The sequence below is a fragment of the Hyphomonas beringensis genome, assembly GCF_000682755.1.
In the GTDB taxonomy this organism is placed as follows: domain Bacteria; phylum Pseudomonadota; class Alphaproteobacteria; order Caulobacterales; family Hyphomonadaceae; genus Hyphomonas; species Hyphomonas beringensis.
This window is the reverse complement of record NZ_AWFF01000035.1, coordinates 1-57,671: the sequence shown is the minus strand read 5'-3', so window position 1 is coordinate 57,671 and position 57,671 is coordinate 1. Positions and strand designations below refer to the sequence as shown.

Sequence of the window (57,671 nt, the reverse complement as noted above, 5' to 3'; positions counted from 1 at the left end):
GCGCAGGCGCCAGCCCTGGCTTGCCAGAATGCGCAATTGCGACTCCAGCCGCTCTGCGGCGGCGTCTGTGAATGTATGTGCACGGGAGTTCCCGCCAAGAATGACAATGGCGCTCTTGCCACGTTCATCGGCCAGGTCTGCGAAAGACTGACCGGCATCCTCGATCAGGTCCGGCGCGAAATAGGACGGCGAGCCAACGGTCTGGATGACATTGTCGCCTTCCACTTCGTCATGCTTTGGCGTGACCAGAAGGTCGAAATTCTCCGGCGGAATGCGTGGGTCCAGGATCTGCACCGTCAGCGTCTTGCCGCCCGACAGTTCGCGTATTGCGCGCGTTAGCGGAGCGGAGCGACGGCCTGCCGCGATCCATACATTCGGCCAGGGAGGCGTCAGCAGGGCGCGCTGGTCCTTCGGAAGGGAGGCGAGGGGAGATGGCCACTTGTCCGCGGGCAGCCAGGTCCAGGGCGCACGCGGGGTCAGCACCAGCGGATCGGACCGGTGGCCTTCGCCTGGAATGTGCGCAATCTGGATCCACCGGCGGGTTTCGCCCAGCGCCTGCAGCACGGCACGCACCTGCGCAGCATTGCCTGCGCGGCCGTCTGAGACCGCCCAGACGGATGGTCCGAGCGACCCCGCCTTCGCCATTTAGTTGTACCCGACCTTGGCGATTTCGTATGCGCGGGCCCCGGAGGGGGCGGCCACTTCGGCTTCGTCGCCTTCTTCCTTGCCGATCAGGGCACGGGCAATCGGTGAGGTGATGGAAATCTTGCCATCCTTCACATTGGCCTCGTCTTCGCCCACGATCTTGTAGGTACTCTCATCTTCCGTATCGACATCAATCAATGTCACGGTTGCGCCAAAGCGGATTTTCGATCCCGTCAGCTTGCTGACATCGATAACTTCGGCGCGGGCCAGTTTGTCGTCGATCTCGGCAATACGGCCTTCGATGAAGCTCTGCTTCTCTTTCGCGGCGTGGTACTCGGCATTTTCCGAAAGGTCACCATGCGCGCGCGCTTCAGAAATCGCCGCAATGATATTGGGGCGTTCGATGGATTTCAGCGTTTTCAGTTCTGCCTGAAGCGCAGCATGGCCTTCTGCGGTCATGGGAATGCGTTCCATGGATGTCACCTCTATAGTTGGCGGCAAAAATCGTTGTCTTAAATATGAAGGGCGTCAAGTGGGGCGCGTTCAGGCCGATTGCAAGGCACGAACCGAGATTTCCCGGGCTTTCATACTCGCAATAGCCTGCACCGAAGCGATCGAAGCTGCAAGAGTGGTAAAGTACGGAATTTTCCGATTGACCGCTGTCCGCCGAATTGAGGCGGAATCTGCAATGGATGCTGCACCTTCGGTGGTGTTGAACACCAATTGGATGTCGCCATTGATCATCGCGTCGACAATATGCGGCTGTCCTTCAAGCACTTTATTGGTGCGCGTGACCGACAGGCCTTCGCCTTCCAGGAAAGTTGCAGTGCCGCTGGTCGCAACGATGGAAAAGCCCATCTCGGACAGGTTCCTGATCGCTTCGATGATGCCTTTTTTGTCGGAATCCTTCACAGAAACGAACACGGTGCCCGATTCGGGCAGGTGAACGCCGCCGGCCAGCTGGCTCTTCAGGAAAGCCATGCCGAAATCATCATCCCAGCCCATTACCTCACCCGTGGATCTCATTTCCGGACCCAGCTGCGGGTCGACACCCGGGAAGCGGGCAAACGGGAAAACGGCTTCCTTCACCGCAACGCGGCGCGGATTGGCATTGGTCAGGTCAAATTCCTGCAGCGGACGGCCCGCCATCACTTTTGCGGCGATGCTGGCGATCGGCGCGCCGACGGCCTTGGCCACGAATGGCACGGTACGGCTAGCGCGCGGATTGGCTTCCAGCACATAGATCTCGTCATCCTTCACCGCGAACTGGATGTTGATCAGGCCGCGCACCTGCAGGGCCTTGGCCAGCGCGATGGTCTGGTCCTTCAGGCGGCGCTGAAGGCTTTCAGACAGCGTGTAAGGTGGCAGCGCGCAGGCCGAGTCGCCAGAGTGCACGCCGGCCTCTTCGATATGCTCCATGATGCCAGCGACGTGCACGGTCTCGCCGTCGCACAGCGCGTCGACATCCACCTCGATCGCATCGGAGAGATAGCGGTCGATGAACAGCGATGCGTCGCCGGAAACCTGCAGGGCTTCGGCGGCGAATTTGCGCAGGTCTTCATCATCGCGCGCGATTTCCATGGCGCGGCCACCCAGCACGAAGGACGGGCGCAGCATCACCGGATAGCCGATCTCGTTGGCCTTTACCTGTGCTTCATCCACGCTCCGCGCCGTGCGGGACGGGGCCTGCTGGATGTTCAGCTTGTCGAGCAGGGCGGCGAATTGCTCACGGTCTTCTGCCAGGTCAATAGAGGCCGGGCTGGTGCCCAGGATCGGCACATTCTCCGCATCCAGAGTGCTGGCAAGTTTCAGCGGGGTTTGACCGCCGAACTGCACAATCACGCCTTGCAGCGTACCAGCCGATTGTTCCTTGTGGATGATCTCCAGAACATGCTCATCGGTCAGCGGTTCAAAATAGAGGCGGTCCGATGTGTCATAGTCCGTAGACACCGTTTCTGGGTTACAGTTGACCATGATGGACTCGACGCCAAGGTCTTCCATGGCAAATGCCGCGTGGCAACAGCAATAGTCGAACTCGATGCCCTGGCCGATCCGGTTCGGGCCACCGCCCAGGATCATCGCCTTGTTGCGGGTAGAGGGCAGGGCTTCACAGTCTGCCTCGTCCTGGCCAAAGGCGGGCTGTTCATAGGTTGAGTAGAGATAGGGTGTCTTCGCCGCAAACTCTGCTGCACACGTATCAATTCGCTTGTAGACCGGGCGCACATTCAGGGAGTGGCGATAGCCGCGCACCCAGCTTTCGCTATGGCCAATCAGCGCGCCAAGGCGCTTGTCAGAGAAGCCGAGGGATTTCAGGTGCACCATGCTGGGCTTGTCTTCCGGCAGGCCGTTCTTGCGCACATCCGCCTCGGTCTCCATCAGTTCCGCGATCTGGCGCAGGAACCATTTGTCGATGGAGGTAATCTGGTAGACCTCGTCCACGCTCAGCCCCTGGCGCAGGGCCTGAGCCACAACACGCAGACGGTCCGGAGACGGAACACCCAGCGCCGTGCGTAAATCCGCCTCTGTTTCAAACTCGATATCATCGAGACCGCACAGGCCGGTTTCGAGAGAGCAAAGCGCCTTCTGAAGGCTTTCCTGGAAGTTCCGGCCGATGGCCATGGCTTCGCCAACGGATTTCATTGCCGTGGTCAGGACAGGCTCGGCGCCCTTGTACTTCTCAAAGGCAAAGCGCGGGATTTTTGTGACGACGTAATCAATGGTCGGCTCAAACGAGGCCGGTGTTACGCCCGTAATGTCATTGTCCAGCTCGTCCAGCGTAAAGCCGACGGCCAGTTTCGCGGCGATCTTGGCAATCGGGAAACCGGTTGCCTTGGAGGCGAGGGCCGAAGACCGCGACACGCGCGGGTTCATCTCGATCACGACCAGACGGCCATCCTTCGGGTTCACGGCAAACTGCACGTTCGACCCGCCGGTCTCGACGCCGATCTCACGCAGCACGGCGAGAGAGGCATTCCGCATGACCTGGTATTCCTTGTCGGTCAGCGTCAGGGCTGGCGCGACGGTGATGGAGTCGCCGGTATGGACACCCATCGGGTCAATATTCTCAATTGAGCAGATGATGATCGCATTGTCCGCCTTGTCGCGCACAACTTCCATCTCATACTCTTTCCACCCGAGCAGGCTTTCATCCACCAGGATCTGCGCCATCGGAGAGGCTGCAAGGCCTGAGCGGCAGATCTCTTCATATTCCTCGACATTATAGGCGACACCGCCGCCAGTGCCGCCAAGCGTAAAGGCCGGACGGATGATGGCCGGCAGGCCCACCTCGTCCAGCGCATCCATAGCGCGCTTCAGGCCTTCGATCCGGTCGTACTGGCCGTTTTCCTTCTTGGGGGAGGCGATAATCGCAGCGCGGGGGTTTTCCAGGCCGATACGGTCCATGGCTTCGCGGAACAGCTTGCGATCTTCGGCCATCTCTATGGCTTCGGCGCGCGCGCCGATCAGTTCAACGCCGTGCTTTTCCAGAATGCCGGCATAGTGCATGTCCAGCGCGCAGTTGAGCGCGGTCTGTCCGCCCATGGTTGGCAGCAGAGCGTCCGGCTTTTCGATCTCGATGATCTTCTCGACGATCTCTGGCAGGATCGGCTCAATATAGGTGGCATCGGCGAGTTCAGGATCAGTCATGATCGTCGCAGGATTGGAGTTTACCAGGATGACCCGGTACCCCTCGCTCTTCAGCGCCTTGACGGCCTGAACACCTGAATAATCGAACTCACAGGCCTGGCCGATAATGATCGGACCAGCACCGATGACCAGAATGGAGCTGATATCGGTGCGCTTAGGCATATTAAATTACTCCTACCGGCCAAACGGCTGCCTCATAGCTGGGAGTCGGGGGGCGGGGCAAGGCCAAACGGACCGATTATGGGCTTTTGCTGCAGTCTATCTGCAGCTGGCCTATCGCGGCCGTGTTCAGCGGCCTTCAGAATGGACCGAAGTATGCTCGTGAACCAGCTGCCAGTCGCCGCTGATTTTCTGCCAGATCTGCGACACGGCATTCAGCTGTGACATCTCCTGGTCATCATGCGTGGTGCCGTTCAGGGAGGCAAAAAAGGTGACCGCCGCCATCTCTTCCGTCTGGCGCAGATCAATCGGCGTGACGATGCGGAAGTCCCAGTTACGGAACGTGTCGTTCAGGATAGGGCGCCATAGCGCTTTATACTCGGTCAGGCTGTTGGAAATCGCGACATCTTTGCCGAAATCGCTGAGCAGCTGGATACCGCTATCGGCGGCAAGGCTCGCGCGGCGGGTAAACACACCGCCCCGATTGCCTTCCGGCCAGCTGCGACACCAATCCTTCACCCGCTGGCGCAAGGCCTGGGCATCCGGCGCAGAGCCATGGGACATGACTTTCGCCGGGCGGATGTTCGATTGGTTCAGGTCTAGGATGGGGGCTCCCATCAGGGTCTCCAGTTCTTTCGGTTTGGCGAAAATGCCATCCCTCAACAAACGTGGAACAGGGGGCCCTGTTCCCCTCATAGCGGGGTAAGAGTGTGGGCTTGTCAGGGCGAAATGTGGCGAAGCCTTACAGGCCAAGACGTCTTTCAGGCCAAAAAGATAAGGCCCTGCATCCGGGGGGATGCAGGGCCTCACCATCACGCAACTGCCTCAGCAGCTTACCAGCGCGAAGAATCGTAAGGGTAACGGTCGTACATATCTACGCGGCCATCACCATCTGAGTCTTTCTCGTCTGGCTGGTCGGCTACGCCGGGCATGTCGCAATCATCGGATTCCGTACAGCCTTTTGCCGCGCCTGCAGAACCGCCCAGAACAGCGCCGATCGCTGCGCCGCGTTGTGCGTCGCCATCGCCGACATTGTTACCGATCACGGCGCCGGCTGCGGCACCTGCGGCTGCGCCAACCGCAGCATTACGTTCCGTCGTACCGGTTTGTGTACAGGCGGCCAGAGCAATAGCGCTGGCACCAATAGCGGCAATCTTCAGATAAGCGGTCATGGGATATTCCTTTCCGTTGTCTACGGCTCAGAAACGTCCCCTTTTTGGGTTGGTTCCCCCGCATATCAGTGACTTACGGTATCGTAATGTCGCTGATATGCGGGAAACCCGTGTGTCTATTGCTCAAAGACGAAAGACACTGACACCGGTACTGCCGGGCTGATGGATGGCAGATTGGCCACCTCGCGCAGGGCTTCCACGCCCGCTTCCAGGCCGAAATCATCGGCATGGACCAGCACAGGGCTCGCCGTCTCGACCAGCACCTTCTTCGGCCCGATGCGCGTGACGTAGAGGTCTGCATCATAGACGCGGTCCTGGCCGTGCAGGCTGACGGTTACCGGCGTATTGATGCGCTCGCGGTCGCCAATCTCCAGGTCGCTGAACCCATCCAGGGGTGTTTCGGCGGTCACGGTCATCGTCGGATAGGTCTCTGTGTCGAACAGCATGGTGCGCATACGCTCGTCGCGCTGCTCGATATTGGTATCGACACTGTTCAGGGTGATGTCGACCGTGGCCAGGCCCAGCGGGCTGACATTTCCCATGATGTTGTCAAAGGTCTGCACTTCGGCAATTTCGTCCGCCTTGGTTGAGACGAAAGTCAGCCGGGATTCCTCATCCACCAGATGCCATTCGGCATCTGCGTCGACGGTTACTTCCGGCGCGGCAGCCGGCTCGGCCGGGGCGGGGGAGGCTTCAGGGCTGGGGGCACCGCAGGCGGCAAGGGCAAGGGCGCAGGCGCTGGTCAGGGCAGTCAGGCGAAAATTCATGATGGCTCTCCAGAAGGGAAGGAAGGGGATAGTGCGCAGAAGTCTGGAGCATCAGCTCCAGCGCTTGGCGAGTTTCTGATCGGTTGGATTGGCCTCTTGCGTGGCTGTGCCCTGATAACCCGTGATCGAGTCCGCCACGAACGGATTGTCCTGGCGCTCCTGACCAAAGGTAGAGAGCGGGCCATGACCTGGCACGAAGCGCATCTCCGGGCCCAGCGGCCACAGCTTGCCGGTGATGGAGTCGATCAGCTGCTGATGATTGCCACGTGGGAAGTCTGTGCGGCCGACGGAGCCTTTGAACAACACATCGCCCACAAAGGCCAGGCCGCCATCCTTGTGATAGATCACGACATGGCCGGGCGTATGGCCGGGGCAGTGGGCGACGCCGAAAGTATTGCCCGCCAGGTCCAGCTCGTCGCCATCATGCAGATAGCGATCCGGTTTCACATTGCGGCCATCGGTGATCCCATACTTTGCGCCCTGCGCTTCAAGCTCGTCGAGCAGCCATTGGTCGTCTTCGTGCGGGCCGATGATCGGGCATCCCGTGCGCTCGGAGATGTCGGTCGCTGCGCCGGCATGGTCCATATGGCCATGGGTCAGCCACACGCCGACAATCTTCACGCCGAACTGGTCGGCTGCGCCCATCAGCTTGTCCACTTCACCGCCCGGATCGACGAAAACGCCTTCCTTGGTTTCGGTGGACCAGATCAGCGAGGTATTCTGCTGCAGCGGCGTCACCGGAATGATGCGAATTTCGAGGCGGGGGGGCGTGGTCTGTTCGGTCATGTTCCTGAAATAGCGACGATCATGGGCTTCGTGAAGGCGTGGCCCTTGCTTTCCCTCACGATTGGCCAAGGTTAAGAGAGTATTTACCTCGCTTTTCAGGAGAACAGCCCATGCGGTATCCGCGTCATGCTTATGGTCACCGGTCGCGGTCCAGCGGGCTGGGTGGTCTGCTGCGCAGCCGCTTCACATTGATCCTTGTCGGCCTGTTTCTCCTTTTCCTCTATTGGCAGGCCAATCAGAAGGAGGTGCCGTTTTCGGGGCGCAAGCAGCTGAACACGGTCTCCATCGAAAAGGAGGTCCAACTCGGCCAGCAATCCTATGTGCAGATACTGCAGCAGGAGCAAAGCCAGGGAAATGATGTCCTGTGCGCCTCAGAGGGCAGCTGTGGGCCCGACGCCGAGGAGATGACCGGCACGGTCCGGCAGATTGGCGCGCGCCTGCAGGCGGCTGCCGTGCAGCTTGAGCAGGACCTGCTGTCTGAAGGCTACACCTTCACGCCTGTCGCGGATCAGTTCGACTGGACCTATTATGTCGTGGACTCTGATACCCCGAACGCCTTCTGCCTGCCGGGCGGGTATGTGGCCGTTTATACCGGCATCTTGGATATCACCGGCAATCATGACGGGAAGGTCACGCTGGATGACATTGCGGACCCTGACAAGCTGGCTGTCGTCATGGGCCATGAGATCGGCCATGCGCTTGCCCATCATGGGGCAGAGCGGATGAGCCAGCAGCAAGTGATGCAGATGGGCCAACTCGCCGTCGGCGTCGGTCTGGGCGACATGGACCCATCCCAGCAGCGCGCCATCATGCAGGCTTTCGGGATTGCGGCGCAGGGCAGCATGCTGGCCTATTCCCGAAAGCACGAGACCGAAGCCGACAAGATTGGCCTCGATCTGCTGGTTCGCGCTTGTTACGACCCGCGTGAGGCACCGGATCTGTGGGAACGTATGGGCGAGATGGGCGGTCAGCGGCCGCCGGAATGGATGTCTACACACCCGGCTTCTGAAACCCGCGCTGCCAATTTCCGTAAATGGATGCCCGAGGCGATCGCCGAATACGAACGCCGCTGCGGTACATTGAACTAGGCGATCTTAGCTGACCGGCGGGCCGATCTTCATGATTGCATAGATGACGGCGGCAATTTGCAAGATGATCGAGCCCGTTATGATGAGCACCATCATCGCAAGCGAAAACCCTAATGCTTTCACAGCGGCGAGTTTCCTGGTGCTGGCCAGTACGCCTGGCGCCCCGCGATAGAAGGTCACCAGATAGGCCAGGACCACAACAACCAGCCCCACCCATGGATACTGAAAATAGAAATCCAACAGCACAATGGGCTGATACATCAGGCCTATCACAGAGCCTACAACCAGTATGCCCATCGTGATGTTCAGTCTGCTTGGCCAACTGAGTTTGACGCCGAACGCACTCAGCAGAAACACGCCGAGCGCTGAGAAGAACGAAATAACAATCGGCATCAGCACATTCATGGCTGAGCCATAATGACCGTAGAAAGGCTCCAGCCGACCATCTGTCAGACCGACATATAACTCTCTCAGTTCCGGAGGACTGGCTTCGATCTGGCGCTTCATGATGCCACCCCATCCACCCCAAAGAGTAGATATGATGACCTGAACACCAAGCAGACCAAACCAGAGTCTGATAGACGGGGTGTAGGTTTCGCGGTCGCGTTCCGCATAGGATTTGAAAACCCTGTTCGGATGGATCAGCAGGTCTTTGAGGGTTCTAATCGACCTGAAATTGAAGCCCAGCGCGTCTTCAACAGTGTCTTCAAGATCTTTGCGTGTATCGTGATCTTTCATTCCGTCTCCCCGCCCATACGGATGCCCGGAAACTCTTTTTGCGCTCTCAGGGCAAAAGACTTTCAGTTTTCATCACCGCGTAGCGTGTCGATGATGGCATCGCGTGCGCCCTCGGGCAACAGGAACAGCGCCCAGGCGGCGGCCTCATAATGCGCGCGCCGCCAGATATCCAGGGGATTGTATCCACCGCTGGGGCAGGCGCCGAGCGCCTTGGGCTGTTTGCCTTTGTGACTGGAATAGATCGCTTTCGCGCGCAGCACGTGCATGCAGTTGGAAATGAAGACGATCTTGCCGCTCTCCAGCGTGTCCGCGCGCTTGGCGAGATTGGAGAGGCCAGAGATCGTATCCCGGCTTTCCACGTCTGCGCTGATGCGGCCGGACAGGCCGGAGCGCCGCGCGGCCAGCAGAGCCATTTCCTGGCTGCCGAGACGACCATCCTGCGGACGGTGCCCGCCAACCATCAACAAGCGGTCGACCTTTTTCTTCTTCAGAAGCGAAATGCCCTTGTCGATGCGCGCCGAGGCGTCAGCTGCATTATCCGTATAGAAAACAACGCCCAAGCCGCCTGAGGCCTTGCCGGTCTGGTCCGACAGGCGGGTCGCGCCCCAGAACAGGAGCGTCGCGGCAAGGTCAGCAATGACAAGCCAGAGCAGGAGTTTTCCGATGCGTCGAGTCACGACGGCTATATTCACGAGATGCCTGAGCGCCGCTAGGGTTCAATCGCAACACTTACTACATATTCACAGTTAAACCGGGCAGGGCGCTCACCCGACGAGCGAGGCCAGATAGTCTCGCACGGGCGTGGTCAGCGCGTCCGGCAAATCGTCCAGGGCAAACCAGCCCCAGCCGCCATGCTTGTGCGGCTCCATCACGCGCGGCTCGCCGGAGACAATCCTGGCAGAATAGACCGGCGCGACCCAATGCCGACCGTCGCCCTTGTCGATGGTCTCCGCGATGCAGGCGAGGCCTGTCAGCTCGATCTGCACGCCCAGTTCCTCTTCGATCTCGCGGCGGGCTGTGTCTTCGGCGCGTTCTCCGAAATCGATCTTGCCGCCGGGCAGGCCCCAGGCCCCGGCTTCGGGTTCTTTCAGGCGCTGGATCAGCAGAAGGCGGCCTTCATCGTCCAGAATGGCAGCGCCGCACCCGGCGCCAGGCAGAAGATCAGAATCGGTCATGACGTGATCCTACAGGCAGAGCCCCTGTGAGGGCAGGGCCGGATTTCAGACGACCCGATTTCGGTTTGCCGCGCTTGTCATCGGCCGGATACCGCGTAGGCTGATTTTGAGTGTCCCGCAGGCGACAGGAGACGATTATGGCCTATACGATCAACCGCACGCTTTCCAATATTTCCCTCGATGAAGCCGACAAGCGCACCCGCGAGGCGCTGTCGTCAAAGGGTTTCGGCGTGCTGACAGAGATCGACGTGCAGGCGACGATGAAGAAAAAACTGGATGCCGACATGCCAGGCTATCGCATTCTGGGCGCCTGCAATCCCGACATGGCCTTCAAGGCAATCGGGATCGAGCCGCGTGTTGGCGCGATGCTGCCATGCAATGTCATCCTGCGCGAAGTGGAGGGCGGCGTGGAGGTCAGTGCGATTGACCCCGTCGCGTCCATGCAGGCCATCGAAAACGAAACACTGCATTCTGTAGCAGGACAGGTCCGCAACATGCTGGCTGACGCCGTTGCAGCCATCTGACATCAAGGCCGCGGACGGAGGACAAGATCATGGCGAAAATATTGGGGCTCGGAGGGGTTTTCTTCCTCTGCAAGGATGTCGAGGCGACCCGCGCCTGGTACAATCGTGTTCTGGGTATGGACATGGATGACTATGGCGGCGCAAGCTTCCTGCACGCTGAGTCAGGCGCGAAATTCCCGACAGCTGCACGCACCATCTGGGCGCCCTTCAAGGAAGATAGTGGCTATTTCAAACCGTCAGACAGCGATTTCATGATCAATCTCATGGTGGATGATCTGGACGGGATGATGGAGCACATTCGTGAAGCAGGGGTGGAGCTGGAAGGCGAGCCCATGATCGAAAGCTACGGCAAGTTTGCCTGGGTGATGGACCCTGACGGCCGCAAGGTTGAGCTGTGGCAGCCTGTCGAATCCGGCCTCGCCTCGGAGGCCTGACGCACTTTTGCCTAGCCAAACAGGCCGGAAATCCTGTCCCACGGGACCAGGAAGATCGTGACCAGCACGGCGGCCAGCGTACCGGCAAACCCGGCCAGCATCAGCGCGCCATCCTGCGCCACCAAGGCGACGCCGAACAGCATGATCACAACGCCCGGCGCGGCAACGGCAAACGGCACCAGTTCCAGCGGGATCAGCGTTAGCGCCAGCAGCGTCACGGCGATGGCGGCAATATAGGTTGCGACATCGCCCGTCGCCCATTTCAGGCGTTCCGTTATCAGCCGGTCCAGACGCTTCAGAACCGGCTTTGCATTCTGCTCGGCTTTTTTCAGCTTGTCGCGCTTGATGGATCGTTTCTCAATGAAACCCGGCAGCCAGATATGGTCGGCGCCAAAAATGATCTGCAGGCTGAACAGGATGATGATGACGCCGACAATCATCGGCAGGCCGGGGATCGCGCCAATCGGCGGCAGGACAACCAATGCGCCCAGCAGCAAAATGACCGGGCCAAAGGACCGGTCGCCATACATGTCCAGAATTTCTCCGATGGAGACTTTTTCAGAGTCGCTCTCTTCCACGACGGTGGAGAGAACGTCTTCCAGCGGAGCATTGTTTGAGGTGGGCATTACATTCCTTTCCCTTCACGCGACAAACGTGTGAGCAGGAGAAAGGTTCACTTTCACGCCGAGGGCGGGGAGGCGGTCGGCGCGGCAAAAAAATGGCCGCGTGGTAAAACCAGCGCGGCCCGAGGAGAGGTCTCGTATATGAGTGCGGCGCTTACTTGCGAGCGGTCGCCTTGCACTCTTCAATTTCTTCTGCGTCCAGCTGGGAGTCGGCATTGCCGAAAGAGATGATCTCGCCAGCTTTCTTCGCGATCTTCTTGCAATCGCGGACAGAGGCTTTCTTGCGGTTCATGTCGCCTTTGCAGACGGTGCCGTCGCACAGGAAGACTGTGCCATTGGCAACGACCTTGTCGTCTCCGACAGGGGCGGCGGTTTCAAAGGTGAAGGTGGCGGCAAAAGCCGGGCCGGTGAGGGCCAGGAAAGCAGCGCCGATAGCAGCAGAACGTAGCATGGGAGGAATGCCTTTTGGTTGGTGGGTCGTCGATAAGGGTGGAAATCCGTACTTCCGAGTAGGCTCACTAACTAATACTGACGAAAGCGTCAATTGTTCAGCCTTCCGCGGCGCTTTGGCTTTTTACTCCTGAGAGGCCATCAAACGTACGCCTGTCTCAGTGGTGTCGCGATAGGCTGCGGTCAGCATGGGATGGTTGATCTTGGCGACGGCCTTTGCCACCGCATGTTCCGCGCAGTCCTCATCCACACGCGGCGCGCCGGAGACGGGAACATCATAGCGACACGCACGGATTGCCTGTTCTTCCAGTGAATCCAGCACATCCATGGCCCCGGTAGGGCTCATCAGGCTGCTTGTATCGTATTGAATATGAACGCTGATCGGGCGGCCAGTCTCTGCGCTGGCAGCAGGGGCGATGGCCAGGGCTATGCCGGAAAGCGCCAGCGGGGCGAGGGATTTGAGGAAAGATGGCATGGGAGGAAACCTTCTTGCTTATTGCGGCGATCAGTCACCGTAAGCAAAGATTATGATCACTGAATGAAATGTCAATCATTCAGTGATCAATTTTTTCCGATCCTCTTGCCCCGGCGGCACAAATTGCTGCGCTCTGACGGCTCGCTATTGTAACCGTTGAAACAGGATGACCGGGCAAACCCGGCAGAGGAGGAGACGAAGATGGATTTCAATATCCCGCAGGATATCGCCGATTATCTCGACGTGCTGGACCAGTTCATTGAGGACGAGATCAAACCGCTGGAGCAGCAGGACGATAATATCCGCTTCTTTGATCATCGCCGCGAATGGGCCCGCACCGATTTTGACAATGACGGCCTGCCGCGCCCGGAATGGGAGGCGCTGCTGAAGGAAGCCAAGCGCCGCGCCGACGCTGCCGGTCATCTGCGCTACGCCCTGCCGGAAGAGTTTGGCGGCAAGAACGGCACCAATCTCGGCATGGCCATTATTCGTGAGCATTTTGCCAAAAAGGGCCTCGGCCTTCACAATGATCTCCAGAACGAGCACTCAATTGTCGGCAATTTCCCGCAAATCCTGATGCTGCGGGACTTTGCCCGTCCCGACCAGAAACACCTCGCCACCGCCGCGCTGGAGGGCAAGTTTCTCGCCTGTTTCGGCCTGACGGAGCCGGACCATGGCTCCGACGCCACGCATATGGAAACCCGCGCCGTACGCCACAAGAAAGATGGCAAGGATGGCTGGCTGATCAATGGCGAGAAGATGTGGATCACCGGCATGCATGTCGCCACCCATATCATGCTATTCTGCCGGACCAGCGGAGAAGACGGCGACGCCAAAGGCATTACCTGCCTGATCATCCCGGCCCGCGATCCTGGTGTCATCATTGAAGAATACATGTGGACCTTCAATATGCCGACGGACCATCCGCGCCTGACCCTCAAGGATGTCTGGGTGCCGGAAGACGCCGTCTTCGGTCCGCCGGAAGGGGGGCTTGCCCTGGCGCAGCACTTTGTCCACGAAAACCGCATCCGCCAGGCCGCCAGTTCAGTCGGCGCAGCGATGTATTGCATCGAAGAGAGCGTGAAATACGCCCGCGAGCGCAAGCCCTTCGGCAAGGCGCTGGCGACCAATCAGGCGATCCAGTTCCCGCTGGTAGAATTGGCGACAGAGGCCGAAATGCTTCGCTTGCTGATCTTCAAGACGGCCTGGGAAATGGACCAGATGTCAAAGCCGGACGTGGCCATCCATCTCTCCGACAAGGTCTCGATGTGCAACTACCGGGCAAACCGCCTCTGCTGCAACGCGGCCGACCGGGCAATGCAGGTGCATGGCGGCATGGGCTATTCCCGGCACAAACCGTTTGAGCACATCTATCGCCACCACCGCCGATATCGCATCACCGAAGGCTCTGAAGAGATCCAGATGCGCAAAGTAGGCGGGCATCTTTTCGGCTTCATGGGCCCCGGCAAACACGGCCAGCCCAAGGGCGAAAAAGACGCCAAAGGCAAAAGCACCGAACCCACCGATTTCGCGGTGCGTTAAACTGGAAACAATTTTCCCCTCGTGCGCGAATGGTTAATCGGGCGGTAACTATCATTAGGCATTTCTTGTCTGATCCAGATTGAATCAGGCGGGAAGGGAGACGTGAGATGTCTCTGCTCGAACGAGTTATTCGCGGACACCGGTGCCGCTCGACCCACCATTATATTGCGATGGACGCCCTGTCCCTGATCGCAACTGATGACGCAGACATGTGGAAGGATCTGTTCCTTGTCCACCATGAACACCTGCTCGCCGGGGCAAAAGCGCCGGACTCGACCTTCAAGGATTTCAAGAACCACGTCCTGCATATCGCCGAGGGTGAATGGGGCGGCGCGCCGGGCAAGGCGATGGAGTGGTATGCCACCTCGGTCGACCATCTGCGCAACAAGCAATGGAGCAAGGCCGCCTATGCCCTGGGCGTGCTGAGCCACTATTATGCTGACCCGATCCAGCCCTTCCATACGGGGCAGACGGAAGAAGAGGGCGCCATTCACCGGGCCGTGGAATGGAGCATCGCGAAATCCCGTGACAAGATTGACGGCCGTATCGCCACGATTGGCTATCCGGATGTTCCGGTGCCGGAAGGCGTCGGCTTTGTTGCAGACATGGTGCGCAATGGCGCGCGCCTGTCGCATGAACACTACCAGACCTTCATTGACCATTATGATCTCGACGCCGGCGTGAAAGACCCGCCCAGCGGCCTCGACGAAACCATGTTCGATGCCATCGTGGATCTGGTCGCTTATGCCACGGCCGGCTTCGGCGCGATCCTGACCCGCGCCATCCGCGAGGCAGCCGTAAGTGCGCCGAAGACCAATCTCACCCTGCAAGGCTATATCGAGACGCTGGACATTCCGATCCGCTGGGTCACGGCGAAGCTGTCCGATGCCGCTGACAAGCGCACGGTCACGCGCATGTACAAGGAATTCCAGAAGACCGGGAAGGTCATCCGTACCCTGCCAGAGGATGACAAGGTGATCCGCAAGCTGCACGCCAAACAGGTGCTGCGCACGCCGATCAAAGAGCTGAACAAGCAGGAACTTGGCCCAATCGGCTCAAAGAACAAGGCCGTTGAAGAACGCCTGCTGACCCAGCTGATTGAGGATGAGGCCGAGTTGAAGGCCGCCGAAGAGACCACTGCCGAAGAGGTGCAGGTAGAAGAGGTTGCCGCCGAGCCTGAGGCCGAAGAAATCCTTCTGGATCAACCGGTCACGGAAGAAAGTGAAGAAGAGGTCGAGGCCGAGGCAGTAGAGCCGGAAGAGGCGCCCACGCCGAAGAAACAGGCCCCGCCCAAGGCCGAGGAAGTCCTGTTCGATCAGGATGACACCTACGCTGAAACGCAGGCACCTGTTCCGGCGGACGATGATGACGATGAGCACGGAGATATTGCACGCCGCACTCGCATCACGCGGGAGTCCCCCGTTGTGGAGGCGCCGAGCATCGGCAAGAAAACGGCGAAACGCCTCAGCCGCGCTGGCATCACCACGGTCGGCGATCTGCTGGATTGCGACCCGGAAGAAACCGTCTTCATTCTGGATATTGCCTATATCGACGTCGACACGCTGAATGACTGGAAAGACCAGACCATCCTGATGATGGAAGTGCCGGGCCTGCGCGTACATGATGCGCAAATCCTGGTTGGCGCAGGCATTCGCAACCGCGCGGAACTGGCCGAGGCCCCGGCGCGGACGCTGTTCATGCTGGCCAGCGAGTTCCTGCAGACCCCGGAAGGGGACCGCGTGATCCGGGATGACGACTATCTCGCCGAAGAGGAAGTCACTGGCTGGATCGAGATGGCCAAAACGGCCGCCTAGACATGCCAGGCGGCCGGGGCCGGTCCTGGCCTAAAGCGGCTCAAATTCTGCCGTGAAGTGGCGCATCATCGGCGGCTCCTTCACGATTTTGAGCCCGCGAATGTCATCCTTGCGTGCGGCGAGTTCCTCGAACACTTCGACGATATAGTCCGCATGCGATTGTGTGTAGACGCGGCGGGGCATGGCCAACCGTACAAGATCCATCCGGGCCGGTTCCTCGCTGCCATCCGGCTTGCGCCCGAACATCACCGTGCCGATCTCGCAGCCGCGAATGCCGCCTTCTTCATAGAGCGCGCAGGCCAGCGCATGGCCCGGATATTCCAGGGGCGGAATGTGTGACAGCCATTCGCGGGCATCGACAAACACGGCATGTCCGCCGGCCGGTTTCATGACCGGTACACCCATCTCGTCCAGCCGCTCGGCGATATAGGCATTGGTCCGCACCCGGTAGCGCAGATAGTCTTCGTCCACGATCTCGGTCAGGCCTTGCGCGATGGCGTCGAGATCCCGCCCGGCAAGGCCGCCATAGGTGGGGAAGCCCTCTGTCTGGATCAGGCGCGTGCGGGCCTGTTCGGCCAGGCTGTCATCATTCAGCGCCAGCCAGCCGCCAATATTGGCGAACGCATCCTTCTTGGCGCTCATCGTCATGCCGTCAGAGACGCGGAATGTGTCGCGCACAATCTCCTTGATGGATCGGTCTTGCTGGCCGTTCTCACGCAGCTTGATGAACCAGGCATTCTCCGCAAAGCGGCAGCCATCAATGAAGAAGGGTTTGCCATGGGCATGGGCAATCTCTGCCGCGCCGCGAATATTTTCCAGGCTGACCGGCTGGCCGCCGCCGGCATTGTTTGTGATCGTCATCATCACACAGGGCACATCCTCGCCGCGCTCCGCCATCAGGCGTTCCAGCTCGGCGAGATCCATATTGCCTTTGAAGGGGTGGTCCAGCGACGGGATCTTGCCCTCGGCGATGGGCAGGTCCAGCGCCTCGGCGCCCGCGGCCTCGATATTGCCGCGCGTCGTGTCGAAATGCGTGTTGGAGGGAATGACCAGGCCCGGCTTTGCGATCAGGGAGAACAGCAAATGCTCTGCCGCGCGGCCCTGGTGGGCGGGAATGATGTGCTTGAAATCCATCAGGTCACGCACCGCCGCTTCAAAGCGGTAAAAGCTGGGCGCGCCGGCATAGCTTTCATCGCCGGTCATTACCGCGCCCCATTGCGCCGCGCTCATGGCAGAGGTGCCGCTGTCGGTCAGCAGGTCAATCAGCACATCATCCGAGTGCAGTTTGAAGAGATTGTATCCCGCCTCTTTCAGCAGGCGTTCGCGCTCCTCACGCGTCGTCATGCGGATCGGCTCGACCGATTTGATGCGGAAAGGTTCGATAATGGTTTTCATGTTCTGGCACTCCTGGCTCTGCAAGGTCCTGGAGATTGCCTTCAACGGGCGCACACACAGGACTTATCCTGCGCCGCGGTTGCCTCATCATGGGGATAAGACCGCGCTCAGCGCCTGTTGTGAGGTCCGTGCCATATCATGTGATTATTATTCCGCGCAAGATGGGCGAGAGAGGCGAAAGGCCTCAGTCACCTGTCGTGTTGGACAGAGCCTTGTCCATCGCCATCAGGGATGCGCCGAATATCAGCAGGTTCACACCGGCCAATGTGCCCACGGCCCATGTTGCGCTGCTCGGCAGACCGATCAGGATGAACAGGCCCGCCAACAGGCCCAGCAGGCCAGAGAAGACCAGCATGCCCTTGCCGCTGCCTTGCAGACGGTCGCTGCTCAGCGCCAGGGCCAGCTGTACGATGCCTTGCGCCAGGAAGGACACGCCCAGAATAATCGCGAAGGAGAGAAGCCCGATCATCGGGAAGACCAGCAGGGCGATACCGCCCGCGAAATAGAGCAAGGCCAGCAGCAGATGGTGCAGCTTTCCATGCACGCTGGGGCGCCAGGCCCACCAGAAGTGAGCCGCGCCGCCAATGATGATCAGATAGGCGAGGATGAAATTATAGGACAGCCCCGCAATGAACGGAAACAGGATCGCCAGGGCGCCCAGGATGAGAAAAATGATACCGGCGATTTTCATTGGGTCAGCCCTCCATAGCGACACTGTAAACCCAATATAAGGGCGCGGTGCTGATACACCAGACCGCTACCCCCGCGGATTGAGGCCTGCAGCAGTATAAATGGCGTCGATCGCGGACATGTTACCAACCGCATCGGCGCCGCCGGTCAGCGGAGCGGCCCGTCCGCGCATCACATTCAGCACATGGCTCAGCTGGTGATCATAGGTCGTGCTGGAAGGAACGCTCTCTACGCGCGTCTGGCCCTTATGGTGAATGGTGATCTCATGGCCGAGCTGTGGGTGCACCGGATTGGTCATCTCGATGGAGCCGTCGGCACATTCTGCCCGCAGGAAGATCTTGCGCGTCACGCCGGGGGCCATGCTGGTGTGGATCTTTGCCTTCACGCCGCCCGGAAAGCTGAGCTGCGCCTTCATGCTGAGGTCGACGCCCTCACGTTCGCAGACGGCCTCGGCCGACAGAATTTGCGGCTCGGCCCCGGCCAGGGTGCGCACCATGTGCAAGGGGTAGCAGCCCAGATCCATCAGTGCGCCGCCGCCCAGCTCCAGCGTATGGCGCAGCTCGCCGTCGCGATAGGGAATCTCGACATCAAAACAGCCCTCCATCGTGTGCAGCGCGCCCAGCTCTTCCCGGCGGACAATGTCCACCACCATCTGGAAGGCGGGGTGAAAGCGATAATGGAATGCCTCGACCAGGGTTTGTCCCGTGCGGTGCGCCGCTGTCACCATGTCGATGGCTTCCCTGGCATTCATCGCGAATGGCTTTTCGCACAGCACGGCCTTTCCGGCTTCCAGCGCGGCAATGGTCAGGTCGGCATGGCGGTGCGGGGGCAGGGCGTTATAGACAAGGTCCACATCCTCGCGCTCGATCAGTTCCTGATAGTCCGTCACGACTGCGGGGATGCCGTGTTGCTCGGCATAGGATTTCGCCTTGTCACCGTCGCGTGAGGCAACGGCGGTAATGGTGCAGTCCTGGCGGCGAGAGGCTGGCTGAATTATCGCCATGGGCCCGATCTTGGCGGCTCCGAGTATCCCGATGCGGATCATCAAATTCTTCCCTTTTGCGTCTCTCTGGTAACCGGCCTGTGGATAAGAAGTAAACAGATCCGGCCTTTTTGTTTACCCGGCCCTAACGGCTCTTAACACTAATGGCCGTAAACGGTCCTTTGCTGCCCCCCTATGGTAACGAAGCGGTAAGCACAACAGGGGTTAATAAAGAAACTGAAACCGTTAATCCTGGGAGTGCCTTCGCACATGCTGACTCTAATTACTGCGCACCTCGCCAAATATAACGGTCTCTCTGAGGATACCGCAAAACGTGCCCTGGGCATCGTTCTGAATGCGGCAGAGCGTCAGGAGTCTCCTTTCGCGCTGGCCATGTTCAAGACCATTCCTGGCGCGCGTGCCCTGTCTGCCCGCACCGGCAGCGACATTGGCGCGCCCACCGGCACCATCGCCCGGATGATCGAGCAAACCCCAGGCGGCAAGCGGATCGTGGCCCAATCCATGATTACCGAACTGCATGCCCTGGGCCTCGACCACAAGGCCATCGGCCAGCTGTTGCCTGCGATCTCTTCCTATATGGAAGAGCGTCACGGCCTGACAGGTTTCGGCCATCTGGGAGACCTGATCGGCTCCGATCTTGATGCAGAGGCCGCCGCCGCCCAAGCGGCCTGATCCAGGCCCTGCAGGCCCTATGAAAGAGCCGCCTTTCGGGGCGGCTTTTTTCATGTCCGCTAGACAAACTGCAGACAAATTGAACGAATTGTTCCCCTCTGCGTAGGAAACTGTGACCTGTATATTTTATTCCTAACCGCTGAAATATGCGGGTCGACCAATGGGGGCCGGGCCTGCTTGTCGGGTCCGGCCCTTTTCATTTGGGCCCAGCCTGTCTATGTCGAGTGTCGATTATCAAAGGGGCAGGCAGAGATGCAGGATCGGGATTCACTGAAGGCGGATGAGCGGCTGGCGCTGGACCTGATGGCGGCCATTCGCGCCGATGCTGAAACGATCTGCGCGCCCCAAGCCGTCGAAATGGTGTCCGTCACGATTGATGTCTCCGCCGCTGCGGATGCTGATGGCCCGGTCGAACTGGAGGCCCAGGTGGACCGGCGCACACGCACCATTCTCTTCACCGGCGGCCTGGCAAAGCAGAACGGTGTGCCCGTGATGAAGGCCACAGCGGTCTATCGCATCCTGTCAGACTGAATCCGGCTTGTTCTGCGCGTGCGATGACCTAGCTGATATCGGGACAGCAAGAAGTTCATACACCTACAGGAGACCGCCATGCCGACCGTCTTGATCACAGGAGCCAATCGCGGCGTGGGCCTTGCCCTCGCGCGGGAGTTTCTCTCCAACGGATGTGACGTGATCGGCACCGCGCGTGAGCCGGACAAGGCAGACGAGCTGAAGGCGGCTGGCGCAAAAGTCATGCAACTGGATGTTACGGACCCGAACTCCATCGCCGCGCTGAAAGCCGGGCTGGGCGATACGCCGCTTGATTATCTGATCAACAATGCGGGCATTGCCAGCCGCGAAGGGCTTGGCGATCTTGACTATGGCGAGTTTGAACATGTGCTGCGCGTCAACACGATTGCGCCGCTGCGGGTCATCGAAGCGCTGACGGACAATGTCGCCGCCGGGGAAAAGAAGGTTATTGCGAACCTCACCAGCAAAATGGGCTCCATTGAGGTGACGGATGCGCCGTCCGCCCTGATCTACCGCACCTCCAAGGCCGCGCTGAACATGGCGCTGCGGGCCGGGGCCCGGACCCTGGCGGGGAAGGGGATCAGTGTGCTGACATTGCATCCCGGTTGGGTGAAGACGGATATGGGTGGGCCGAATGCGCTTGTCTCTGCTGAAGAGAGCGCGGCAGGCCTCTACAAGGTCATCACCGGAACGGCCCCGGCGACTGAGCTGCGCTTCTTTGACTATGAAGGCAATGTCCTGCCCTGGTAGGGGGTCAGCTTTCCGGCCCGCCACGCTGTGACGCGCTGGCGGCCATGTCTCTCATGTCTTCCGGGTTCATCCCTTTGATGTCGGTATCTGCGCGCAGGCGGGGCAGGGCCTCCGGATGCTCGGCCTGCAGCCACTCGATCATCTTCTCACGGATGAAGCAGCGCAGGTCCCATGCCTTGGGCGATGTGCTGGCAGAGGCGAGGGCGCGGATGGTGATATACGTGCCCTGGGATTCGGTGACCTGAAGGTTCACGACATTCCGGTCCCACAAATCTGACTCCTTGCAGATATCTTCCAGCTTTTCCCGCATTTTCTGGACCGGCGCCTTGTAATCCACCGTCCAGAAAATGCTGCCGAGAATGGAGGCATTCTTGCGTGTCCAGTTCTGGAAGGGCTGCTGGATGAAATAGGACAGCGGTACGACCAGACGGCGCCAGTCCCAGATGCGGATGACGACATAGAACAGGCTGATCTCCTCGATCCAGCCCCATTCGCCTTCCACGACGACCGCATCATCAATCCGGATCGGCTGGGTGAAGGCAATCTGAAGCCCGGCAATGACATTGGACAGCACAGGCCGCGCGGCCAGGCCGATCGCGATGCCGGCAATCCCGGCCGAGGCGAACAGGCTGACCCCGATCTGCTTCACGCCGGGAATGACGGTCAGCGCGGCGGCCAGCGTGACGACCCCCGCCGTGACGATCCAGATCCGCCGCACGACATCCAGCCGCGTCGCGGACTTGCGCGCTTCAAGATTGTCTTCCGCGTCGAGATGCAGGTTGGCCAGACGGCGCTTGACCAGCGCATCCACAATGGTGGCGATCAGCCAGCCAATGGCGATAACGAACAGGACATTGGCGGCAATCTTTGCCAGGCCGACCAGATCAAAATCGCCAAGATATTCTTCCGGCACATAAGGCGTGCCGACCAGCAGGGCGATCCCTGCCAGCGCAAACAGCGTCGGCGGCCGAAACCGCTTCAGCCACCGCGGACGCCGCTTCAACTTGTCTATCCGTTCTGAAATGCTGAATCCCTTTCTCTGGCGGCGTTTTCCCGTCAAAGGCTAGGTCGCTGAAGCTCTGTTTCAAGCCGGGAGAGAGCTGTTGCGGGGCCGGATCAGGGCTCTGCCTATCCTCTGGGCGCAAGGGGCCTCTGCCGTTCGCCCTTCTGGCAGGCAAAAACAGCATATTCGGGATATCATAGGCGGCAGGCTACTTTGCAAAACGGTAAGGTTCTGGCAGCAAGGATGGTAAAGAGCAAAGATATGCTATGGCTGGCCCCGAACAGGGGGCGGCCGTCCTCATTTTTCAGGAGAGTTTGCAATATGCTGAAATCCCTCATGAGCACCGGTCTTGCGGCTGCATTGGCGCTGTCCCTGGCAGCCTGCGGCGGTGGTGGCGGAGACGCGTCCAAGGATGTGCCAACCCTGCGCCGTGGCATTTCGGCCAAGGTCGACACGCTGGACCCCAACAAATCGTCGGCTCAGTGGGAGAACATCATCATCGGTGACATGTTCATCGGTCTCACGACGGATGGCCCGGATGGCCGCCCGCAAATGGGCATGGCCGAAAGCTATGAGGTCAGCGATGATGGCCTGGTGTGGACGTTCAAGCTGGGCGATTATCAATGGTCTGACGGCCACCCGGTGACGGCGCAAGACTTTGTCTATGGCTTCAACCGCATTCAGAAGCCGGAAACGGCCTCTCAATATGCGTCTCTGCTCTGGCTTATCAAGAATGCCGAAAAAGTCAGCAATCAGGAACTGCCGCCGGAAGAGCTGGGCGTGAAGGCGCTGGACGACAAGACGCTTGAAATCACGCTGGAATATCCGGCGCCTTACTTGCTGGGTCTGCTGAGCCACTACACGACGTTCCCGATCCCCAGCTGGGCGGTGGAGCAATATGGCGATGCCTGGATCCAGCCCGAAAACATCGTGGTGAACGGACCGTACAAGCTGGTTTACTGGCGGACGGGTGACCAATTGGTCGCCGATAAGAACCCGACCGGCTTTGGCGCGCCAGAGGCCTGCTTTGACCGGGTGGTCTATCTCGAACTGGAAGACCTGGTTGCCGTGGAAAACAAGATCGCGGCCGGAGAGATGGACATCAATAACGGCTTTGACGGTACCCGCTATCAGGAGCTGGACGAAAAGCTGCCGGGCTGGTTGCGCACCACGCCGGCGCTGATTTCCACCTATTGGACGTTCAACACGAAAGTGGCCCCGTTTGACGATACGCGCGTGCGCAAGGCGCTCTCCATGGCGCTGGACCGGGAATTCATGGTCAAGAACGTGCTGACCACCGGCTATCTGCCAGCCTATTCCTTCGTGCCGCCGGGCATCAACAATTATGATGTCGACCGTCCGGAAGTGGAGTGGAAAGACATGCCCCGCGAGCAGCGCCTCGAAGAGGCCCGCAGCCTGCTGGAAGAGGCCGGCTTTGGCCCGGACAATCCGCTTGAGTTCGAATTCATTCACCGGTCCACGGACGACAACCCGAAAGTGGCCCCGGTCGCCCAGGCCAATTGGAGCGACATTGCCCCCTGGGTGAAGCCGACCATCGTGAAGCAGGACACCAAAGTGCTGTATTCCCGTTTGCGCACCGGAGACTTCGCCTTCTCCGATGCCGCCTGGGTTGCCGATTATGATGATCCAATCAACTTCCTCTACCTGCTCGACAGCGAAACCGGACAGCAGAATTACGGCGATTATTCCAACCCGGAATATGACGCCCTGCTGGACAAGTCGAACCAGGAGCTGGACCTGAAGGCCCGTGCCGAGACCTTCGCAGAAGCCGAAGAGCTGTTGCTGAATGACTATCCGATCACGCCGATGTGGTTCCAGGTCACCAAGAATCTGGTCGATCCGACGCTGACCGGCTGGGAAGAGAACGCGAAGGACAATCACCGCTCGCGCTTCCTGTGCCGTGATGGCATGAAGTCTGCCGACTAGGCCTTCCTGTGAGTAGGGGGAAGCTAACCCATGGAACATGAGATGGAGGTTGCAGGTCTCGGCTCTGCCGGGGGCCTGTCACACGGAGAGCACCATCCGGTGCGCTCCGGCCAGCCCTGCGCCAATTGCGGGGCCATCGTGGAAGACCGCTACTGCTCCACCTGCGGTCAGCTTGCCTCAAACTTCCATCGCCCGGTCTGGCATCTGGTGATGACCAGCCTAGCGGACACGTTTGCGCTGGACGGCCGGCTCAACCGGTCTTTGCCTATGCTCCTGTTCAGGCCGGGCCGGATGACGCGGAACTATCTGGAGGGAAAGCGGGCGCGCTATGTGCCGCCATTCCGCCTGTTCCTGCTGAGTTCCGTCCTGTTCTTCCTGACGCTCTTCACGCTGGGAGACCAGCTTGGCTGGTACGATAATTTGCGTGTCGGCGGTGATATTGGCGAAGAAATTGCCGGCACGGTGACCTACGATGTTCCGGTCGATGAGGAGACCCCCGTCGTCGATGAAGACTATGTCCAGCAATTGCGGGAGGAACTCGTTGCCGAGGACACCACCGACGCGCGCCGGGAAGAGGTTGCGAAGGAACTTGCGAACGTCCAGGGCGGCATCAATCTGAACAAGATCCTCACGCCCTCCGGCGAGGTGGACCGCGAGGCCCTGCGTGAGGCGGTGGAGGAGCGCGTCGGCCCCGATGCCACGCCAGCGCAGCGCGAGCAGATGTGGCGCACGGCAGACCATGCTGCCACCGTCTATGAGAATCAGGACAAGTTCGGCGCGCGGATTCGCGAATGGGCCCCGCGCTTCAGCCTGTTCTTCATGCCGATTTTGGCCCTGTTGCTGGCATTGCTGTATGCTTGGCATCGCAAGCGCTACATCTATGATCATGTGATCACGGCCCTGCACATCCAGACATTCATCTATTTCATGCTGACTGGCCTGTTGCTGCTGGGCGCGCTGTTGCCGCATCAGGTCCCATGGCTTATCGCCTTCGGCCTGACGGCGCCGGTGATTTATATCTACAAGCAGTTGCGGGTGACCTATGACACGGGGCGTTTCATGTCTCTGATGCGTACCTGGACCCTGCTGTTCATCAGCACAATCATTCTCTCCACTTTGAGCATCTGCCTCGTCGTACTCAGTTTCTACCTGGTCTGACCGGTCCGAGGTATTGGGCCCGCAGGTGAAAGGGCAGAGGGGGCTCGCGTCCTTCGGCGAGGCGCGCTTGCGCAGCGACCTGAGCACGCTCCCCATCGGATCAGGCCCGTAAAGTCAGCCCCTTCATCTTCCCTATGACAGCCCTTTTGGCCTGTGGTGTATCTGCCAATGCGCAGGCCCGGGCTCTCTTCTGCATGTCCCCAATCCTGAGTGCGCCGCATGAGAGGCGCAGTCATGAAAGCCGCGAGCACAAATGGCGTAAGCTTGCATCACTCTGAGTTGTGAGGCGGGCAATAAGAAAACGGGCCCTGCCATGTGGCAGGGCCCGTTCTGTTTCTTGGTTGATCTGATCGCTCAGATCATCAGCTTACCAGGTCTTGCGCAGACCGATGGTGTAGCGGCGACCGATCGGGTCGAACACGCCACCAGCGGTGGAGAGACCGGTATCGCTGTCCGGCAGGCCGGACGGCAGGTAGACGAACTCGTCGAAGAGGTTGTCGATGCTACCGTACAGTTCAACACCCCAGTCTTCGATGCTGTAAGCAGCATTGATGGAGTGCTCCAGGTACCATTCCGGCTCCAGGTTGTAGCAGCGGCTGCCCGGATACAGGGAAGCATAGTACTCAGCCAGAGCGGTGTCACAGTCAGCATACGTGCCGTAGTCCACTTCGGACGTGGCGTATGTCTGCCAACCCAGAGACAGCGGACCTTTGTCCCAACCCAGGTTCACGTTGAACTTGTGTTCCGGGTAGCCGACAGAGCCCATGAAGCTGCTCGGAGCAGAATCTGCAGAGCTCTGATACTCGTACTCGTTCGTGTAGCCGTACAGGATACGGGCACTGAACGAACCGTAGTCAGCCGCGGTGTTACCGAATGTCGGCACATCGCCACGGTAGGAGACTTGAACGTCGATACCGTCTGTTTTGAACGTCGCAGCGTTGATCGGAACAGCAAAGCCATAAAGGATTTTGCTGGTGTTCGGATCACGGACGATGTTCGCACAGATCGGGTCGCCGGCCACGTTGCCACCTTCGATACACAGACGAGCAGCGCGCGTCGTGCTGAGGCTGGTGATCGCATCATCGATTTCGAAGTTCACATAGTCAACAGACGCTGTGAGGCCTTCCATCCAATGCGGCGTGTAGACGAAGCCAACCGTGTAGGAGTCAGACGTTTCAGATTCCAGGTTCTCGGAACCGGAGTAGAATACGTACTGAGCCTGCGTTTCCAGCTGGTCGTACACGAACGGCTCGTCAGCGGCAAAGGCAGCCTGAACACCCGGCAGGGAAGCACATGCTGCAGCATAGTCGCCAGCCGTGGAAGCTTCGATACCGGCGCACGGGTCGACGGTGGATTCGAAGCTCTGGGAGTTACCAGAGTACAGGTCGCTGATGTCCGGTGCACGAGTTGCGCGAGCGCCAACAGCGCGGAAGCGCAGTTGTTCGTCGAACATGGAAGACGTGAGACCGTACTTCCAGGACTCGTTGGTGCCAACAGAAGAGTAGTTGGCAACGCGGTATGCACCTTCAAAGTCGACAGAGTCGATGACGCCTGCGTCTTTGATCAGCGGAACCAGAATCTCGCCGAACAGTTCGTACACATCGTAAGAACCGATGGTCGGGTCGATGCGGTTACCAGCGTTCAGACCTGCGGAGGTCAGAGCGTCAACCTGGTCAACCGTGCTCAGCTCACGATACTCCGTACCGAAAGCCAGGCCAATCGGGCCAGCCGGCAGTTCGAAGGCGTTACCCGTGATGGATGCCTGAACAACAGTCTGCTCGGTTTCAGCAGAACGAAGGCCCGGAGCAGCAATGTAAGCTGCTGCTTCTGGGGTGATCGTACCTTTACCGAACAGGTTGACCGGCACACAGCCAAAGGCACGAGCCGTCGGGTCGGAACAAACAATGTTGCCATCTCCGTCAACTTCAGCATCCAGCGCGTAGCGCAGGTTGGAGACGTTGATCTGGCCTGTACCAATACGGACGGAAGAAGACCGGCCGTGGTTGATGTAGGTGTTGTACGTCCAGCCCGTATCACCGAGGTCACCGTCCAGACCGATGGTCAGGTCAAGCGTTTCGCGGTCATAACGGCCCGTACGTGCAGCGACATCAGACATACGGCGAACGAAAGGCAGGCTTTCGTAACCGTTGGCGATAGCCGCGTCGCGGATCTCGGCCGGGATGAACGGGTTGGTCAGCGGCATGCCGCCATTTACTGCACCTGCAGCGATCAGGCCCGTCGGGTCATACACGTCCTCAGAGGAGAGCGGGTAGGGCTCGATGTCCGTGTCGGAAGACACGTGAGCGTAAAGCAGCGTGGTGGAAAGGTTCACATACGGGTTGAGTTCGTAGTCAGCCTTCAGCGCAGCAGAATAACGCTCTTGCGGGATGAGAATACGGCGGTTCGGGTTACGGTTATAACCGTAAGCGCCCGGAACGTCGTCGAAGGTCACAACTTCGCCAAGCTCGTTGTCATAAACGAGGTTGGAGTAGGTGCCGCCAGCACCAACGTCGAAACGGCCGAACTCGGAATAGGTGGAGTAAGCCGGGTTCAGGATGAAGCCGTAAGGCGCACCATAGTAGAACTCGTCATCCGGGTAGTCCGTATCTTTAGCAAAGATACCACCGCGAACGTCATAGGTGACGTTTGCAATGAAGCTACCTTTGTCAGCAATCGGACCACCGGTCGTCAGAGACACGCGGCCTTGCTCACCACCTTTGTCGAAAGTCGAACCACCGCGAACGTTGAGTTCAACGCCTTCGAAGTCGTCTTTCAGGATGATGTTGACAACACCTGCAACAGCTTCCGAACCGTAAACGGAGGAAGCGCCGCCCGTGACAACTTCAATATTCTGAATGAAGTCCGGCGGGATCATCGAGAAGTCGACGATCGATGTGCCTGGCGCACCCGGAACGACACGACGGCCGTCCATCAGGACCAGCGTACGGCTGTCACCAAGGTTACGAAGGTCGATGGATTCCAGACCACCTGAGAACACCGAGAAGTTCGTCGTTGACGCCGTCAGACCGGGAACACCGGCAGATGGCAGGTCGCGGATAAGTTCAGCGATGTTGTAAGCACCAGAAGACTGGATGTCTTCCAGGCCAAGGCTGGTCACCGGGATAGAAGAAGTAAGGTTGCTGTCACGAACGATACGTGAACCCGTCACGTAGATCTTTTCCTGAACCGCTGCTTCTTCTTCTGTTTCATCCGCTGGAACCGAAATCGGATCAGCATCTTCCTGTGCCATTGCTGGCGCAGCATGCATTCCCCCGATGAGGCCCACAAACATGGATGTAAGGAGTAGTTTTGATTTGTACGTCTTCACCTGTTGCCTCCAGATAAAACTGACGCCCCCGCCAGTCTACAAATAGGCCAGTCACCCATCCCACATTCTGGAACCGGTAACTGACAAGGTGAGGCCACGCTGCGTTTTGGATTACAAACTGTCAATCAAGCGTAATCTGTTATCAGGCCAAATAACTCACAATTGTGACTAATTGTGACATTCAAGCATCATGTTTTGCTATCTGAAGACATTCCCGCAAGATTTTTACACGCTGGCCTGTAAAGCAGGGTCAGTTCAGCCGGAATGCCACCGGGCGTAGATTGCCGTGGGGAGGAGGCGGCCTGTGCCTTGCTGGGGCAGGGCCATTTCGCCGGTTTCCATGGTTCCGCCGAGCGGGGAGAGCCGGTCTGCCAGGGCCTGCGACAAAGCAAGGTAGGACAGGCGCACCGCATAGGCCGTCAGGATGACGAAGAGCGGCCGGTCGCTGAGCAGGGTCTTCACCGTGTCGAGCAGCTCGGGAAGGTTTTCCTCAAAGCGCCAGGTCTCGTTCTTGGGCCCGCGGCCAAATTTGGGCGGGTCCAGGATGATGGCGTCATACGTATTGCCGCGGCGGATCTCTCGGGCGGTGAACTTCATCGCGTCATCGGCGATCCAGCGGATCGTGCGATCATTCAGGCCGCTCATCGCCTGATTGTCCTTGCCATAGCCATTTGATTTCGGACTGGCGTCCAGATGCACCACCTCCGCGCCCGCGGCTGCGCAGGCGAGCGACATCATGCCGGTATAGCCGAACAGGTTCAGCGCCTTGATCGGCCGGCCGGCCGCGCGGATCTTCTCCTGCGCAAAGCGCCAATGCACCGAATGCTCCTGAAACACGCCCATATGGCGGAAGGCGGTTCGGCGGGCCTCAAAGGTCAGGCCGTTCCATTGCATCGGCCAGCTGTCCAGCGCCTTGGGCGAGAGGACGTCCCAATTGCCGGCGCCGTCATCCTCGCTGGATTTGGTGGAGAAGCGCGCATCGGCGCGCCAGCTATCCGTCGCCCGGGCCGGTTCCCAGAAGGCTTGCGGGTCAGGCCGGATGACGGTCTGGCTGCCAAAGCGTTCCAGCTTTTGCAGATGGCCGCTATCGAGCAGGGCATAGTCTTCCCAGTCATCGGCGATGAGGAGGCGTGTGTCCGTCTTCATTTGAAATCCCGTTGTCGCCAGGCTTCATAGGTCATGATGGCGGTGGCCTGGGCCAGGTTGAGGCTGTCGGCGCCGCCGCGCATCGGAATGAGGCAGAGCTGGTCACAGGCCGCTTCGGCCTCTGGCGTCAGGCCGGATTGCTCATTGCCCATTATAATGACGGAGCCCTGCTTGAAATCGGTATGGTCGTGGCGCGCGGTGCCATTGACGCTGGCCGCACTCATGGAGAGGCCAAGGCCCTGGCGCCAGGCATTGAAGGCCTCGAACGAGGCCGCCGCGAAGGGCATGTCAAAGATCGATCCCATGGACGCGCGCACGGATTCAAAGCTGTAGGGATCGCAGCAGGTTTCAACCAGAATGACGCCGGAAATGCCGGCGCAGTCAGCGGTGCGCAGAATGGTGCCCAGATTGCCGGGGTCGCGCACTTCATACAGGGCGATGAACAGGCCTGCCTCGTCCTGTGGCATATCTGCCAGCGTCAGGTGCTTTTGTTCGAAGGCGGCGATCACGCTCTGGGCGTTATCCTTGTGCGTCACGCGGCTCATCAGCTTGTCGGCGGCGAGCACGACGCGGGCCCCGCGATCCTGCGCTTTCTGTATAAGATCCGACAGATGCGGCCGATCTGCCATGGACGCGGCGACGACCAGGCTGTCCAGCTTCCAGCCATTGGCCAGGCCTTGCCCGATCAGGCGTGCGCCCTCGGCCAGAAAGAGGCCGGTCTCATTTCGGCCCTTTTTTCTTTCCAGGGTTTTCAAAGACTTGATGAGCGGATTGGATGCGCTGCTTATGGTCTCGATTGGGCGTGTCATGCTGTATATGTGTGACATTATATGAGTGTGCGGGGGACTCTTGCAGCAAAATGCTGAATAGGGCATCCCTCAAACACAGGGGATTAGACATGGAGGAGGTCGCGGGGCCTCTATGAGACTGCTCGACTACCTTTTCGGACTGGTGGCGCTTATCGGGCTCGGATTGACGAGCTGGTGGGCCGTGTACCAGTCACCAAACACGCCTGTAAACCTTCAAGCGCGCTTGCAGCAGAATGCGAGTGCCGCGCTGGAGACGGGCGGCTTTGACTGGGCCAGCGTGGAGATGCGCGGACAGCACGCTGTGCTGCACGGACAGGCCCCGTCCGCCGATGCCGTGCAGGCGGCGGCGGAAACCGTACTGACCTCCAGCGGTTCGGGCGGCGTCATCTTTGGCGGCGTGACGATCATCGAGAGCGCGGTCGATGCGGCCCCGCCTGTGTCCCCCTATGTCTGGCGCGCGATCAAGACGCCGGAGGGCGGCTATGTGCTGACCGGTTATGTGCCCTCGCGGGGCACGCAGCAGAAACTGGTCGAGCAGGCGAACGCACAGGCGGCGGGCGCTCCGGTGGAAGACCGGATGCAGCTGGCGGCTGGCGCGCCCGGCGCGAACTGGCAGGGCATGGCCCGCATGGTGCTGGAAGATCTGGGACAGCTGGACACAGGCGAGGCGAGCCTGCGCGACACGCGCGTGCGTCTCAGCGGCCTGTCGATGGAAGGCCCCATCCGCGCGCGCCTGACGGCCGAGATCGCCAATGTCGTTGCGCCTTTCCATGGCGAGCCGCTGATCCGCGGCCCGGCCCTGTGGACTGCGCAGCTTCAGCCGGGGGTGCTGACCCTGTCCGGCAAGGTTTCAAGTGAGGCGGAACGCGAAGAGATCGCCAGCATTGCCCGCCAATACTATGGCGGCGAAGTACGCGACGAGATGGAGGTGGCCGGCGAGCCGCATGATGGCTGGATGGTCGGCGTGCGCGCAGGCTTGCCTCAGTTCAGCCGCTTCACCAGAGGCGAGATGGCGTTTGACCCCAAAGAGACGGGCTTCAGCGTTCAGGGCGATGCTGCGCCGTCGACGCTGCAATACCTGCAACAAGACCTTTCTGGCCTGGATGGCCCTTATCCCGTCAGACTCTTCACCGATAGCGTGGCTGTGCCCGTCGACGAGATCAGCGACATCAATTTCAGGGCGGACCCGGTGGCGGCCTGCCAGCAGGCCTTTGACGCCGTGATGGACGCCAATCCGCTGGCCTTCGTGCCGGGCAGCGCAGAGATCCCGCGCGAGAGCGGGCAGACGCTGGACAAGCTGACCACAGTGGCCGGGCTCTGCGCGCCGGGGCTGGTCATCGAAATCGGCGGGCAGGGGCCTGCGACAGGAGACCGCGACAGCGTTACAGGCTTGGGCATGGATCGGGCTGAAGCTGTGAAGGAATATATGGTTTCCACAGGATTTGACGCTGCAAGGCTGACTGTAATCGGGTATGGTCCAGACCAGCCAGTGCAGAGTAATGACACTGAGGAGGGTCAGGCGAAGAATCGCCCGATCAGTTTCAAGGTTCGAGAACGGAGCGAATGATGGCGTGGCTTTTGGCACATATCTGGGCAGCGCTGGCAGGCGTCGCCGTGTTCGGTCTGCTTCTGGGCTGGTCCATTCGCGGCATGCTGCTGGTGGGCAAGATGCGCCGCGCGACCGTTGAGCGCGACATCACGATGACCGAGCTGGAGCAGGCCAAGGACGAGATTGAACGCCTCTACGCCGCCCAGCGGGGCAAGCCGATTGGCGGCGGGGACATCAATATCCGCGAAGAGCTGGCCGAGCGCGAAGTGAAGATCAGCCGCCTGGCGAATGAGCTGGAACGCGCCAAGAAACAACTAGAAGACCTGAAAGACCGCCCGGAGCCGCCGAAAGCTGCAGCGTCATTTGCGCCGCGTTCCCTCAGCGAAGCGGTCGCGTCTGATCCGGCCCCGGCGCTGGTCTGGCGTAATCGCCATCTGGAAAGCCGCGTACGTCATCTGGAAAACCTGATTGAGCAGGGCGTTGCTGTGGCGGCCCCGGCCGCGCAAGAGACCGCCCCGCAAGCGGCCGTTGCCACCGGCGCAGAGGCTGACCCGACCGAAGTGGGCCTCGCCGCTGACGCTGCGCCGGAAACGGGCGCTGATACGGCCAAGGAAGAATGGCAAGTCGGCTTCCTGCGCCAGCGCGTCGAAGCGCTGGAAGACCAGTTGATCAAGGCTGAGAGCGAAGCGAAACTAGCGCTGGAGGCGACGGAAGCCGCGAAGGCCGAAGCGGCCGCCCAGCCTGCTGAAGCGCCGGCCCCGGCTGCCCCGGCGCATACGCCCCGCGAAGGCGAGGTTGAGGAAGAACTGGCCCGCCTGCGCTGGCGCAACCGCTTCCTGGAAGGCCGGCTCGCCTATTTCGAGGGCGATGCGCGGGAGGCTCTGGAAGAGCCCGCTGCTGCTGTTGCCGAGGAGGAGCCTGCTGACACCCTTCCGGCGGAGGCCATTCCGGAGGAGAGGCCGAATTTCGGCTTCCAGGCCGATGAGCCCGTCGCAGAAGAAGAACCGCCGGTCGCAATTGCCCCGGCCTTTGGCGCGCTGGAAGAGGTGACGCCTGCCGAGGACGAAATACACGCCGAAGACGAAGTTCAGGCCGAGGAAGATTTGCCCGCCGAAGAAGCTGAGGCCGAAGAGATCGAGCCGGAAGCGGCTGAGCCTGAAGTCGCTGACCTGGAAGAGGCGGATCTCGAAGACAACATGCCGGATGAGGCGGAGCCGGAAGAGGATGTCGGCGCGTCTGACGAAGAGCCTGTCACTGTCGCCGATGTCTTTGAAGAGACGGTCGGCGCAGACACCGAAGAAGAGGTCTCCGGCGAAGGCGAAACCGCTGTAGAGGACGAGACGTCCGACGCGGCAGAAGAGACCGACGACGAGACGGAAGACGAAGCGCCTCCGGTTGCCTCCAGCGAAGAGGCCAGCCGCGCCATTCTGGCTGCGCTCGAACTCGATGATGAGGACGAGACAGACGAGGACGCCGCTGAGGATGACGACACTGCGTCAGACGACGAACTGGTCGCCGATGCTGAGGGTGAAGAGACCGACGCCGAAGACGACCAGGATGATGAGGAGGCCTATGACGAGGACTCCGATGATGACGAAGATTATGACGAAGATTATGACGACTCCGAAGACGATGAAGATTTCGACGAGGATGACGAGTCCGACGAGGATGAGGACGAGTCTGACGACGACGACGAAGACGAGGATGATTACGAGGACGAGGACGAAGATTTCGACGAAGATGACGAAGACTTCGACGAAGATGAAGACGACGAGTCCGACTATGATGACGAAGACGCCGATGAGGAAGATGGCGACGATTCGCTAGACGACGAAGACGATGAGTCTGATGAGGAAGAGGGCGAAGACCTCTACGCCGAAGACCAGACTGATGAGGAAGGCGAGGCGCCAGACGAGGATGTCTATGCCGAGACCGAAGAGGAGTCCGACTCTGAAGAAGACGAGGGAGAGGATGACGGTCCGGTCGGCACCGCGCCCAACGCGCTCGACAAGCCGGTGGCCGGTCATGCCGACGACCTCACCGTGATTGGCGGCATCGGCCCGAAGATCCAGGAATTGCTGAACGGCATGGGCATCTGGCACTATGAGCAGATCGCCGCCTGGACGCCGGACAATATCGCCTGGGTGGACCGCGAGCTGAACTTCTCCGGCCGCATCGTGCGCGAAGGCTGGGTCGAGCAGGCCGCCATCCTGGCCGGGGACATGGCCGAGGAAGACGCCTGATCGCGGCGCTTCATCGGCTGGCTTGCGGGCCGGAGCGGCTGTGGCCGTTCAGGAAAAATTCATGCAGGAACAGGCACGTTCGGAACAGATCGAACGTTGGTGCGATTGCTTTTTGAAGGGGGCGCGTTACGTTCCCGCTTCGAGGCACAAGGGAGATTTGAGATGGCAGACCTGGTCGAATTCGATGGTGAGGCGCTCGTAGGCGCGCCCACGGTACGCTTGTCCCGACGGGCGCTGATTACGGGCATGGCTGCCGGAACGGTGTTTCCGTTCATCTCCAGCTGCACGACCAATCCGGCGACGGGCTCCAACCAGCTGATCCTGTTCGGCGATGCGGAAGTCGCCAGCATGGCCGCCTCCGCCTGGACCGACATGAAGGCGCAGACGCCGACTGTTTCCAACTCCCGCCTGAAGAACCGCGTGCTCAATGTGTGGAGCCGCACCTCCAATGGCGCCGTGAAGGCGGGCCATATTGATCCGAATGCCAATTGGGACGTCGCCGTGTTCGACACTGATGATGTCAACGCCTTCGTCATGCCGGGCAACCGGGTGGGCGTCTATCGCGGCATCACCGAACTGACCGAGAATGACGACCAGCTCTCCTCCGTACTGGGCCATGAGACCGGCCACGTTGTCGGCCGTCACGCAGCAGAGCGCCTGTCTGTCTCCACCGCCAGCCAGGTCGGCCTGATGGCCGGGCAGATCGCCATCGCGCAATCTGACCAGTTGAGCCGCTATGGCAACGAGATTGCCGCCCTTGGTGGCGCGGCCATGCAGTTTGGCGTCGTGCTGCCTTATAGCCGCCGTCATGAGCTGGAGGCGGATCGCCTGGGCGTCGATTACATGCACAATGCCGGCTATGACGTGACCCAGTCCGTGCGTTTGTGGGAGCTGATGGATGCCAATTCCAAGGGCCAGCGCCCGCCGGAATTCATGTCCACACACCCGGACCCGGCCCGCCGTGCGCAGCAGCTGCGCACCTATATCAACGCCAAGGGCTATGCTCTGATGTAACGGCACCCGCCGCAGCGAAGAGACAAGAGCCCGGCGCGCAGGATGCGGCCGGGCTTTTTCGTGTTGCCGGGGGCAGGGGATTGCCGCCCGCGAAATATAAAAGCGGCTCTGCCCTTGTTTGAACACAATGTGCCTCTACATAGGCAATTCGACTTTTAGCCGGACGATCAGGCCTAGACTGTCAGAGTCTCACTCTGCCGCTCATTTCAGAAACTCCCATACAAAACTCGAATTCCCGCGGACCCGCATGTTGCAGGACCGCATCTTTATACAGGAGTGTTTCATGACAAGTGGCACCGTAAAATTCTACAACGACCAAAAAGGCTTCGGCTTTATCGCCCCTAATGATGGCGGCACCGACGTGTTCGTGCACGCAACGGCGCTTGAGCGCGCCGGCATGCACGCGCTGTCCGAAGGTCAGAAGGTCTCTTACACGACCGCCAAGGACCCGCGTAACGGCAAGACCGCCGTCGACACGATCCAGGCTGACTAGTCCTTCGGGATTACAAGGTTAGGGAAGGGCCGTCTCCGCAAGGAGGCGGCCTTTTCTGTATCTGCCCGGATCCCCTTGACCCGTGGGGGATTCTGCTTCATACGCCCCGCTTCCGTGGGAGGCTGTTAGCCCGGCTATACCACGGGCCTCCAAAGTAACCGGGCGGATCGAAAGACCACCGCCCCATCTGAAACGTTCGAGAGGACAATATGGCTAAGAAACTGCTGGGGCACCTCAAGCTCCAGATTCCTGCCGGCCAAGCCAACCCGTCGCCGCCTGTCGGCCCGGCGCTCGGTCAGCGCGGAATCAACATCATGGAATTCTGTAAGGCGTTCAACGCCAAGACCCAGGGCATGGAGCCCGGTCTGCCGGTTCCAGTCGTGATTTCCTACTATCAGGACAAATCCTTCACCTTCGTCGTGAAGTCTCCGCCGGCCACTGTGCTGCTGAAGAAGGCTGCCAAGCTGAAGCTCGGCAAGAAGCCTGCTTCCGGCGCCAAGAAGCCGGGTTATGACATCGTCGGCAAGGTCACCATGGCTCAGGTTCGCGAAATCGCGGAAATGAAAATGGAAGACCTGAACGCAAACGACCTCGACGCAGCGTCCAAGATCATTGCCGGCTCTGCCCGCGCAATGGGCATCGAAGTGGTGGAGTAGGATCATGGCGAAACCAGGCAAGCGCGCACGCGCAATCAATGAAAGCGTCGACAAGGACAAGGCCTACACCATCACCGAAGCTGTGAAGCTGGTGAAGGAAAACGCCAAGGCCAAGTTTGACGAGACCGTCGAAATCGCCGTGAACCTCGGCGTTGACCCGAAATATGCTGACCAGATGGTCCGCGGTGTGGTCAACCTGCCGTCAGGCACCGGTAAAGACGTTCGCGTCGCTGTCTTCGCAAAAGACGCCAAGGCTGACGAAGCCAAGGAAGCCGGAGCCGATATCGTCGGCGCCGAAGACCTGATGGAAAAAATCCAGGGCGGCTTCATGGACTTCGACCGCGTTATCGCGTCTCCGGACATGATGGCTGTTGTTGGCCGCCTAGGTAAGGTGCTGGGCCCGCGCGGCCTGATGCCGAACCCGAAAGTCGGCACTGTCACGCCGAACGTTGCCCAGGCTGTCAAAGATGCGAAATCCGGCTCTGTCGAATTCCGCGTCGAAAAAGCTGGTATCGTTCACGCAGGCGTTGGCAAGGCCAGCTTCTCTGAAGGCGACATCGAGAAGAACGTGAATGCGTTCCTCAACGCCCTGTCCAAAGCCCGTCCGTCGGGCGCTAAAGGCCAGTTCATCCGCAAGATCGCCCTGTCGTCCACCATGGGCGCCGGTGTTGTGATCGACACGGCTGAAGTCAGCCAGACGATCCCTCAATAAGGCCCCGCTGAAAAGCGAGGGAGAGATGAAGCCCGGTGCAGCGATGCGCCGGGCTTTTTCGTTGGGGGCTCTCCTCTGTAGCGCGCGCAGCAGGAATCCGCTTTAGAGGGAAGATGGGGTCTACCAGAAAGCATCGGCCGCGCGGGCGGCGCGCATTTTCCACAGGGATGGGGCTGACCGTCTTTGCCTGTTTGATCGGCTTTTTCATAATCAGCCAGATCGGCTACATGGATGCCTTGACCCGGGTCCCGGTCTGCGGGGCGATGCAGCTCTTTCTGTTGGGCAGGCCAGGCCGGATTGATGCTGTACTGGACACGATGGCGGCGGTGGGCTTTGCCGGCATGGGTCTGGTGGCGGCCATGGGGCTTACCTCACTGGTGGAGAAATCATGGCGGCTGCGGGATCTCATTTTGGGGATAGCGAATACTGTCATCGCCAGCCTGATGATCTGCCAGTGGCTGGTGGCCTGGGCTTTCTTCCATCCAGAGACCTGGCAGGCGCGGGCCATCATGGCCATCGCCCCGGAAGCGCCCGTGGTCTATATGGACGATCTTCTGAGCGGATGGGACCGATACGCCGACAGCCCGAACTGGGCGCAAATTGCTCCGAAGACATACTTTAATGACACGATCGGTATCTATGCCCGTGAAGAAGTTGCCCGGACATGTTTTCAGGCAGACTTCATCCGTGCAAACCTGAAAAATATTTATTCGAGGGGTAACCTGCCGAACGGTACGCCAATTGCCGCCTTGCCGGATCATGCGCTGGAGAAAGCCGAAAGGGTCTTCGTGTTTTATGACCGTGAGGGGCGATATCTGAGCTATGACACCTATTGGGATGATGAGAGTTATCCTGAGATGCAGAAGCGCAATGCCGAACGCGACGAAGAGGGGCGTCAGGTGGATGCGAGCGAGGTATGGGGCCAGGTGATGAAGAGCCTGTTCTCTGAGCCCGAAGGCGAATTGGGGCCTGAGGAAGATGTGCGGCCCTACACACGCGAAGAGATTAACGCGATGGTCAAGGCAACCTGGGACCGGGATGCGCCTCTGCCTGAGGAATGAGGCCATACCCCCTCGCGCTCATCGGGCACCTCCCCCGCTTGGGCGGGGGAGGGCCGGCAGGATAATCAGCCTACGAAGGAGAGGCGGATGAAGGCGCCGCGGCCGGCGCCGGGCACGCGGGTGCCCAGGGCCACGTCGCCAAAGCCGTTGCGATTGTAGCCGGAGAGGTGGTCACGGGTGACCTGATCCAGCAGATTTTCCACGCCCGCAGACAGGCGCACGCCGTCTTTCACCTGCCAGTCGCCATACAGGCTGAGCGTGACATAGCCGGGTGAGGCAGCCTCGCTGTTGGTGAGTGAAACCTCGTCCTGCTCGGCCACGGCGCGGGTCTCGAAGGTGGCGGACCAGACGCCGCCTTCCCAGGTGAGTCCTGTTGTCAGGCTTGGCGCGGCGATGCGATAGAGATTGTCATCAATGTCACGGCGTTCCCCGCGCACATAGTTCAGCACACTGTCTATGCGGAGCGGGCCGTCAAAGTCGTAGCCGAAATCCATGTCGAAGCCATACAGACGCGCATCGACATTCGCCCAGCGCAGCGGCGTCGGGTCTCCATTCATGTTGGCGACCATCTCAACGGGAGAATTGATCGTGCCCGGCGTATCATCAAAGGGCACGCCCTGGATATAGTCGTCGATCTGGCGCACATAAACCGTCGGGCGGGCATAGACCTTGCCCGTGGCATAGTCGAAGCCAGCCTCAGCAATGAGGGCGGTTTCTGGGTCGAGATCCAGATTGCCGACATAGATGTTGCCATCGGCAAGTCCGCCGCTCGCATTGATCGGCAGCCAGCCATAACGCTGGATATATCCGGGCATGTTCTGCTTGCGGGCCAGGGTAACGCGCCAGGAGATATTGTTTTCCATCGGTGTCCACAGGCGGGCCACGATGTCAGCGGTCGTGTCCTCGCCGGAGCGGTCTGCGGCATTGAACTGCATGGCCAGCATTTGTGGGCCGGCCGGCAGCATGGCCCCGAGGGTGGCGTTGCCGGAATCATACTCGTTCTGGTCGATCCGTACACCAAGCTGCCCTTCGAAGACGCCCAGCCCGCCGGTCCATTCCGCGAAGGCGCCAAGCCGGTCCATCTCGATATCCGGGAAAGGTGAGACGAAGAACATGGCATTCTTCGGATTGGTAATGAGGACGTCGTGCTCCGCATTTTCCATGTCCACGCCCATGAGGAGATTGCCCCCGAATGCATCAAGGCCCGCTTTCACGCTGGCGCCCTTGGTGGTGGCATAGGCCATGGTCTCACGATGCTTCGCGGGCGTTGGGGCGGGGCGGAGGTCGTAATTGTTCATCGCGTGGGCGACGTCTGAATAGTGAACTTCCGCTTCCCATGTCACACCGCCCAGTTCGGTCTTGTAGCCGAGGCGGGCGAAGTCCGTATCGAAATAGCGGATGTCCATCGGGAAGGGCGGGTTGCCGGAGGGGCCGGTATTCTGGCGGCGGGCATCCAGCGTGAAGGTGCCGATATCCGTGCGGAGGCCCGTGGAGAGGCCATAGACGCCGCGCTCGAATTCCGAGCCGCCGATGGTGCCGTCCTTATACTCCGTATCGCCGCCCTTTTCATAGGAGGCGAGCAGGTTTGCGCGCCATGTGTCTGTCGATGCGCCGATGACGCCGCCGGCGGCGTAGCTGTCATTCGCCGTGCGCCCGCCAAGCATCACATCATAGCCAAGCGCCGGATCGCTGCTGTCGGAGAAGTCCACCTTCTTGAAGACGGCGTCGGCGCCGCCCGCAAGGCCGGGACCCGCCGAGACGGGGCTGACACCCCGGTCGATCACGACGGAGGCGATCAGCGGGGTGGGGGCATAGTGAAAGACCGGGTCCATCAGGTTCGGTCCGCCAGAGGCGATGCTCTGGCCATCCAGCCGCAGATTCATCCGCTCGCCAAACAGGCCGCGATACTGGACCTGGCCGGACAGCTCGCCATTGCCGATGCGGGCGGCACCCGGTGTGCGGGCGGTGAGGTGGGTGATGTCCATGCCGGTCAGCGGGGCGGCTTCAGGCGTAATGGTGGTGTCCGTGGCGGTGGTGACGCGCTGGCCGGTGACGATGATGACATCCTGCAGGGCAGGGGCGGTGTCATCCTGGGCGTGGGCGGTGAGGCCGGGCAGGGCGAGGGCGATGAGGCCCGCGCCGGTCATAAGGGTGCGTTTCATGAGAGATGTCCTCTTCACCTGCGGGGTGGGGCAGGTGGTGTCTGATTGAGAATTGGGGGTGGGTCAGATCAGACGGGAGAGGGGCGGCCCGCGCGGGGGCAGCAGGGAATCGATGGGGCGCTGCGTCAGCGGCACAGCATAGGGGCGCGCGCCAAGCAGGGGCAGGCCGAAGGCCACAGGCTGGATTAGCAGCGGCGGGGTATTGGGCAGGTCAAATGCCGCAGTGACGGCATAGGGACAGTCCGGCTGGTCGGCCTGGTCATCGGCGGGCGGCGCATCGGGGTCGTAATCGGCGGGCAGGGCCGTCAGCGTGCGGGTTTCCGGGTCGAGCTGCATCAGCTGGCCCACGCCATCGCCGCACAGGCGGACGATGATGGGGCCATCTTCGGCGCTGTCCAGCATGTAGCCGCTGGGCACCGCGCCGCGCACGCCAAGGCCCGCCACAATCAGCAGCAGGGCAAGCGTCCTCAGATGGCGGAACAGATCAGTCATCCCCCGGCCCTTTAAACCTGCGGGCGGCATTTATGAACGCGACACTTGCACACGGGGCTGTGATTTGGCGGCGCCCAGCACAGGCGCCGCTGGAGGCGAGGCCTCAGCGGGGGTGGGAAGGTGTGGCGGTCCGGGCGCGGGCGTCAGCTTGTGTCGGGGACGGGGGGCGCGAAGACATCATGGTCCATCGCCCTCAGGAGAAGGTGCAGGGCCCGGTCGAGCGGGTCCAGATTGTCGGGCATGTCTGGCGGAGGCGCTAGCGGCAGGGCGCGGCCAGTCTTGTCTGAACCAGTCTCAGCGGCGCGCTGGCGGGCAAGCCATCTGGCCATGCGCCGGGCATAGACATCTGTATTGTCGAACGCATCGCCCAGCGCCTTCATCCGAGGGATGAGGCGGGCAAGGGGCGTCGGCGGCGGCGCGGGCACGCGGTCTGGTGTAGGCGAGATGCCGGGCTGGGCGCCCGCATCCATCAGCGTGACACGCGGGCAGAGCGCTTCGGGCAGCCAGTCCTCTGCGGGCCCTGTCTCGCGGGCCTCATCCTGCCGGGATGGGCGCGGGGCCGGCTCGATCATGCGGAAGCGGGGGCAGGGCAGCTCATCCGGCGTGGGGCTGTCCGAGGCCGGCTGGGCGGAGGGCTGGAGGCCCGGGGGCGCAGGCCGGGCGGCAGATGTTGCGGGCGGCGTGTCTGGCACCTGCATCTGCAAGGCGCGCAGGCAGATCAGGCGGCGCATCATCGCCTCGGCCAGGCCGACACGCTTCAGGCAGGCCTCGGCCGCCGCCATGCTGGTCGCGCCAAGGCGGCAGATCGTGGTGATCAGCGTTGCCAGCAGAGTGCGGGCGCGATCTTCCAGGGAGGCAAGGTCCGGTGACATGGACAGAAGTATCCCACAGCGCGCGGCGAGGGGGACAAGTTCGCTGACCTATTTCGCAGGCCCTTGTTTTGGTTGAAGGCAGGGCGCGGGATTTTGTGGGAAAGTGGGCTCTCGTGCGGGCGGCCCCGTCTTTCCACTTTTCCGAGGGATGGATTTCTAGTGTAATAACAGTATAGTGCACAGACATCTTGGGATAGCCCTCTTGAGAGGACGGCGCGTGAGCAAGACTATTTTGGTCGTGGAAGACAATTATCTGATTGCCGAGGATTTCGCGGAAATGTGCGAGGAGATCGGCATAACCGTCGTTGGTCACGCCGTTCGCGCCTCTGATGCCTTGCAGATAGTGGCCGACAAGAAACCCGATTATGTGCTGATGGACATGCGCCTGAAAGGGCAGCGGGACGGCGTCGACGTGGCGATGGAAATTCACAGTGCGCGCCCGCAGACGAAGATTGTCTACATCACGGGGTCGGATGATCCGGGCACGATGGAGCGCATCCATGAAGACCACCCGCATGACATTCTGCTGAAACCGATCAACCCTGCACAGCTGAAAAGCGTACTGGGCTGAGACCGTCGCCGCGAATGAGCAGGACAAGCGAGGGGGGCTTTGTAACCCCTTTCCGGGATACTGATTTCAATCAAAAGGTGCTATTCTTTCCCCGGGCTGAATGGGGAATGGGACAATGAAAAAGCTGATTTGGGTATTTGCGGCCGTGTGCCTGCTGGCCGGTGAGGCGTTTGGGGATGTGATAACACTGGATGACTGCAAGAGTGGTAAGCCCGACGGGGTGGCGGCGGCAGATTTCCAGGTGGTCTGCGCAACACTTCAGGCGGCGCAGAACCATGATGCCGGGCTCATAAAGGCCGCGGCCGAAGCGGAAAAGCTGAAAGCAGAAGCCGAAAGCGCAAAGATAGCCGCGCAAACCGCGTCCAAATATTCCGATGCAGAGAAATTGAAGGCGCTGACTCCGGAGTTCGACCCCGACAAGTCAGGGGGTGTGGACGTGAAAGAGGGCGGCGGAAAGATAGAAGGTGAGCTATTAGCGCTGGCGGCCTTAAAAAGGAGCGCCCAAGAAATCTGCAGTAAGACTTCTAAAGAGGTGTCCGGGAATATTTATATTCGTACTGCAGGTGAGGCGGACCCTTCACGAGCTGATATATTGTTCAAGTTCCAACTGAAATATCTGAAAACGCTCTATGACCAAGGCGTTGAACAGGAAAATACGCTCAATATAGCAATTGCGAAATTCGAAGACGATTTAGACGTCACAAGGCGCCTTTATGAGGATGAGGGTAAAAAGGCAGGTCTGGTCCCGGAGGTTCTAGCTTTTCAGGCTGTCGGAAATGCAGTTGCAGGATTCACGCAGCTGTTCGCTACGGATTTCACCGTCGGTGGTGTGAAAGTGTCTGAATATGATCAGGCCCTGGTCTCTGAAGTCGTGGGCTGTCTTGATAGTTCCAACAAGTTCAGCGCCGGATCATTCAATGGCTCTATCGTTAAAGTCGATGAGATCGCCCTCATTGACGATTTGAATAAGAAAAAGGCTGATCTCACCAATCTTGAGAATCAAAAGAAAAACTTTGAGAGTCGGATTACCAAATTGGATGAGGCCCTAGCGGTTTTGGCCGAGAAGGTGGATGAGGAGGATGAGCCCGCTCCAAGCGGTCCTGTGGACACGGTGACGGAGCTGAAAATCTCTCTGGCTGCAATCAAGGCTAAGGCAAATGAATATGCAGGCACCGTGGCAAGTTATCGGAAATCCTATGATGAGCTGATAAAGGCGCTCGGTACTGTAGATGGGCCTCTTGCCATGTCGGAATTGCTGCGGTCGCGGGCGTTTGCGAAGAAAGAATTCAAGTACACCCTGGAGCTGAAGATCGATTCAGCGGGCGGCTCTTTCTACACCAAGAAAAATGTCTGGTCGTCCTTGGGGGATATGCCGTTTGAGGTCGCTGGAGGGGCTACGGTTCACTTCGTTCTCTATGATGGTACAGGCGCAATAAAGGCATCCGGCGCTATGGGAGCGCATTCAGGATATTATGAGGTAGATGACATTCCATCGAGTAAGACGAAGATAGAGCCCAAACTGGTTGTCGGGCCTGAGGAAGATAAGAGCGGGGCTCAGTCTACTAACCTCCCTGCCAGTCAGGCTGGGAATGGGAGCAGCTAGGCGGGTGGCGCCATGCGTCCACAGCTTGTATCAGGGGGGGACAGATTGCCTCCGCCTGAAAGCTTGACATTTTCTCACAATAGGGGGTTGCGGCGGCTCGGATAAAGCGTTAACAAGCCCCTCTTGACGGGAGTACTCCGATATGCATCGGGGGCCTCCCGTTTTCCTGTCCTAGACCATAGGCCGCTCTTTCGGGGGTGATAAAGACAGTTTCACTGTCACCTATGCAGACGGGGTGAGGCGTATAATCGGTTCGGAAACAGGGGGTTACAGGCCCTTTGTGGAAAACCGGGCAGGCCAATCCCTGGGCAGGCGCTGGAAGGCTTCCGGGCCAGAAGGCGAATACCAGGGCGGCCGGATGGTCCGGGCGCCTCAAACTGGAGACCCGCTATGGATAAAGCTGGAAAAACTGTGGCTCTCGAGACCCTCAAAGGGGTTTTCGACGAGTCCGGTGCTGTCGTCGTGACGCACTATACCGGTCTTACTGTTGCGGAAATGACCAAGCTGCGTGGCATGCTCCGCAAGGACGGCGCACAGCTTAAGGTGGTCAAGAACCGTCTGGCGAAAATCGCCCTCGACGGCAAAGGTGGTGATGCTGCTCAGGAGCTCTTCCAGGGCCCTGTGGCAATTGCCTTCTCTCCGGACCCGGTGTCGGCTGCGAAAGCGGCTGACGAGTTTGCGAAAGAGAATTCCAAACTCGTGATCATCGGTGCGGTGATGGGGGATGAGGTTCTCGATGCCAAAGGCGTCGAAAGCCTCGCGAAACTGCCATCTCTCGACCAGCTTCGTGGCAAGCTTATCGGCCTCCTGCAGGCACCGGCAACGAAAGTTGCAGGCGTCGTTCAGGCTCCGGCTGGGCAGCTCGCTCGCGTGGTGGCTGCTTACGGCAACAAAGACGCCGCATAAGCCATCCGTTTTCGCTATTTAAGACTACAAACACCGAACCTAACAGGAATTTGAAAAATGGCAGATCTCGAAAAGATTGTCGAAGACCTCTCCGCCCTCACCGTGCTTGAGGCTGCTGAGCTTGCTAAACTGCTTGAAGACAAGTGGGGCGTTTCCGCTGCTGCTCCGGTTGCTGTCGCAGCCGTTGCTGGTGGTGACGCAGGCGCTGCTGCTGCGGAAGAAAAAGACGAGTTCGACGTTGTCCTGACCGACGCTGGCGACAAGAAGATCAACGTGATCAAACTGGTCCGCGAAGTTCAGCCGTCCCTCGGCCTGAAAGAAGCTAAAGAGCTCGTTGAAGGTGCTCCGAAAGCTGTCAAGGAAGGCGCTCCGAAAGCTGAAGCTGAAGAGCTCAAAAAGAAATTCGAAGAAGCTGGCGCAAAAATCGAGCTCAAGTAAGCTCCAGCGACTTCAAATCCGGGTGGCGTTCGCGCGAGGCGTTGCCCTTTCAAAGAACAGCGCGGCGGTCTCAAATGAGGCCGCCGCGAACTCGCGTTCTGGCGATAAAGTCTGCGGCCAGGTGGCCGGGGACACAAAAAATGGGATCCTGGGATGGCACTCTCCTTCACGGAAAAGAAACGTATCCGCAAATCCTTCGGGCGCATTCCCGAAGCCATCGAAATGCCAAACCTGATCGAGGTTCAGCGCGAAAGCTACGAACACTTCCTCCAGATGCACACGCCCTCTGAAAAGCGGACGGATGATGGTCTGGGCGGTGTGTTCAAGTCCGTGTTCCCGATCACTGACTTCTCCGAGCGGGCAACGCTCGAATATGTCTCTTACGAGTTTGAAGCGCCGAAATTCGACGTGGAAGAATGCATGCAGCGCGACCTGACCTTCCAGGCGCCGCTGAAAGTGCGTCTCCAGCTGGTCGTTTTCGATGTCGACGAAGACACGGGCGCGCGCTCCGTCAAGGAAGTGAAAGAGCAGGAATGCTATCTCGGCGACATCCCGCTGATGACCGAGAAGGGTACCTTCGTGGTCAACGGCACCGAGCGGGTGATCGTCTCGCAGATGCACCGCTCTCCGGGCGTGTTCTTCGACCATGACAAGGGCAAGACGCATGCCTCCGGCAAGCTGCTGTTCGCGGCGCGGATCATTCCGTATCGCGGCTCCTGGCTGGACTTCGAATTCGACGCAAAAGACATCCTGAACATCCGGATCGACCGCAAGCGCAAGCTGCCGGCGACCACGATGCTGTACGCTCTCGGCTATGACACCGAGCAGATCCTGGACCTGTTCTACACCAACTCCATCTACCGCATGGACAAGAAGGGCTGGATCACGGGCTTCCGCGCCGAAGCCTGGAAAGGCGTGAAGCCGGAATTCGATCTGGTCGACGCAAAAACCGGCAAGACGGTCGCCGAAGCCGGCAAGAAGATCACCGCCCTGAAAGCCAAGCGTATCGCAGAGGCTGACACGGACGAGATCATCGTGCCGTCCGACGCCCTGATCGGCAAATTCCTGGCCCGCGACGTTGTGAATAACGAAACCGGCGAGATCTTCGGTGAAGCCGGCGACATGCTGGAAGAGGAAATGCTCGCCGAGATGCGCGATTACGGCATCACGACGATCGAAGTGCTCGACATCGACGCCTCCGGCCGTGGCCCGTGGCTGCGCAACACGCTGAAAGCGGACAAGAACGAAACCCGTTTCGAAGCCCTGTCCGACATCTACCGCGTGATGCGTCCGGGCGAGCCGCCGACCCAGGAAGCTGCTGACGCCCTGTTCGGCCAGCTCTTCTTCGATCCGGAGCGCTATGACCTGTCCGCCGTTGGCCGCGTGAAAATGAACATGCGCCTGAACGTTGGCGTGCCGGGCTATGAAGCCGCCGCAGACGACATGCGCGTGCTGCGCAATGACGACATCATCGGCGTCATGAAGGTCATCCTGGACCTTAAAGACGGCAAGGGCGAAGTCGACGACATCGACAACCTCGGCAACCGCCGCGTCCGTTCCGTCGGCGAGCTGATGGAAAACAATTACCGCATCGGCCTCGTGCGCATGGAGCGTGCGATCAAGGAGCGTATGGGCTCTGTCGACATCGACACGGTGATGCCGCACGACCTGATCAATGCGAAGCCGGTTGTGGCCTCTGTCCGCGAATTCTTCGGCTCCTCGCAGCTGTCGCAGTTCATGGACCAGACCAACCCGCTGTCCGAGATCACCCACAAGCGTCGTCTCTCGGCGCTTGGACCGGGCGGCCTGACCCGCGAACGGGCCGGCTTCGAAGTGCGCGACGTGCACCCGACCCACTATGGCCGTATCTGCCCGATTGAAACGCCGGAAGGCCCGAACATCGGTCTGATCAACTCCCTGGCCACGCATGCCCGCGTCAACAAGTACGGCTTCATCGAAAGCCCGTACCGCAAGGTGATGAACGGCAAGCTGACCGACGAAGTTGTCTACCTGTCCGCCATGGAAGAGAGCATCTATTCCATCGCCCAGGCCAATGCGACGGTGAACGAGGCTGGCGAGCTGGCGAATGAATTCGTCAACGCCCGTGTGGCTGGCGAAGCGACCATGGTTGCCCGCGAAGACATCCAGTATATGGACGTCTCTCCGAAGCAGGTTGTCTCGGTTGCTGCGTCTCTCATTCCGTACCTCGAAAACGACGACGCCAACCGCGCCCTGATGGGGGCGAACATGCAGCGTCAGGCGGTGCCGCTTGTGCAGTCTGAAGCGCCATTCGTCGGGACCGGCATGGAATCGGTTGTGGCCCGCGACTCCCGCGCAGCTATCGTTGCCCGCCGGGCAGGGGTGGTTGAGCAGGTCGACGCGCTGCGGATCGTTGTGCGCGCCACGGAAGAACTCGAAGGCTCCAAATCGGGCGTCGACATCTACCGTCTGGCCAAGTTCCGCCGTTCGAACCAGAACAGCTGCATCAACCAGCGCCCGATTGTGCGCGTGGGTGACACCGTTGCGAAGAACGACATCATCGCAGACGGCCCGTCCACCGACATGGGCGAACTGGCCCTCGGCCGCAACGTGCTCGTCGCGTTCATGCCGTGGAATGGCTACAACTTCGAGGACTCCATCCTGATCTCCGAGCGGATCGTGAAAGACGACGTCTTCACCTCGATCCACATCGAGGAATTCGAAGTCGCCGCGCGCGACACGAAGCTGGGACCGGAAGAAATCACCCGCGACATCCCGAATGTTGGGGAAGAAGCCCTGCGTAACCTCGACGAAGCCGGCATTGTTGCCGTCGGCGCCGAAGTGAAGGCAGGCGACATCCTCGTCGGCAAGGTGACGCCGAAGGGCGAAAGCCCGATGACGCCGGAAGAGAAACTCCTCCGCGCCATCTTCGGTGAGAAAGCCTCTGACGTTCGCGACACCTCCCTGCGTGTGCCTCCGGGCGACGCCGGTACGGTTGTTGATGTCCGCATCTTCAACCGCCACGGCATCGACAAGGACCAGCGTGCCCTTCAGATCGAGCGTGAGCAGATCGAGAAGCTGCAAGAGGATAAAGAGGACGAACAGGCCATTCTGGAGCGCAACACGTACAACCGTCTGCGCGACCTGCTGATCGGCAATGAAGCGGCCGCCGGGCCGAAGAACTTCGTGCCGGGCAAGATCACGGCCGAATCCCTGGAGCCTCTGACCGAGAACCAGATGTGGGACATCGCCCTGAAGTCTGAAAAGGCTCAGTCCGATCTCGACGCCCTGAACGAGCAGTTCGAGAACTCCATCAATGAGCTGGAAGCCCGCTTCAACGACAAGGTCGACAAGGTTCAGCGCGGCGATGACCTGCCTCCGGGCGTCATGAAGGTCGTCAAAGTGTTCCTGGCCGTGAAGCGCAAGCTGCAGCCGGGCGACAAGATGGCCGGCCGTCACGGGAACAAGGGGGTTATCTCCAAGATCAACCCGCAGGAAGATATGCCCTTCCTGGAAGACGGTACCCCGGTCGACATCGTGCTCAACCCGCTGGGCGTTCCATCGCGGATGAACATCGGTCAGATCCTTGAGACCCACACAGGCTGGGCCTGCCGTGGTCTCGGCCGGATCATCGACAATGCCGTGGACGAGTTCCACCAGAACAGTGATGTCGGAGGTCTCCGCACCGCCCTGACCCAAGCCTATGGCGAGGAACAGGAAATGCCGGAAACCGATGCCGAGATCATCGAACTGGCCGGAAACCTGCGCAATGGTGTGCCGATCGCTACGCCGGTCTTCGATGGTGCCCGCGAAAGCGACATCAACGGCCTGCTGGAGCGTGCCGGTCTCGATACGTCGGGTCAGGTTCGCATGTATGACGGCCGCACCGGTGAGGCGTTCAGCCGCCAGGTCACTGTGGGCTACAAATATCTTCTCAAACTGCACCACCTGGTCGATGAGAAGATCCACGCCCGTTCGACCGGACCGTACTCGCTCGTCACGCAGCAGCCTCTGGGCGGCAAGGCCCAGTTCGGCGGCCAGCGCTTCGGGGAGATGGAGGTCTGGGCTCTGGAAGCCTATGGCGCCGCGTACACGCTGCAGGAAATGCTGACCGTGAAGTCTGACGACACGGCCGGCCGTGCCAAGGTCTACGAGGCGATCGTCCGCGGTGACGATACCTTCGAGGCCGGTATCCCGGAGAGCTTCAACGTGCTCATCAAGGAAATGCGCTCGCTCGGTCTCAATGTTGAGCTGATCGAGGAAGATTCCGGACGTGATGACGAAGACGAAGCCACCGTCGCCGCCGAGTAGAATGAGACTTAAACCGGACCGCCCCGCCACTGCGGCGGGGCGAACCGGACGAGACAAGAAGATTTCATAGGGCAGGGGCCCGCCAGCCCCGATAACCAAGCCCACCCAAGGAGCAGACACCCATGCGCCAGGACGTCGCCAGTATCTTCAACCCGAATACCCCCGCCCCGACTTTCGAGGCGATCCGTATTTCCATTGCCAGCCCGGAGAAAATCCGGTCCTGGTCTTCGGGCGAAATCAAGAAGCCTGAAACCATCAACTACCGGACCTTCAAGCCGGAGCGGGACGGCCTTTTCTGTGCCCGTATCTTCGGCCCGACGAAGGACTATGAGTGCCTTTGTGGCAAGTATAAGCGCATCAAGTATCGCGGCATCACCTGCGAGAAATGCGGCGTGGAAGTTACCCTGGCGCGCGTTCGCCGTGAGCGCATGGGCCATATCGACCTGGCCGCGCCGGTTGCGCACATCTGGTTCCTGAAATCGCTTCCGTCCCGGATTTCAACGCTGCTCGACATGGCGCTGAAAGACGTTGAGCGTGTGCTGTACTTCGAAAGCTACATCGTGGTTGAGCCCGGCCTGACCGAGCTTGAGCCGAAGCAGCTGCTCACCGAAGAAGAGTACATGGACAAGCAGGACGAGCTTGGCGAGGACGCGTTCACCGCCATGATCGGCGCGGAAGCCATCCGCGAACTGCTGATGCAGCTGGAACTGCCGGTTCTGGCCGAAACGCTGCGTGAAGACCTGCGGGAAGCCACGTCCGAACTGAAGACGAAGAAATATTCCAAGCGTCTGAAAGTGGTCGAATCCTTCCTCCAGTCCCGCGCCAAGCCGGAATGGATGATCCTGACCGTTGTGCCGGTCATTCCGCCGGATCTTCGCCCGCTGGTTCCGCTGGATGGCGGCCGTTTCGCAACGTCCGACCTGAACGATTTGTATCGCCGCGTGATCAACCGGAACAACCGCCTGAAGCGCCTGATGGAGCTTCGCGCGCCGGACATCATCATCCGCAACGAGAAGCGGATGCTGCAGGAATCCGTTGATGCCCTGTTCGACAATGGCCGCCGCGGCCGTACGATCACCGGCACCAACAAGCGTCCGCTGAAGTCGATCTCCGACATGCTGAAAGGCAAGCAGGGCCGCTTCCGTCAGAACCTTCTCGGTAAGCGCGTCGACTATTCCGGCCGGTCCGTCATCGTGGTGGGCCCGAGCCTGCGTCTGCACGAATGCGGCCTGCCGAAAAAGATGGCGCTGGAGCTGTTCAAGCCGTTCATCTATGCCCGCCTCGACGCGAAGGGCCTGGCCGGTACGGTCAAGGCTGCGAAGAAGCTGGTTGAAAAAGAAAAGCCGGAAGTCTGGGATATTCTGGACGAAGTGATCCGTGAGCACCCGGTTCTGCTGAACCGCGCGCCGACGCTTCACCGTCTCGGCATCCAGGCGTTCGAGCCGAAACTGATCGAGGGCAAGGCCATCCAGCTGCACCCGCTGGTCTGTGCGGCCTTCAACGCCGACTTTGACGGTGACCAGATGGCTGTCCACGTTCCGCTGAGCCTTGAGGCCCAGTTGGAAGCCCGCGTGCTGATGATGTCTACGAACAACATCCTGTCACCGGCCAACGGCAAGCCGATCATCGTTCCGTCCCAGGATATTGTTCTGGGTCTCTACTACCTGTCTCTGGATCTGGATGGCGAGCCTGGCGAAGGCATGATCTTCTCCGAAATGGCCGAAATCGAGCAGGCGCTCGACAATGGCCTGATCAGCCTGCACTCCAAGATCAAGGCGATGTATGAAGGCGTCGATGATGAGGGCAATCCATGGCGCCGTGTGATCGACACGACCGCCGGCCGCTTCATGATTGCCGACATCCTGCCGCGCATGAAGGGCATCCAGCCTGACCTGGTCAACACGACCATGACCAAGAAGACGATCTCCAAGATCATCGACGAGGTCTATCGTCTGTGCGGTCAGAAGGCGACGGTGATCTTCTGTGACAAGATGATGGGCCTGGGCTTCAAGGAAGCCTGTAAAGCCGGCATCTCGTTCGGCAAGGACGACATGGTCATCCCGGAAGCCAAGCAGAAACTGGTCGACTCGACGAAGGAGCAGGTCTCCGAGTATGAGCGTCAGTATGCTGATGGTCTGATCACACGGGGTGAGAAGTACAACAAGGTGGTTGATGCCTGGTCGACCTGTACCGACAAGGTGGCCGATGCCATGATGGACGCGTCTGCGCGTCCGCAGGCAGCGACAGCTGGCCGTAAGGCACAGATCAACTCGATCTTCATGATGGCCGATTCCGGTGCGCGTGGTTCGAAGAACCAGATGAAACAGCTGGCCGGTATGCGCGGCCTGATGGCCAAGCCGTCGGGTGAAATCATCGAGACGCCGATCATCTCGAACTTCAAGGAAGGTCTGACCGTTCTTGAATACTTCAACTCGACCCACGGTGCCCGTAAAGGCCTCGCGGATACGGCTCTGAAGACCGCCAACTCCGGTTACCTGACACGCCGCCTGGTCGACGTGGCCCAGGACTGCATCATCAACGAAGATGATTGCGGCACCGAGCGCGGCATCGATATCGCGGCTGTTCTGGAAGGCGCCGATGTGACCGTCTCCCTGGCAGAGCGTATTCTTGGCCGTGTGACGGCTGAGGATGTCAAAGGCGTTGATGGCGAGCTGGTTGTCCCGGCGAACACCTATATCGACGAAGACCTGGCCGATACGATCGAGAAGGCCGGTGTGGACGTGATCAAGGCCCGTTCGCCGCTGACCTGTGAAACCAAGAATGGCATCTGTGCCCAGTGCTATGGCCGTGACCTGGCCCGCGGTACGCCGGTCAACCGCGGTGAAGCGGTCGGCGTTATCGCTGCCCAGTCTATCGGTGAGCCGGGTACGCAGCTGACCATGCGGACGTTCCACATTGGTGGCGCAGCCCAGGTGGCGGACCAGTCCTCCATCGAGTCCAGCTTTGAAGGCACGATCCGCTTCAAGGATGCGGAATTCGTGGCCCGCAAGGACGAGTCGCTGGTTGTTGTTGGCCGCCGCATGCAGGTGGAACTGGTGGACGGCGAAGGCCGCACCCGCCAATCCTTCCGCCCGGCCTATGGTACGCGCCTGATGGTCAAGGATGGCCAGAAGGTGAAACCAGGCATCCTGATGGCTGACTGGGATCCGTTTGCCCAGCCGATCGTGTCCGAAGTGGCCGGTCAGGCGAAACTGGTCGATGTGATCGACGGTGTTTCCGTTCGCGAAGAAACCGACGAAGCGACGGGAATTTCCTCCCGCGTGGTCATCGACTGGCGCAGCGCGTCGAAATCTGCGGACATCAAGCCGTCCATCCAGATTGTCGACAAGGACGGTGCACCGGTCAAACTGCCGAATGGCTCTGATGCGGTCTACCTCTTGTCTGTGGGCGCGATCCTGTCTGTTGCCGATGGGGACACGATCTCTGCTGGTGATACGCTGGCCCGTGTCACGACCGGCGGTGCGAAGACCAAGGACATCACCGGTGGTCTGCCGCGTGTGGCCGAACTGTTCGAAGCGCGTCGTCCGAAGGACCACGCCATCATCGCAGACATGGACGGTAAGGTCGTCTATGGCCGCGACTACAAGAACAAGCGCCGCGTCTCCATCGTGCCGATGGAGGAAGACAAGGAGCAGATCGATTACCTGGTGCCGAAAGGCAAGCACCTGGCCGTGCAGGATGGCGACTTCATCAAGCGTGGTGAGTATCTGATGGACGGTAACCCGGCACCGCAGGACATCCTGTCCACGCTGGGCGTCGAGGCTCTGGCCAACTACCTCATCGACGAAGTTCAGAAGGTCTACCGTCTGCAGGGCGTGCCGATCAACGACAAGCACATCGAGGTGATCGTTCGCCAGATGCTGCAGAAGGTCGAGATCGTCGATGGTGGCGATTCGGGCCTGATCACCGGCGAACATGTCGATGTGATCGAGTTCGAGGAAGCCAACGAACTCGTCCGCAAGTCGCGCAAGAAGGACCAGAAGGAAGCCACCGCGAACCCGCTGCTGCTGGGTATCACGAAGGCCTCCCTGCAAACCCGGTCCTTCATCTCCGCGGCCTCCTTCCAGGAGACCACACGCGTCCTCACCGAGGCAGCGATCCAGGGCAAGATGGATACGCTGGAAGGCCTCAAGGAGAACGTTATCGTGGGTCGCCTGATCCCGGCCGGTACCGGCGGTGGCATCCGTGCGATGCGCCGTGTGGCTGCCGACCGCGATGCGAAGCTGAAAGCCAAGCGTGCGGCCAATGTGGCCAAGGAAGCTGCCGAAGTGCTCGAAGTGTCGGCCCTGCCGGCACCGGAGCCGCAGCCGGAAACTTCGGGCGAATAAGCCCCGGCCTTTCGGCCCGCTTGAGAAACTCGGAAAAGCCTGCCAGTCTTGGCAGGCTTTTCTGCATTTGAAGGGCAGAGGCCGACAAGGCCTGACAAGGGAGCTGGCAGGACATGCAATTCGGGCGGAAAGACGTGATCGGCGCGGCCTGTGCGGTGGTCTCCATCGGCCTGGTGGCATGGCTGGCACATGAGTCCCTGGCCAGCGCAGACTGCCGGGACCTGCTGCGCTGGCACGACTTTGCCTCGGTCGAGGGGGATGTCGCAGACCCCGAGCTGGAGGCACTGAAATCCCGTCTTGAAACAGGGCAGGGGAGTGAGGCAGAAAAGGCCTGTGTCGGCCGGGTCGGTCTGCCTTTCTAGCTTTCAGGCGCGAACCCGCTCAAATGGCTGAGGTTTAGCTGCCGCCATACAGCACCGCACCCTTGACGCCAGCGTCTGAGGGGCTTACACGCACCCATCGTCAGAGAGGTGGATGGTCTGATAGACCGTTTGCCGTACCGGTTCAGGCAGATCCGGCAAACTGACCCCCAAGTTTTCGTCCGTCCCGGAAGCCATTCTCGGCCTTCGGGGCATAATTCGTTACCGGCCCATCGGGCCATTGATGTTAAAAGAGACAAGAAGGCCCGAATGCCAACGATTCAACAGCTTATTCGTAATCCGCGTTCGCCCAAGCGCACGCGTACCAAAACACCGGCCCTCAAGGCTTGCCCGCAGCGTCGCGGCGTCTGCACGCGTGTCTACACCACGACCCCGAAGAAGCCGAACTCGGCGCTTCGTAAAGTGGCCAAGGTGCGTCTGACGTCCGGCTTCGAATCGCTGTGCTACATTCCGGGCGAAGGCCACAACCTGCAGGAACACTCTGTGGTCCTGATCCGCGGCGGCCGTGTGAAAGACCTTCCGGGTGTGCGCTACCACATTGTGCGTGGTGCCCTGGATACCCAACCCGTCAAAGACCGTAAGCAACGCCGTTCGCACTACGGCGCGAAAAAGCCGAAGTAAGGAAGCCGCACCATGTCTCGTCGTCACAGCGCAGAAAAGCGCCAAGTACTTCCCGATCCGAAGTTCAAGGATGTGGTCGTTTCCAAGTTCATGAACCAGATCATGCGCGACGGCAAAAAGTCGACCGCCGAACGCATTGTCTATGGGGCATTCGATCTTGTGGAAGGCCGCGCCAAGAAGAACCCGGTCGAAGTGTTCCACGAAGCACTCGAAGCCGTTGCTCCGGCTGTTGAGGTTCGCTCCCGCCGTGTTGGTGGTGCAACCTACCAAGTTCCGGTTGAAGTCCGCACCGAGCGCCGCCAGGCCCTCGCGATCCGCTGGCTGGCCGCTGCTGCAGCAGGCCGTAACGAAAACACCATGCGTGAGCGCCTTGCTGGCGAACTCATGGATGCAAGCCAAGGCCGCGGCAACGCCGTGAAAAAGCGGGAAGATACGCACCGCATGGCCGACGCCAACAAGGCGTTCTCTCACTACCGCTGGTAATCAGCACTGGAAGTCCGGGGCGATTGCGGGTAACGCGCCCGCAAATCGCCCCGAAATTCCTCCCGGAAACCAGACACGAAGGTTTATCTCATGGCCCGCGAATATTCGTTGGAACGCTATCGTAACTTCGGCATCATGGCTCACATCGATGCTGGCAAGACGACCACGACCGAGCGTATCCTCTACTACACCGGCAAGTCCCACAAGATCGGCGAAGTCCATGACGGCGCTGCTACGATGGACTGGATGGAGCAGGAGCAGGAGCGCGGCATCACGATCACGTCTGCTGCGACGACCACGTTCTGGTTCCGCACCGAAGACGGCGTGAACCCTACCGGCATCTACGGCGAAACGCCGGAAGAAGCCAAGTTCCGCTTCAACATCATCGATACCCCCGGACACGTTGACTTCACGATCGAAGTTGAGCGCTCCCTGGCTGTGCTCGACGGCGCTGTTTGCGTTCTCGACGCCAATGCCGGCGTTGAGCCGCAAACCGAGACCGTCTGGCGTCAGGCTGACCGTTACAAGGTTCCGCGCATCGTGTTCGTCAACAAGATGGACAAGATCGGCGCTGACTTCTTCAACTGCGTGAAGATGATCAAGGACCGTACGGGCGCTACGCCGGCTCCGATCCAGCTGCCGATCGGCTCTGAGACCGAGCTGGAAGGCCATGTCGACCTGATCACGATGCAGGAATGGGTCTGGGAAGGTGAAGACCTCGGCGCAAGCTGGGTCATCAAGCCGATCCGTGACAGCCTGAAGGACAAGGCCGAAGAGATGCGCGCCGAGCTCATCGAAGTCGCTGTTGAAGTCGACGATGCGGCCATGGAAGCCTATCTCGAAGGCAACGAGCCTGACGAAGCCACGCTGCGCACGCTGATCCGCAAGGGTACGCTGGAAATGGCCTTCGTGCCGGTTCTGTGTGGCTCTGCGTTCAAGAACAAAGGCGTGCAGCCGATGCTGAACGCTGTGATCGACTATCTGCCGGGTCCGCTCGACGTGCCGCCTTATATGGGCTTCGCACCGGGCGACGAGGAAGAAGTGCGTAACATCGAGCGTAAAGCCGATGACAGCCAGCCTTTCTCCGGCCTCGCATTCAAGATCATGAACGACCCTTACATGGGCACGCTGACCTTCACGCGGATCTATTCAGGTACGCTGTCCAAAGGCGACAGCTTCATGAACTCCACGAAGGGCAAGAAAGAGCGCGTCGGCCGTATGGTGATGATGCACTCCAACAAGCAGGACGAGATCACGGAAGCCTATGCAGGTGACATCGTGGCGCTCGCCGGCCTGAAGGAAACCACCACGGGTGACACGGTGTGTGATCCGAACAAGCCGGTCGTTCTGGAAACGATGACGTTCCCCGATCCAGTGATCGAGATCGCTGTCGAGCCGAAATCCAAGGCTGACCAGGAGAAGATGTCGGTTGGTCTGCAGCGCCTCGCCGCAGAAGACCCGTCCTTCCAGGTCGAAACGAACTTCGAATCCGGCCAGACGATCATGAAAGGCATGGGCGAGCTTCACCTCGACATCCTGATCGATCGCCTGAAGCGCGAATTCAAGGTCGAAGCCAATATCGGTCAGCCGCAGGTGGCTTACCGTGAGAAGATCGGCCGCGATGCCCAGATCGACTACACGCACAAGAAACAGTCCGGTGGTACCGGTCAGTTCGCTCGCGTGAAGCTGGAATTCGAGCCGCTGGAATCCGGTTCAGGCTTCGTGTTCGAAAGCAAGATCGTCGGCGGTGCTGTTCCGAAGGAATACATTCCGGGCGTCGAAAAAGGCCTCGAAATGGCCAAGGAAAACGGCCTTCTGGCTGGCTATCCGGTCACAGACTTCAAGGCCACGCTGGTCGATGGTGCCTTCCACGATGTGGACTCCTCGGTCCTGGCCTTCGAAATCGCAGCCCGCGCTGCCTTCCGCGAACTGAAAAGCCAGGGCGACCCGCGCCTGATGGAGCCGATCATGGCAGTGGAAGTTGTGACGCCGGAAGACTATATGGGTGACGTAATTGGCGACCTGAACTCCCGCCGCGGTCAAATCCAGGGCTCTGAGCCCCGGGGCAACGCGGTTGTGATCAAGGCCTTCGTCCCGCTGGTCAACATGTTCGGTTACGTGTCCGACCTTCGCGGCATGTCACAGGGCCGCGCCCAGTTCACGATGCTCTTCAATCACTATGATGAAGTGCCGCGTGCTGAAGCGCAGAAGATCATTTCGGACGTCGCCGGTTCGTAAGGAAGCAAGGCCCTCTTTTAGGGCCGTTAGTTAGAATAAAGGAGAGGCCCGATGGCCAAGGCAAAGTTT

Annotated in this window: 50 protein-coding genes (1 of these 50 running past the window's edge); 27 read left to right on the top strand and 23 right to left on the bottom strand. The window is 60.0% G+C overall.

Annotated elements, in window-relative coordinates; translation table 11 throughout:
* From HY29_RS08715 to HY29_RS08685, 7 genes are all read right to left on the bottom strand, one after another.
* Positions 1-645, bottom strand: the 5' portion of a protein-coding gene (locus tag HY29_RS08715; protein WP_034795749.1) for a mitochondrial fission ELM1 family protein. The gene continues 435 nt to the left of window position 1, outside the view; only the first 645 of its 1,080 coding nucleotides appear in the window; the start codon lies at positions 643-645; its stop codon lies off the left edge, out of view.
* On the bottom strand, positions 646-1,119 hold the full coding sequence (gene greA, locus HY29_RS08710) for a transcription elongation factor GreA (protein WP_034795747.1): 474 nt from the start codon (positions 1,117-1,119) through the stop codon (positions 646-648).
* A 69-nt stretch (positions 1,120-1,188) separates the two neighbouring features.
* Positions 1,189-4,452, bottom strand: coding sequence for a carbamoyl-phosphate synthase large subunit (carB, locus tag HY29_RS08705; RefSeq protein ID WP_034795745.1), 3,264 nt, complete (start codon positions 4,450-4,452; stop codon positions 1,189-1,191).
* Positions 4,453-4,578: 126 nt separating this feature from the next.
* Positions 4,579-5,067: a nuclear transport factor 2 family protein gene (locus HY29_RS08700; RefSeq protein WP_162176702.1), complete on the bottom strand. Its 489-nt coding sequence runs from the start codon at positions 5,065-5,067 to the stop codon at positions 4,579-4,581.
* Between the two features lie 215 nt (positions 5,068-5,282).
* Positions 5,283-5,621: a YMGG-like glycine zipper-containing protein gene (locus tag HY29_RS08695; RefSeq protein WP_034795740.1), complete on the bottom strand. Its 339-nt coding sequence runs from the start codon at positions 5,619-5,621 to the stop codon at positions 5,283-5,285.
* A gap of 116 nt (positions 5,622-5,737) precedes the next feature.
* Entirely contained in the window at positions 5,738-6,388 is a 651-nt protein-coding gene (locus HY29_RS08690) for a YceI family protein (RefSeq protein WP_051601341.1), read from the bottom strand.
* A 51-nt stretch (positions 6,389-6,439) separates the two neighbouring features.
* A complete protein-coding gene (locus tag HY29_RS08685; protein ID WP_051601340.1) occupies positions 6,440-7,174 on the bottom strand; it encodes an MBL fold metallo-hydrolase in 735 nt (244 codons plus the stop codon).
* A gap of 110 nt (positions 7,175-7,284) precedes the next feature.
* Here HY29_RS08685 and HY29_RS08680 point away from each other — a divergent pair, with 110 nt between their 5' ends.
* The gene (locus HY29_RS08680) at positions 7,285-8,262 is read left to right on the top strand and encodes a M48 family metallopeptidase (RefSeq protein ID WP_034795737.1); all 978 of its coding nucleotides are present in this window, start codon (positions 7,285-7,287) and stop codon (positions 8,260-8,262) included.
* A 6-nt stretch (positions 8,263-8,268) separates the two neighbouring features.
* Here HY29_RS08680 and HY29_RS08675 read toward each other — a convergent pair whose 3' ends face one another.
* From HY29_RS08675 to HY29_RS08665, 3 genes are all read right to left on the bottom strand, one after another.
* Complete coding sequence (locus HY29_RS08675; RefSeq protein WP_034795733.1) at positions 8,269-9,000, bottom strand: DUF3667 domain-containing protein; 732 nt, start codon at positions 8,998-9,000, stop codon at positions 8,269-8,271.
* A gap of 62 nt (positions 9,001-9,062) precedes the next feature.
* Entirely contained in the window at positions 9,063-9,677 is a 615-nt protein-coding gene (locus tag HY29_RS08670) for an ElyC/SanA/YdcF family protein (RefSeq protein ID WP_162176701.1), read from the bottom strand.
* Positions 9,678-9,764: 87 nt separating this feature from the next.
* Complete coding sequence (locus tag HY29_RS08665; protein ID WP_034795727.1) at positions 9,765-10,175, bottom strand: NUDIX hydrolase; 411 nt, start codon at positions 10,173-10,175, stop codon at positions 9,765-9,767.
* Positions 10,176-10,312: 137 nt separating this feature from the next.
* On the opposite strand from HY29_RS08665, the gene HY29_RS08660 reads away from it, so the two are divergent.
* Together HY29_RS08660 and HY29_RS08655 are read left to right on the top strand one after the other, a co-directional pair.
* Positions 10,313-10,699, top strand: coding sequence for a DUF302 domain-containing protein (locus tag HY29_RS08660; protein WP_034795724.1), 387 nt, complete (start codon positions 10,313-10,315; stop codon positions 10,697-10,699).
* 29 nt (positions 10,700-10,728) lie between these two features.
* Positions 10,729-11,133, top strand: coding sequence for a VOC family protein (locus tag HY29_RS08655; protein WP_034795722.1), 405 nt, complete (start codon positions 10,729-10,731; stop codon positions 11,131-11,133).
* 11 nt (positions 11,134-11,144) lie between these two features.
* Here HY29_RS08655 and HY29_RS08650 read toward each other — a convergent pair whose 3' ends face one another.
* The 3 genes from HY29_RS08650 to HY29_RS08640 all read right to left on the bottom strand — a co-directional run bounded on the left by HY29_RS08650 (position 11,145) and on the right by HY29_RS08640 (position 12,681).
* Positions 11,145-11,759 carry an exopolysaccharide biosynthesis protein gene (locus HY29_RS08650; protein ID WP_034795714.1) on the bottom strand — a complete coding sequence of 205 codons (615 nt, stop codon included), beginning with the start codon at positions 11,757-11,759 and terminating at the stop codon, positions 11,145-11,147.
* A 151-nt stretch (positions 11,760-11,910) separates the two neighbouring features.
* Positions 11,911-12,207 (bottom strand): DUF8200 family protein, encoded by a 297-nt coding sequence (locus HY29_RS08645; protein ID WP_034795712.1) that lies wholly within the window; start codon positions 12,205-12,207, stop codon positions 11,911-11,913.
* A 123-nt stretch (positions 12,208-12,330) separates the two neighbouring features.
* A complete protein-coding gene (locus HY29_RS08640) occupies positions 12,331-12,681 on the bottom strand; it encodes a UrcA family protein (RefSeq protein WP_034795710.1) in 351 nt (116 codons plus the stop codon).
* Positions 12,682-12,882: 201 nt separating this feature from the next.
* Here HY29_RS08640 and HY29_RS08635 point away from each other — a divergent pair, with 201 nt between their 5' ends.
* Together HY29_RS08635 and HY29_RS08630 are read left to right on the top strand one after the other, a co-directional pair.
* Positions 12,883-14,223 carry an acyl-CoA dehydrogenase family protein gene (locus HY29_RS08635; RefSeq protein WP_034795707.1) on the top strand — a complete coding sequence of 447 codons (1,341 nt, stop codon included), beginning with the start codon at positions 12,883-12,885 and terminating at the stop codon, positions 14,221-14,223.
* Between the two features lie 107 nt (positions 14,224-14,330).
* Positions 14,331-16,037 carry a DUF4332 domain-containing protein gene (locus HY29_RS08630; protein WP_034795706.1) on the top strand — a complete coding sequence of 569 codons (1,707 nt, stop codon included), beginning with the start codon at positions 14,331-14,333 and terminating at the stop codon, positions 16,035-16,037.
* 30 nt (positions 16,038-16,067) lie between these two features.
* Here HY29_RS08630 and HY29_RS08625 read toward each other — a convergent pair whose 3' ends face one another.
* The 3 genes from HY29_RS08625 to HY29_RS08615 all read right to left on the bottom strand — a co-directional run bounded on the left by HY29_RS08625 (position 16,068) and on the right by HY29_RS08615 (position 19,167).
* A complete protein-coding gene (locus HY29_RS08625) occupies positions 16,068-17,432 on the bottom strand; it encodes a tryptophanase (protein WP_034795703.1) in 1,365 nt (454 codons plus the stop codon).
* Positions 17,433-17,616: 184 nt separating this feature from the next.
* Complete coding sequence (locus HY29_RS08620) at positions 17,617-18,123, bottom strand: HdeD family acid-resistance protein (protein ID WP_051601339.1); 507 nt, start codon at positions 18,121-18,123, stop codon at positions 17,617-17,619.
* A gap of 66 nt (positions 18,124-18,189) precedes the next feature.
* Positions 18,190-19,167: a Gfo/Idh/MocA family protein gene (locus HY29_RS08615; protein ID WP_051601338.1), complete on the bottom strand. Its 978-nt coding sequence runs from the start codon at positions 19,165-19,167 to the stop codon at positions 18,190-18,192.
* A gap of 207 nt (positions 19,168-19,374) precedes the next feature.
* On the opposite strand from HY29_RS08615, the gene HY29_RS08610 reads away from it, so the two are divergent.
* The 3 genes from HY29_RS08610 (at position 19,375) to HY29_RS08600 (ending at position 21,078) form a co-directional block, all read left to right on the top strand.
* Positions 19,375-19,797 (top strand): hypothetical protein, encoded by a 423-nt coding sequence (locus HY29_RS08610; protein WP_051601337.1) that lies wholly within the window; start codon positions 19,375-19,377, stop codon positions 19,795-19,797.
* A 252-nt stretch (positions 19,798-20,049) separates the two neighbouring features.
* Positions 20,050-20,328, top strand: coding sequence for an acyl-CoA thioesterase domain-containing protein (locus HY29_RS08605; RefSeq protein ID WP_034795695.1), 279 nt, complete (start codon positions 20,050-20,052; stop codon positions 20,326-20,328).
* 78 nt (positions 20,329-20,406) lie between these two features.
* The gene (locus HY29_RS08600) at positions 20,407-21,078 is read left to right on the top strand and encodes an SDR family oxidoreductase (protein ID WP_034795692.1); all 672 of its coding nucleotides are present in this window, start codon (positions 20,407-20,409) and stop codon (positions 21,076-21,078) included.
* Positions 21,079-21,082: 4 nt separating this feature from the next.
* Here HY29_RS08600 and HY29_RS08595 read toward each other — a convergent pair whose 3' ends face one another.
* Positions 21,083-22,081, bottom strand: a complete 999-nt coding sequence (locus HY29_RS08595) for a mechanosensitive ion channel family protein (protein WP_051601336.1) — start codon at positions 22,079-22,081, stop codon at positions 21,083-21,085.
* Between the two features lie 321 nt (positions 22,082-22,402).
* On the opposite strand from HY29_RS08595, the gene HY29_RS08590 reads away from it, so the two are divergent.
* Together HY29_RS08590 and HY29_RS18420 are read left to right on the top strand one after the other, a co-directional pair.
* Positions 22,403-24,028, top strand: a complete 1,626-nt coding sequence (locus HY29_RS08590) for a peptide ABC transporter substrate-binding protein (RefSeq protein ID WP_034795689.1) — start codon at positions 22,403-22,405, stop codon at positions 24,026-24,028.
* A 30-nt stretch (positions 24,029-24,058) separates the two neighbouring features.
* The gene (locus HY29_RS18420) at positions 24,059-25,186 is read left to right on the top strand and encodes a DUF3667 domain-containing protein (protein WP_051601335.1); all 1,128 of its coding nucleotides are present in this window, start codon (positions 24,059-24,061) and stop codon (positions 25,184-25,186) included.
* Positions 25,187-25,553: 367 nt separating this feature from the next.
* On the opposite strand, the gene HY29_RS08580 is transcribed toward HY29_RS18420, so the two are convergent.
* The 3 genes from HY29_RS08580 to HY29_RS08570 all read right to left on the bottom strand — a co-directional run bounded on the left by HY29_RS08580 (position 25,554) and on the right by HY29_RS08570 (position 30,469).
* Complete coding sequence (locus tag HY29_RS08580) at positions 25,554-28,514, bottom strand: TonB-dependent receptor plug domain-containing protein (RefSeq protein WP_155838266.1); 2,961 nt, start codon at positions 28,512-28,514, stop codon at positions 25,554-25,556.
* A gap of 255 nt (positions 28,515-28,769) precedes the next feature.
* Complete coding sequence (locus tag HY29_RS08575; RefSeq protein ID WP_034795685.1) at positions 28,770-29,660, bottom strand: class I SAM-dependent methyltransferase; 891 nt, start codon at positions 29,658-29,660, stop codon at positions 28,770-28,772.
* On the bottom strand, positions 29,657-30,469 hold the full coding sequence (locus HY29_RS08570; protein ID WP_051601346.1) for a TrmH family RNA methyltransferase: 813 nt from the start codon (positions 30,467-30,469) through the stop codon (positions 29,657-29,659). Before HY29_RS08570 ends, HY29_RS08575 begins: the two co-directional genes overlap by 4 nt.
* A 112-nt stretch (positions 30,470-30,581) precedes the next feature.
* Here HY29_RS08570 and HY29_RS08565 point away from each other — a divergent pair, with 112 nt between their 5' ends.
* From HY29_RS08565 to HY29_RS08535, 7 genes are all read left to right on the top strand, one after another.
* The gene (locus HY29_RS08565) at positions 30,582-32,036 is read left to right on the top strand and encodes an OmpA family protein (protein WP_034795679.1); all 1,455 of its coding nucleotides are present in this window, start codon (positions 30,582-30,584) and stop codon (positions 32,034-32,036) included.
* Positions 32,033-34,261: a hypothetical protein gene (locus tag HY29_RS19355; protein ID WP_051601334.1), complete on the top strand. Its 2,229-nt coding sequence runs from the start codon at positions 32,033-32,035 to the stop codon at positions 34,259-34,261. Before HY29_RS08565 ends, HY29_RS19355 begins: the two co-directional genes overlap by 4 nt.
* A 162-nt stretch (positions 34,262-34,423) precedes the next feature.
* The gene (locus HY29_RS08555; protein WP_051601333.1) at positions 34,424-35,275 is read left to right on the top strand and encodes a M48 family metallopeptidase; all 852 of its coding nucleotides are present in this window, start codon (positions 34,424-34,426) and stop codon (positions 35,273-35,275) included.
* A gap of 283 nt (positions 35,276-35,558) precedes the next feature.
* Entirely contained in the window at positions 35,559-35,768 is a 210-nt protein-coding gene (locus HY29_RS08550; RefSeq protein WP_034795677.1) for a cold-shock protein, read from the top strand.
* Between the two features lie 209 nt (positions 35,769-35,977).
* Positions 35,978-36,424 (top strand): 50S ribosomal protein L11, encoded by a 447-nt coding sequence (gene rplK / locus HY29_RS08545; RefSeq protein WP_034795675.1) that lies wholly within the window; start codon positions 35,978-35,980, stop codon positions 36,422-36,424.
* A 4-nt stretch (positions 36,425-36,428) separates the two neighbouring features.
* Positions 36,429-37,136 carry a 50S ribosomal protein L1 gene (rplA, locus tag HY29_RS08540; protein WP_034795673.1) on the top strand — a complete coding sequence of 236 codons (708 nt, stop codon included), beginning with the start codon at positions 36,429-36,431 and terminating at the stop codon, positions 37,134-37,136.
* Between the two features lie 113 nt (positions 37,137-37,249).
* The gene (locus tag HY29_RS08535; protein WP_155838265.1) at positions 37,250-38,197 is read left to right on the top strand and encodes a hypothetical protein; all 948 of its coding nucleotides are present in this window, start codon (positions 37,250-37,252) and stop codon (positions 38,195-38,197) included.
* Between the two features lie 65 nt (positions 38,198-38,262).
* On the opposite strand, the gene HY29_RS08530 is transcribed toward HY29_RS08535, so the two are convergent.
* The 3 genes from HY29_RS08530 to HY29_RS08520 all read right to left on the bottom strand — a co-directional run bounded on the left by HY29_RS08530 (position 38,263) and on the right by HY29_RS08520 (position 41,723).
* Entirely contained in the window at positions 38,263-40,359 is a 2,097-nt protein-coding gene (locus HY29_RS08530; RefSeq protein ID WP_034795668.1) for a TonB-dependent receptor, read from the bottom strand.
* A gap of 63 nt (positions 40,360-40,422) precedes the next feature.
* Positions 40,423-40,851, bottom strand: coding sequence for a hypothetical protein (locus HY29_RS08525; RefSeq protein WP_034795666.1), 429 nt, complete (start codon positions 40,849-40,851; stop codon positions 40,423-40,425).
* A gap of 143 nt (positions 40,852-40,994) precedes the next feature.
* Positions 40,995-41,723: a hypothetical protein gene (locus HY29_RS08520; RefSeq protein WP_034795662.1), complete on the bottom strand. Its 729-nt coding sequence runs from the start codon at positions 41,721-41,723 to the stop codon at positions 40,995-40,997.
* A gap of 217 nt (positions 41,724-41,940) precedes the next feature.
* On the opposite strand from HY29_RS08520, the gene HY29_RS08515 reads away from it, so the two are divergent.
* From HY29_RS08515 to fusA, 10 genes are all read left to right on the top strand, one after another.
* On the top strand, positions 41,941-42,294 hold the full coding sequence (locus HY29_RS08515) for a response regulator (RefSeq protein WP_034795656.1): 354 nt from the start codon (positions 41,941-41,943) through the stop codon (positions 42,292-42,294).
* 115 nt (positions 42,295-42,409) lie between these two features.
* Positions 42,410-43,897 carry a hypothetical protein gene (locus HY29_RS08510; RefSeq protein WP_155838264.1) on the top strand — a complete coding sequence of 496 codons (1,488 nt, stop codon included), beginning with the start codon at positions 42,410-42,412 and terminating at the stop codon, positions 43,895-43,897.
* Between the two features lie 390 nt (positions 43,898-44,287).
* A complete protein-coding gene (gene rplJ / locus HY29_RS08505; RefSeq protein ID WP_034795648.1) occupies positions 44,288-44,803 on the top strand; it encodes a 50S ribosomal protein L10 in 516 nt (171 codons plus the stop codon).
* Between the two features lie 57 nt (positions 44,804-44,860).
* Positions 44,861-45,241, top strand: a complete 381-nt coding sequence (gene rplL / locus HY29_RS08500; protein WP_034795643.1) for a 50S ribosomal protein L7/L12 — start codon at positions 44,861-44,863, stop codon at positions 45,239-45,241.
* 153 nt (positions 45,242-45,394) lie between these two features.
* Positions 45,395-49,531 (top strand): DNA-directed RNA polymerase subunit beta, encoded by a 4,137-nt coding sequence (gene rpoB, locus HY29_RS08495; RefSeq protein ID WP_034795638.1) that lies wholly within the window; start codon positions 45,395-45,397, stop codon positions 49,529-49,531.
* A 122-nt stretch (positions 49,532-49,653) separates the two neighbouring features.
* Positions 49,654-53,880: a DNA-directed RNA polymerase subunit beta' gene (rpoC, locus tag HY29_RS08490; RefSeq protein ID WP_034795633.1), complete on the top strand. Its 4,227-nt coding sequence runs from the start codon at positions 49,654-49,656 to the stop codon at positions 53,878-53,880.
* A gap of 113 nt (positions 53,881-53,993) precedes the next feature.
* The gene (locus tag HY29_RS08485) at positions 53,994-54,242 is read left to right on the top strand and encodes a hypothetical protein (protein WP_034795629.1); all 249 of its coding nucleotides are present in this window, start codon (positions 53,994-53,996) and stop codon (positions 54,240-54,242) included.
* Between the two features lie 267 nt (positions 54,243-54,509).
* Positions 54,510-54,881 carry a 30S ribosomal protein S12 gene (gene rpsL, locus HY29_RS08480; RefSeq protein WP_034795624.1) on the top strand — a complete coding sequence of 124 codons (372 nt, stop codon included), beginning with the start codon at positions 54,510-54,512 and terminating at the stop codon, positions 54,879-54,881.
* A gap of 12 nt (positions 54,882-54,893) precedes the next feature.
* On the top strand, positions 54,894-55,364 hold the full coding sequence (gene rpsG / locus HY29_RS08475; RefSeq protein WP_034795621.1) for a 30S ribosomal protein S7: 471 nt from the start codon (positions 54,894-54,896) through the stop codon (positions 55,362-55,364).
* 90 nt (positions 55,365-55,454) lie between these two features.
* The gene (gene fusA, locus HY29_RS08470; protein ID WP_034795618.1) at positions 55,455-57,602 is read left to right on the top strand and encodes an elongation factor G; all 2,148 of its coding nucleotides are present in this window, start codon (positions 55,455-55,457) and stop codon (positions 57,600-57,602) included.
* Positions 57,603-57,671: the final 69 nt, after the last annotated feature.

Coding starts and splice junctions, on each gene's coding strand:
- HY29_RS08555 (WP_051601333.1), top strand. CDS start 34,424: ATGGCAGACCTGGTCGAATTCGATGGTGAGGCGCTCGTAGGCGCGCCC.
- rplJ (WP_034795648.1), top strand. CDS start 44,288: ATGGATAAAGCTGGAAAAACTGTGGCTCTCGAGACCCTCAAAGGGGTT.
- HY29_RS08600 (WP_034795692.1), top strand. CDS start 20,407: ATGCCGACCGTCTTGATCACAGGAGCCAATCGCGGCGTGGGCCTTGCC.
- rpsL (WP_034795624.1), top strand. CDS start 54,510: ATGCCAACGATTCAACAGCTTATTCGTAATCCGCGTTCGCCCAAGCGC.
- rplA (WP_034795673.1), top strand. CDS start 36,429: ATGGCGAAACCAGGCAAGCGCGCACGCGCAATCAATGAAAGCGTCGAC.
- HY29_RS08615 (WP_051601338.1), bottom strand. CDS start 19,167: ATGATCCGCATCGGGATACTCGGAGCCGCCAAGATCGGGCCCATGGCG.
- HY29_RS08645 (WP_034795712.1), bottom strand. CDS start 12,207: ATGCTACGTTCTGCTGCTATCGGCGCTGCTTTCCTGGCCCTCACCGGC.
- HY29_RS08680 (WP_034795737.1), top strand. CDS start 7,285: ATGCGGTATCCGCGTCATGCTTATGGTCACCGGTCGCGGTCCAGCGGG.
- HY29_RS08655 (WP_034795722.1), top strand. CDS start 10,729: ATGGCGAAAATATTGGGGCTCGGAGGGGTTTTCTTCCTCTGCAAGGAT.
- HY29_RS08510 (WP_155838264.1), top strand. CDS start 42,410: ATGAAAAAGCTGATTTGGGTATTTGCGGCCGTGTGCCTGCTGGCCGGT.
- HY29_RS08530 (WP_034795668.1), bottom strand. CDS start 40,359: ATGAAACGCACCCTTATGACCGGCGCGGGCCTCATCGCCCTCGCCCTG.
- HY29_RS08605 (WP_034795695.1), top strand. CDS start 20,050: ATGCAGGATCGGGATTCACTGAAGGCGGATGAGCGGCTGGCGCTGGAC.
- HY29_RS08630 (WP_034795706.1), top strand. CDS start 14,331: ATGTCTCTGCTCGAACGAGTTATTCGCGGACACCGGTGCCGCTCGACC.
- HY29_RS08570 (WP_051601346.1), bottom strand. CDS start 30,469: ATGACACGCCCAATCGAGACCATAAGCAGCGCATCCAATCCGCTCATC.
- HY29_RS08695 (WP_034795740.1), bottom strand. CDS start 5,621: ATGACCGCTTATCTGAAGATTGCCGCTATTGGTGCCAGCGCTATTGCT.
- HY29_RS08525 (WP_034795666.1), bottom strand. CDS start 40,851: ATGACTGATCTGTTCCGCCATCTGAGGACGCTTGCCCTGCTGCTGATT.
- HY29_RS08660 (WP_034795724.1), top strand. CDS start 10,313: ATGGCCTATACGATCAACCGCACGCTTTCCAATATTTCCCTCGATGAA.
- HY29_RS08650 (WP_034795714.1), bottom strand. CDS start 11,759: ATGCCCACCTCAAACAATGCTCCGCTGGAAGACGTTCTCTCCACCGTC.
- rplL (WP_034795643.1), top strand. CDS start 44,861: ATGGCAGATCTCGAAAAGATTGTCGAAGACCTCTCCGCCCTCACCGTG.
- HY29_RS08575 (WP_034795685.1), bottom strand. CDS start 29,660: ATGAAGACGGACACACGCCTCCTCATCGCCGATGACTGGGAAGACTAT.
- HY29_RS18420 (WP_051601335.1), top strand. CDS start 24,059: ATGGAACATGAGATGGAGGTTGCAGGTCTCGGCTCTGCCGGGGGCCTG.
- rpoB (WP_034795638.1), top strand. CDS start 45,395: ATGGCACTCTCCTTCACGGAAAAGAAACGTATCCGCAAATCCTTCGGG.
- rpoC (WP_034795633.1), top strand. CDS start 49,654: ATGCGCCAGGACGTCGCCAGTATCTTCAACCCGAATACCCCCGCCCCG.
- HY29_RS08700 (WP_162176702.1), bottom strand. CDS start 5,067: ATGGGAGCCCCCATCCTAGACCTGAACCAATCGAACATCCGCCCGGCG.
- HY29_RS08535 (WP_155838265.1), top strand. CDS start 37,250: ATGGGGTCTACCAGAAAGCATCGGCCGCGCGGGCGGCGCGCATTTTCC.
- HY29_RS08610 (WP_051601337.1), top strand. CDS start 19,375: ATGCTGACTCTAATTACTGCGCACCTCGCCAAATATAACGGTCTCTCT.
- HY29_RS08625 (WP_034795703.1), bottom strand. CDS start 17,432: ATGAAAACCATTATCGAACCTTTCCGCATCAAATCGGTCGAGCCGATC.
- HY29_RS08665 (WP_034795727.1), bottom strand. CDS start 10,175: ATGACCGATTCTGATCTTCTGCCTGGCGCCGGGTGCGGCGCTGCCATT.
- HY29_RS19355 (WP_051601334.1), top strand. CDS start 32,033: ATGATGGCGTGGCTTTTGGCACATATCTGGGCAGCGCTGGCAGGCGTC.
- HY29_RS08565 (WP_034795679.1), top strand. CDS start 30,582: ATGAGACTGCTCGACTACCTTTTCGGACTGGTGGCGCTTATCGGGCTC.
- HY29_RS08685 (WP_051601340.1), bottom strand. CDS start 7,174: ATGACCGAACAGACCACGCCCCCCCGCCTCGAAATTCGCATCATTCCG.
- carB (WP_034795745.1), bottom strand. CDS start 4,452: ATGCCTAAGCGCACCGATATCAGCTCCATTCTGGTCATCGGTGCTGGT.
- rplK (WP_034795675.1), top strand. CDS start 35,978: ATGGCTAAGAAACTGCTGGGGCACCTCAAGCTCCAGATTCCTGCCGGC.
- HY29_RS08635 (WP_034795707.1), top strand. CDS start 12,883: ATGGATTTCAATATCCCGCAGGATATCGCCGATTATCTCGACGTGCTG.
- HY29_RS08640 (WP_034795710.1), bottom strand. CDS start 12,681: ATGCCATCTTTCCTCAAATCCCTCGCCCCGCTGGCGCTTTCCGGCATA.
- HY29_RS08550 (WP_034795677.1), top strand. CDS start 35,559: ATGACAAGTGGCACCGTAAAATTCTACAACGACCAAAAAGGCTTCGGC.
- rpsG (WP_034795621.1), top strand. CDS start 54,894: ATGTCTCGTCGTCACAGCGCAGAAAAGCGCCAAGTACTTCCCGATCCG.
- HY29_RS08690 (WP_051601341.1), bottom strand. CDS start 6,388: ATGAATTTTCGCCTGACTGCCCTGACCAGCGCCTGCGCCCTTGCCCTT.
- HY29_RS08620 (WP_051601339.1), bottom strand. CDS start 18,123: ATGAAAATCGCCGGTATCATTTTTCTCATCCTGGGCGCCCTGGCGATC.
- greA (WP_034795747.1), bottom strand. CDS start 1,119: ATGGAACGCATTCCCATGACCGCAGAAGGCCATGCTGCGCTTCAGGCA.
- fusA (WP_034795618.1), top strand. CDS start 55,455: ATGGCCCGCGAATATTCGTTGGAACGCTATCGTAACTTCGGCATCATG.
- HY29_RS08675 (WP_034795733.1), bottom strand. CDS start 9,000: ATGAAAGATCACGATACACGCAAAGATCTTGAAGACACTGTTGAAGAC.
- HY29_RS08520 (WP_034795662.1), bottom strand. CDS start 41,723: ATGTCACCGGACCTTGCCTCCCTGGAAGATCGCGCCCGCACTCTGCTG.
- HY29_RS08485 (WP_034795629.1), top strand. CDS start 53,994: ATGCAATTCGGGCGGAAAGACGTGATCGGCGCGGCCTGTGCGGTGGTC.
- HY29_RS08590 (WP_034795689.1), top strand. CDS start 22,403: ATGCTGAAATCCCTCATGAGCACCGGTCTTGCGGCTGCATTGGCGCTG.